49 protein-coding genes (1 of these 49 running past the window's edge) are annotated in these 57,671 nt (G+C 59.8%); 40 read left to right on the top strand and 9 right to left on the bottom strand.

The window, feature by feature from the left end; translation table 11 throughout:
* The 8 genes from HBN54_RS03010 to HBN54_RS02975 all read left to right on the top strand — a co-directional run.
* On the top strand, positions 1-1,060 hold the 3' portion of the coding sequence (locus HBN54_RS03010; RefSeq protein WP_235955351.1) for a DUF4175 family protein. It extends 2,459 nt beyond the left edge of the window; 1,060 of the gene's 3,519 nt are visible here — the last part of the coding sequence; its start codon lies beyond the left edge, outside the window; it ends in the stop codon at positions 1,058-1,060.
* Positions 1,061-1,222: 162 nt separating this feature from the next.
* Positions 1,223-1,669: an ATP-binding protein gene (locus tag HBN54_RS03005; RefSeq protein ID WP_168671643.1), complete on the top strand. Its 447-nt coding sequence runs from the start codon at positions 1,223-1,225 to the stop codon at positions 1,667-1,669.
* Between the two features lie 16 nt (positions 1,670-1,685).
* Positions 1,686-2,183, top strand: a complete 498-nt coding sequence (gene ybeY / locus HBN54_RS03000) for an rRNA maturation RNase YbeY (protein WP_210427913.1) — start codon at positions 1,686-1,688, stop codon at positions 2,181-2,183.
* A 142-nt stretch (positions 2,184-2,325) separates the two neighbouring features.
* Positions 2,326-3,060: a GNAT family N-acetyltransferase gene (locus HBN54_RS02995; protein ID WP_210427912.1), complete on the top strand. Its 735-nt coding sequence runs from the start codon at positions 2,326-2,328 to the stop codon at positions 3,058-3,060.
* A 300-nt stretch (positions 3,061-3,360) separates the two neighbouring features.
* Positions 3,361-5,229 (top strand): tRNA uridine-5-carboxymethylaminomethyl(34) synthesis enzyme MnmG, encoded by a 1,869-nt coding sequence (gene mnmG / locus HBN54_RS02990; RefSeq protein WP_168671642.1) that lies wholly within the window; start codon positions 3,361-3,363, stop codon positions 5,227-5,229.
* Between the two features lie 178 nt (positions 5,230-5,407).
* Complete coding sequence (locus tag HBN54_RS02985; RefSeq protein ID WP_168671641.1) at positions 5,408-6,313, top strand: class I SAM-dependent methyltransferase; 906 nt, start codon at positions 5,408-5,410, stop codon at positions 6,311-6,313.
* A complete protein-coding gene (locus HBN54_RS02980) occupies positions 6,313-6,579 on the top strand; it encodes a hypothetical protein (RefSeq protein ID WP_168671640.1) in 267 nt (88 codons plus the stop codon). The genes HBN54_RS02985 and HBN54_RS02980 overlap by 1 nt, the downstream gene beginning before the upstream one ends.
* On the top strand, positions 6,563-8,194 hold the full coding sequence (locus HBN54_RS02975) for an Ig-like domain-containing protein (RefSeq protein WP_168671639.1): 1,632 nt from the start codon (positions 6,563-6,565) through the stop codon (positions 8,192-8,194). Before HBN54_RS02980 ends, HBN54_RS02975 begins: the two co-directional genes overlap by 17 nt.
* 250 nt (positions 8,195-8,444) lie before the next feature.
* Here HBN54_RS02975 and HBN54_RS02970 read toward each other — a convergent pair whose 3' ends face one another.
* The gene (locus HBN54_RS02970) at positions 8,445-8,711 is read right to left on the bottom strand and encodes a hypothetical protein (RefSeq protein ID WP_168671638.1); all 267 of its coding nucleotides are present in this window, start codon (positions 8,709-8,711) and stop codon (positions 8,445-8,447) included.
* 413 nt (positions 8,712-9,124) lie between these two features.
* Here HBN54_RS02970 and HBN54_RS02965 point away from each other — a divergent pair, with 413 nt between their 5' ends.
* A complete protein-coding gene (locus HBN54_RS02965; RefSeq protein WP_168671637.1) occupies positions 9,125-9,619 on the top strand; it encodes a DUF4385 domain-containing protein in 495 nt (164 codons plus the stop codon).
* A 184-nt stretch (positions 9,620-9,803) separates the two neighbouring features.
* Positions 9,804-10,289, top strand: coding sequence for a hypothetical protein (locus HBN54_RS02960; protein ID WP_210427911.1), 486 nt, complete (start codon positions 9,804-9,806; stop codon positions 10,287-10,289).
* A gap of 185 nt (positions 10,290-10,474) precedes the next feature.
* On the opposite strand, the gene HBN54_RS02955 is transcribed toward HBN54_RS02960, so the two are convergent.
* A complete protein-coding gene (locus HBN54_RS02955) occupies positions 10,475-11,878 on the bottom strand; it encodes an inorganic phosphate transporter (RefSeq protein WP_168671636.1) in 1,404 nt (467 codons plus the stop codon).
* 254 nt (positions 11,879-12,132) lie between these two features.
* Here HBN54_RS02955 and HBN54_RS02950 point away from each other — a divergent pair, with 254 nt between their 5' ends.
* The 12 genes from HBN54_RS02950 (at position 12,133) to HBN54_RS02895 (ending at position 29,811) form a co-directional block, all read left to right on the top strand.
* A complete protein-coding gene (locus tag HBN54_RS02950) occupies positions 12,133-13,635 on the top strand; it encodes a glycine--tRNA ligase (protein WP_168671635.1) in 1,503 nt (500 codons plus the stop codon).
* Between the two features lie 183 nt (positions 13,636-13,818).
* Positions 13,819-16,263, top strand: coding sequence for an efflux RND transporter permease subunit (locus HBN54_RS02945; RefSeq protein ID WP_168671634.1), 2,445 nt, complete (start codon positions 13,819-13,821; stop codon positions 16,261-16,263).
* A 133-nt stretch (positions 16,264-16,396) separates the two neighbouring features.
* The gene (ileS, locus tag HBN54_RS02940) at positions 16,397-19,936 is read left to right on the top strand and encodes an isoleucine--tRNA ligase (RefSeq protein ID WP_168671633.1); all 3,540 of its coding nucleotides are present in this window, start codon (positions 16,397-16,399) and stop codon (positions 19,934-19,936) included.
* A gap of 389 nt (positions 19,937-20,325) precedes the next feature.
* Positions 20,326-20,982, top strand: coding sequence for a lipoprotein signal peptidase (locus HBN54_RS02935; RefSeq protein ID WP_168671632.1), 657 nt, complete (start codon positions 20,326-20,328; stop codon positions 20,980-20,982).
* Positions 20,983-21,208: 226 nt separating this feature from the next.
* A complete protein-coding gene (locus HBN54_RS02930; protein WP_168671631.1) occupies positions 21,209-21,877 on the top strand; it encodes a lipoprotein signal peptidase in 669 nt (222 codons plus the stop codon).
* Positions 21,878-22,024: 147 nt separating this feature from the next.
* A complete protein-coding gene (locus HBN54_RS02925) occupies positions 22,025-22,288 on the top strand; it encodes a CPCC family cysteine-rich protein (RefSeq protein ID WP_168671630.1) in 264 nt (87 codons plus the stop codon).
* A gap of 40 nt (positions 22,289-22,328) precedes the next feature.
* Positions 22,329-22,604: a hypothetical protein gene (locus HBN54_RS02920; RefSeq protein WP_168671629.1), complete on the top strand. Its 276-nt coding sequence runs from the start codon at positions 22,329-22,331 to the stop codon at positions 22,602-22,604.
* 102 nt (positions 22,605-22,706) lie between these two features.
* Positions 22,707-24,788 (top strand): ABC transporter ATP-binding protein, encoded by a 2,082-nt coding sequence (locus tag HBN54_RS02915; protein ID WP_168671628.1) that lies wholly within the window; start codon positions 22,707-22,709, stop codon positions 24,786-24,788.
* A gap of 225 nt (positions 24,789-25,013) precedes the next feature.
* Positions 25,014-27,503, top strand: coding sequence for a ribonuclease R (rnr, locus tag HBN54_RS02910; RefSeq protein WP_168671627.1), 2,490 nt, complete (start codon positions 25,014-25,016; stop codon positions 27,501-27,503).
* Between the two features lie 211 nt (positions 27,504-27,714).
* Positions 27,715-28,686 (top strand): polyprenyl synthetase family protein, encoded by a 972-nt coding sequence (locus HBN54_RS02905; RefSeq protein ID WP_168671626.1) that lies wholly within the window; start codon positions 27,715-27,717, stop codon positions 28,684-28,686.
* A 91-nt stretch (positions 28,687-28,777) separates the two neighbouring features.
* On the top strand, positions 28,778-29,440 hold the full coding sequence (locus HBN54_RS02900; protein ID WP_317170160.1) for a rhomboid family intramembrane serine protease: 663 nt from the start codon (positions 28,778-28,780) through the stop codon (positions 29,438-29,440).
* A 101-nt stretch (positions 29,441-29,541) separates the two neighbouring features.
* Positions 29,542-29,811, top strand: a complete 270-nt coding sequence (locus HBN54_RS02895; RefSeq protein WP_235955350.1) for a PLD nuclease N-terminal domain-containing protein — start codon at positions 29,542-29,544, stop codon at positions 29,809-29,811.
* A gap of 82 nt (positions 29,812-29,893) precedes the next feature.
* On the opposite strand, the gene HBN54_RS02890 is transcribed toward HBN54_RS02895, so the two are convergent.
* Positions 29,894-30,514: a hypothetical protein gene (locus HBN54_RS02890; RefSeq protein ID WP_168671625.1), complete on the bottom strand. Its 621-nt coding sequence runs from the start codon at positions 30,512-30,514 to the stop codon at positions 29,894-29,896.
* Between the two features lie 130 nt (positions 30,515-30,644).
* Between HBN54_RS02890 and HBN54_RS02885 the strand changes: the two genes are divergently transcribed.
* A complete protein-coding gene (locus tag HBN54_RS02885) occupies positions 30,645-31,496 on the top strand; it encodes a glycerophosphodiester phosphodiesterase family protein (RefSeq protein ID WP_168671624.1) in 852 nt (283 codons plus the stop codon).
* Positions 31,497-31,766: 270 nt separating this feature from the next.
* On the top strand, positions 31,767-32,153 hold the full coding sequence (locus tag HBN54_RS02880) for a transcriptional regulator (RefSeq protein WP_168671623.1): 387 nt from the start codon (positions 31,767-31,769) through the stop codon (positions 32,151-32,153).
* Between the two features lie 616 nt (positions 32,154-32,769).
* On the opposite strand, the gene HBN54_RS02875 is transcribed toward HBN54_RS02880, so the two are convergent.
* Complete coding sequence (locus tag HBN54_RS02875) at positions 32,770-33,081, bottom strand: DUF721 domain-containing protein (protein ID WP_168671622.1); 312 nt, start codon at positions 33,079-33,081, stop codon at positions 32,770-32,772.
* Positions 33,082-33,153: 72 nt separating this feature from the next.
* The gene (gene recF, locus HBN54_RS02870; RefSeq protein ID WP_168671621.1) at positions 33,154-34,269 is read right to left on the bottom strand and encodes a DNA replication/repair protein RecF; all 1,116 of its coding nucleotides are present in this window, start codon (positions 34,267-34,269) and stop codon (positions 33,154-33,156) included.
* 293 nt (positions 34,270-34,562) lie between these two features.
* On the opposite strand from recF, the gene pdhA reads away from it, so the two are divergent.
* The 12 genes from pdhA to recJ all read left to right on the top strand — a co-directional run bounded on the left by pdhA (position 34,563) and on the right by recJ (position 49,289).
* A complete protein-coding gene (gene pdhA, locus HBN54_RS02865; protein WP_168671771.1) occupies positions 34,563-35,525 on the top strand; it encodes a pyruvate dehydrogenase (acetyl-transferring) E1 component subunit alpha in 963 nt (320 codons plus the stop codon).
* A 117-nt stretch (positions 35,526-35,642) separates the two neighbouring features.
* Positions 35,643-36,419 carry a tetratricopeptide repeat protein gene (locus HBN54_RS02860; protein ID WP_168671620.1) on the top strand — a complete coding sequence of 259 codons (777 nt, stop codon included), beginning with the start codon at positions 35,643-35,645 and terminating at the stop codon, positions 36,417-36,419.
* A 194-nt stretch (positions 36,420-36,613) separates the two neighbouring features.
* Positions 36,614-37,090, top strand: coding sequence for a 6,7-dimethyl-8-ribityllumazine synthase (gene ribH / locus HBN54_RS02855; RefSeq protein WP_168671619.1), 477 nt, complete (start codon positions 36,614-36,616; stop codon positions 37,088-37,090).
* A gap of 187 nt (positions 37,091-37,277) precedes the next feature.
* Positions 37,278-37,661 carry a TraR/DksA family transcriptional regulator gene (locus HBN54_RS02850; protein WP_168671618.1) on the top strand — a complete coding sequence of 128 codons (384 nt, stop codon included), beginning with the start codon at positions 37,278-37,280 and terminating at the stop codon, positions 37,659-37,661.
* 153 nt (positions 37,662-37,814) lie between these two features.
* A complete protein-coding gene (locus tag HBN54_RS23180; RefSeq protein WP_210427910.1) occupies positions 37,815-39,824 on the top strand; it encodes a pseudouridine synthase in 2,010 nt (669 codons plus the stop codon).
* Between the two features lie 74 nt (positions 39,825-39,898).
* Positions 39,899-40,639, top strand: coding sequence for a type III pantothenate kinase (locus HBN54_RS02840; RefSeq protein WP_168671617.1), 741 nt, complete (start codon positions 39,899-39,901; stop codon positions 40,637-40,639).
* A complete protein-coding gene (locus tag HBN54_RS02835; protein ID WP_168671616.1) occupies positions 40,626-41,957 on the top strand; it encodes a hypothetical protein in 1,332 nt (443 codons plus the stop codon). Before HBN54_RS02840 ends, HBN54_RS02835 begins: the two co-directional genes overlap by 14 nt.
* A gap of 26 nt (positions 41,958-41,983) precedes the next feature.
* On the top strand, positions 41,984-42,553 hold the full coding sequence (gene lptC / locus HBN54_RS02830) for an LPS export ABC transporter periplasmic protein LptC (protein ID WP_317170159.1): 570 nt from the start codon (positions 41,984-41,986) through the stop codon (positions 42,551-42,553).
* 22 nt (positions 42,554-42,575) lie between these two features.
* On the top strand, positions 42,576-42,839 hold the full coding sequence (locus tag HBN54_RS02825) for a hypothetical protein (RefSeq protein ID WP_168671615.1): 264 nt from the start codon (positions 42,576-42,578) through the stop codon (positions 42,837-42,839).
* A gap of 238 nt (positions 42,840-43,077) precedes the next feature.
* Positions 43,078-45,204 (top strand): SurA N-terminal domain-containing protein, encoded by a 2,127-nt coding sequence (locus HBN54_RS02820; protein WP_168671614.1) that lies wholly within the window; start codon positions 43,078-43,080, stop codon positions 45,202-45,204.
* Positions 45,205-45,396: 192 nt separating this feature from the next.
* Complete coding sequence (locus HBN54_RS02815; protein ID WP_168671613.1) at positions 45,397-47,223, top strand: tetratricopeptide repeat protein; 1,827 nt, start codon at positions 45,397-45,399, stop codon at positions 47,221-47,223.
* A 326-nt stretch (positions 47,224-47,549) separates the two neighbouring features.
* The gene (recJ, locus tag HBN54_RS02810; RefSeq protein WP_168671612.1) at positions 47,550-49,289 is read left to right on the top strand and encodes a single-stranded-DNA-specific exonuclease RecJ; all 1,740 of its coding nucleotides are present in this window, start codon (positions 47,550-47,552) and stop codon (positions 49,287-49,289) included.
* Between the two features lie 188 nt (positions 49,290-49,477).
* Here the strand turns inward: recJ and HBN54_RS02805 are convergent, their stop codons facing one another.
* Positions 49,478-49,888: a DUF4332 domain-containing protein gene (locus HBN54_RS02805; protein ID WP_168671611.1), complete on the bottom strand. Its 411-nt coding sequence runs from the start codon at positions 49,886-49,888 to the stop codon at positions 49,478-49,480.
* A gap of 492 nt (positions 49,889-50,380) precedes the next feature.
* Positions 50,381-50,743, bottom strand: a complete 363-nt coding sequence (locus HBN54_RS02800; RefSeq protein ID WP_168671610.1) for a DoxX family protein — start codon at positions 50,741-50,743, stop codon at positions 50,381-50,383.
* Positions 50,744-50,921: 178 nt separating this feature from the next.
* Here HBN54_RS02800 and HBN54_RS02795 point away from each other — a divergent pair, with 178 nt between their 5' ends.
* Both HBN54_RS02795 and HBN54_RS02790 read left to right on the top strand, forming a co-directional pair.
* Positions 50,922-52,082 carry an acyl-CoA dehydrogenase gene (locus HBN54_RS02795; RefSeq protein WP_168671609.1) on the top strand — a complete coding sequence of 387 codons (1,161 nt, stop codon included), beginning with the start codon at positions 50,922-50,924 and terminating at the stop codon, positions 52,080-52,082.
* Positions 52,083-52,240: 158 nt separating this feature from the next.
* Positions 52,241-53,167 carry a helix-turn-helix domain-containing protein gene (locus HBN54_RS02790; RefSeq protein ID WP_168671608.1) on the top strand — a complete coding sequence of 309 codons (927 nt, stop codon included), beginning with the start codon at positions 52,241-52,243 and terminating at the stop codon, positions 53,165-53,167.
* Positions 53,168-53,253: 86 nt separating this feature from the next.
* On the opposite strand, the gene HBN54_RS02785 is transcribed toward HBN54_RS02790, so the two are convergent.
* Together HBN54_RS02785 and HBN54_RS02780 are read right to left on the bottom strand one after the other, a co-directional pair.
* Positions 53,254-54,042 carry a RodZ family helix-turn-helix domain-containing protein gene (locus tag HBN54_RS02785; protein WP_168671607.1) on the bottom strand — a complete coding sequence of 263 codons (789 nt, stop codon included), beginning with the start codon at positions 54,040-54,042 and terminating at the stop codon, positions 53,254-53,256.
* A 147-nt stretch (positions 54,043-54,189) separates the two neighbouring features.
* The gene (locus HBN54_RS02780) at positions 54,190-54,537 is read right to left on the bottom strand and encodes a DUF4157 domain-containing protein (RefSeq protein ID WP_210427909.1); all 348 of its coding nucleotides are present in this window, start codon (positions 54,535-54,537) and stop codon (positions 54,190-54,192) included.
* A gap of 333 nt (positions 54,538-54,870) precedes the next feature.
* Here HBN54_RS02780 and HBN54_RS02775 point away from each other — a divergent pair, with 333 nt between their 5' ends.
* The gene (locus HBN54_RS02775; RefSeq protein WP_168671606.1) at positions 54,871-55,584 is read left to right on the top strand and encodes a C40 family peptidase; all 714 of its coding nucleotides are present in this window, start codon (positions 54,871-54,873) and stop codon (positions 55,582-55,584) included.
* A gap of 269 nt (positions 55,585-55,853) precedes the next feature.
* On the top strand, positions 55,854-57,605 hold the full coding sequence (locus HBN54_RS02770) for a DUF1800 domain-containing protein (RefSeq protein WP_168671605.1): 1,752 nt from the start codon (positions 55,854-55,856) through the stop codon (positions 57,603-57,605).
* Positions 57,606-57,671: the final 66 nt, after the last annotated feature.

The raw sequence follows: 57,671 nt of genomic DNA, 5'->3' as shown, positions 1-57,671 counted from the left end.
CATCGATGACCTGCGCGACATCCTCGACAACCTGCTCACCCTCAGCTTCGACCAGGAAAGTCTGATGAAGGACTTCCGCAAGGTGGACCAGAGCGACCCGCGCTTCGTGCAGCTGGGCCAGACCCAGCGCAAGCTGCGCGACGATGCCAAGATTATTCAGGACTCGTTGTATGCGCTGGCCAAGAAGGAGCCCAAGATTCAGAGCTTCGTAACGCGGGAGGTGGGCGAGATGAACGGCCGCATGGACGAGTCGCTCACCCACATCCAGCAGCGCGATTTGGGCCGCGCCACCGCCACCGAGCAGCAGGCCATGACCAGCATGAACAACCTGGCCCTGATGCTGCAAAGCTCCCTGCAACAGATGCAGCAGGAAGCCCAGGCCGGCAAAGGCCAGCCCAAAGACGGCCAGGGCAAGCCCGGCAAGAAAAAGGGCAAGGGCAAAGGGCAGGGCCAGGGCAGCAAGCCCGGCCCCGGAAACATGGGCAAGATGCAGCAGCAGCTCAACGAGCAGATTCAGCAGCTGTCGAAATCGGGCAAGTCGGGCCGCGAAATGTCGCAGGAGCTGGCCAAGCTGGCCGGCCAGCAGCAGATGCTGCGCCAGGCCATGCAGCAGCTCGATAAATTGCAGCAGGGCGGCAAGCCCGGCGGCTCGCAGGGCCAGGGCAAAGACGGCAAGGATGGCAAAGAAGGCGGCCAGAACAACCCGAACGGCAAGGACGGCAAAGGCGACCAGGGCGCGGGCGGCACCGGCGACATCAAAAAAATGATGGAGCAAACCGAAACCGACCTCGTGAACAAGCGCCTCACTGAGGAAACCATGATGCGCCAGCAGCAAATTCTTACCCGCTTGCTGGAAGTGGAAAAATCGGCCCGCGAGCGCGACCAGGACACCAAGCGGGAGGCGCAGGCGGCTCAGTATAAACCCCCGGTTTTCCCGCCGGCGTTCGATAAATACCGAGTTAGTAAGGAACGCCAGACCGAACTACTACGTAGTACACCCCCGAACCTCACTCCGTATTATCAGCGCGAAGTGGGCGAATATTTCCAGAAAATCAAATAATCCGGGCAGCTTCCCATCCAAGCGGGCGGCGGTTTCGTTAACCAATTAGTGTACTGTTAGAACCACGCCCGATGGGGTCGCAGAAATAGTTGCGGTGCTTTGCCTTTAAAAGACTATTTTTGCCGCCCCAAAGAGCTCCCGCTCTTTCCATCAAACCACCCTATGAAGCAGGTAAAAATTCAGATTCCGTCGCTTGTTGAGAATATCCGCGTCGTTGAAAGCTTCATCGACAATTCCAAGGATACCTTTCAGATTGAGGACGATATCTACGGCAACATCATGGTGGCCGTGACCGAAGCAGTGAACAATGCTATTCGCCACGGCAATAAGTTCGACAAGGACAAAAACGTCTACCTATCGCTCTACGTGGAGCCGCAGCAGCTTAAGTTCGAGATTGAGGACGAAGGCACGGGCTTCAACTACGATAACCTCGACGACCCCACGGCCCCCGAAAACCTGGAGAACCCGGGTGGTCGCGGCATTTTTCTCATTCGTCACCTCGCCGATGAGGTGGAGTTCAGCAAGGAGGGCCGCTGCCTGCTGCTCACGTTCCAGCTGGCCCCCGCGCCCGCCGACGAAACCGCCGCCGCCGACCACCTCGCCGCCTAAAGCCGCCTGATTCCGCATGAACAGCACCCCGCCGCTGGGCCCGCCCCACAACGAAAATTTCCCGCCCGGCGAGCTGCACCACGAGGCCCCGGGCGTCGAGTTCATGGTGGAAGATGCCCCCGATTTTGAGCTCTCCGACGCCGAAAGCCTGCTGGAGTGGATTGAGCGCGTAGCCAAGGTACACGAGCACCGCATTGTGCAGCTCACCTACATCTTCTGCTCCGACGACTACCTGCACCGTCTCAACGTGGAGTACCTGGCCCACGATACGCTCACGGACGTCATCACTTTCGATAACTCCGATGACGCCGACATCCTCGAAGGCGACATCTTCATCAGCATAGAGCGCGTGCGCGACAATGCCCAGGACCTCGGCATCCCGTTCCGCGACGAGCTGCACCGCGTCATGATTCACGGCGTACTACACCTGCTCGGCTACCACGACAAAGACCTGCTGAGCCAGACGGCCATGCGCGCCAAGGAAGACTACTGCCTGGCAATGCGGGCATTCTAGTTGGTTTACTGAAAAATAATCAGCACGTCATGCTGAGCTTGCCGAAGCATCTCTACCGCGCCAGTAACTAGATACTGCTGCGGTAGAGATGCTTCGGCAAGCTCAGCATGACGTTCTTTTATCCGTTGCCCCGCCCCGCGATATGGCTGCTTCATCTTCTGCTGAATTCCCCGTTATCCGAGGCGAAGCGCTGGATTTTTACCTGGCGCAGGGCTACTACCGCATGCAGCAGGACCTGTTCACCTGCCAGTTTGTACCCTTCGATGGCCGCCTCTACACCGCCCACTGGCTGCGCCTCGACCTGGCCCGCGTGGCGTGGGGCCCCGAGCAGCGCCGGCTGCTGCGCCGCAATGCCCGCTTTGCCGCCACCATCCGCCCGTTCCGCCTCACCGACGAATACGAGGAGTTGTACGCCCGTTACCGCGCCGCCATTACTTTCGATGCCGCGCCCACCATTGAGGCCGTGCTGCTGGGCGGGGCCGCCCACAACGTCTTCAACACCCAGATTATGGAGCTGCGCGATGAGGGCAAGCTTATTGCCGCCGGCGTACTCGACTACGGCGAGCGCACCCTCGCCGGCATCCTCAATTTCTACGACCCCGCCTATCACAAGCACAGCCTCGGCAAGTACCTGCTGCTGCTCAAAACCGACTACGGCCGCCGGCTCCATTTCGACTACTACTACCCCGGCTACCTGGTGCACGACTACCCCAAGTTCGACTACAAGCTCTTCGCCTGCGCGGCGGCCACGGAGGTGTTCGACAGCATCGGCGGCCAGTGGCTACCTTATTCCCGGGAAGCAGTGCAAGCCAATTCGGCCGAGCTTTTTGCCGAGTGGCTGCCCGAGGATTTGCAGGGAATGACGACCAACGAGTAATCCAGAACGGTGTAGAGACGCATCTTTGCGTCTCATCGTTGAACGGTTACGTGAGGACGGTGCGGTTTCGGCCGTTCAACGACAAGACGCAAAGATGCGTCTCTACACCTACGCCACAACCCGTTTTGCCCGAAACTGGCGACCGGGACCAAATTGCGTAATTTTGTAGCTATCAACGCCGCGCGACATTTTTTCGCGCCAGGTTTCGCCAAGTTGAAATCAAGTTTCGCAAAGCTTGGTTCTAGCTTTTATCGCCTTGGCGAGACTTAAATTTTAAACTTCGCGAGAATTCGCGCTCCTATGTTTCAGCAAGAAGAATACGACGTCATTGTAGTGGGCGCGGGCCACGCCGGCTGCGAAGCCGCTGCCGCCGCCGCCAACCTCGGTTCGAAAGTGCTGCTGGTGACGATGAACATGAACACCATCGCCCAGATGTCGTGCAACCCGGCCATGGGCGGCGTGGCCAAGGGCCAGATTGTGCGCGAAATCGACGCGCTGGGTGGCCAGTCGGGCATCATCACCGACCAGACCATGATTCAGTTCCGGATGCTGAACCGCTCCAAAGGCCCCGCCATGTGGAGCCCGCGCGCGCAAAGCGACCGCATGCGCTTCGCCGAAGCCTGGCGCCTGACCCTGGAAGGCATCGCTAACGTGGACTTCTGGCAGGAAGCCGTGACCGGCATCGTGGTGGAAAACGACACGGCGGTGGGCGTGAAAACAGCCCTCGGCATCGAGTTTCGCGGCAAGTCGGTGGTGCTCACCAACGGCACCTTCCTGAATGGCCTTATCCACATCGGCGAGAAGAATTTTGGCGGTGGCCGGGCGGCCGAGAAAGGCAGCCGGGGCATTACGGAGCAGCTGCTGGAGCTGGGCTTTGAGGCCGGGCGGATGAAAACCGGCACCCCGCCCCGCGTAGACGGCCGCAGCCTCGACTACTCGAAAATGGAAGCCCAGGGCGGCGACGAGGTGCCGAGCAAATTCTCCTACCTCGACACGCCGCGCCTCACGCAGCAGCGCCCCTGCTACATCACCTACACCAACGAGCGGGTGCACGACATCCTGCGCGAGGGGTTCGAAAAGTCGCCCATGTTCCAGGGCCGCATCAAGGGCCTGGGGCCGCGCTACTGCCCCAGCGTGGAGGACAAAATCAACCGCTTCGCCGACAAGGACCGCCACCAGATTTTCGTGGAGCCCGAAGGCTGGAGCACGGTGGAATGCTACGTGAACGGCTTTTCGAGCAGCCTGCCCGAGGACGTGCAGTACCGCGCCCTGCGCGAAATCGCGGGCTTCGAGAACGCCAAGATGTTCCGCCCCGGTTACGCCATCGAGTACGACTTTTTCCCGCCCACGCAGCTGGCGCTCACCCTCGAAACCAAGCTGATTGCGGGGCTGTATTTCGCGGGCCAGATTAACGGCACTACGGGCTACGAAGAAGCCGCCTGCCAGGGCCTGATGGCCGGCATCAACGCCCACAACAAGGTCCACGGGCTCGCGCCGTTCGTGCTCAAGAGGAGCGAGGCTTACATCGGCGTGCTCATCGACGACCTCGTGAACAAGGGCACCGACGAGCCCTACCGCATGTTCACGAGCCGCGCCGAGCACCGCATTCTGCTGCGCCAGGACAATGCCGACCTGCGCCTCACGCCCCTGGGCCACGAGCTGGGCCTGGCCTCGGACGAGCGCCTGGCCCGTGTGCGGATGAAGGAGGCCCAGACCGCCGAAATCGGCCTACTGTTCCAGAAATTCGCCATCGAGCCGGCCGAAATCAACCCGATGCTCACGGAGCTGGGCTCAGCCGAAATCCACGAAAAAACCCGCGCCGTGAACCTGCTGCGCCGCCCCAACGTGGAGCTGGCCGACCTGCGCCGCGCCCTGCCCGCCCTGGAAGATGCCCTGGCTGCCTACGATGCCGAGGCGCTGGAGCAGGCCATCATCAACATCAAGTACGAGACGTATTTGCTGAAGGAACAGCAGCAGGCCGAGCGCATGCAGGAGCTGGAAAACTTCGTGATTCAGGGCCGGCTCGACTACCGCGCCATGCCCGCCCTTAGCCACGAGGCCCGCGAAAAGCTCCTCAAGATTCAGCCCGAAACCATTGGGCAGGCCTCGCGCATCAGCGGCATCTCGCCGGCCGACGTGTCGGTGCTGATGGTGTACCTAAATCGCTGATTTTCGCTGATTAACCGTGATTTCGCTGATTGTAGCTCGGCTCCTCACGGAGAGACAGAAGGCCACTCCTGGTAGTTTCAGATGCGAATTCGCCAACTTTGCCCGATAGTTTACTTGATAAGACAACGGATTTTGCGCCGATGACATCAGCGAAATCACGGTTAATCAGCGAAAATCAGTGATTTACGAACGAATTGATAATTGCCCGGTTTGCGGCAAAACCGATTTCAAGAACAAGCTGGTGGTGGAAGACCGCACGGTGAGCCACGAAAGCTTCGCCATTGTGCAGTGCGCGGCGTGCAGCTTCCAATTCACCAACCCCCGGCCACAGGAGGCTGAAATCGGCAAGTATTACGAGTCCGACGCCTACGTGTCGCACAACAGCGCGGCCCAGGGCTTCGTGAACCAGGCCTACAAAGTGGCCCGGTTTTTCACGATGCGCCGCAAGGTGGGGCTGCTGAACAAGCTGGCGCCGCGCCGGGGCAAGCTATTGGATTACGGCTGCGGCACGGGGCATTTTCTGAAAGCCGCGAAGTCGGCCGGCTGGCAGGTGGCGGGGCTGGAGCCCAACGCCCGCGCCCGTGAGGAGGCCAGCCAGCGCCTCGGCCAGCCGATAGGGCAGGAGAGCCTGGCCTCGTTTCCGCCCGGCACTTTTGATGCCATTACGCTCTGGCATGTGCTGGAGCACGTACACACCCTCAACGAAACGCTGGCCCAGCTGGTGGCCCTGCTGAAGCCCGATGGGGTCATCCTCATCGCCGTGCCCAACGTGGAAAGCCTCGATGCCCAGCACTACCGCGAGCTGTGGGCATCCTACGACGTGCCGCGCCACCTCTACCATTTCGCGCCCAAAACCATGGCGCAGCTGCTCAAAAAGCATAAGCTGACCATTGCCCAGACGCTGCCCATGCCCCTCGATGCCTACTACATCAGCATGCTCAGCGAGAAGCACAAGGCCGAGCGGGCGGGCGGCCTGCTCACCGTGCTCAAGGCCGGCTACAAGTCCAATGCGTACGCGGAAGAGCACGAGGGCCAGTATTCGAGCCTGCTGTACGTGGCCAAGCGCCGCACCCCGGCGGCCTGATGCGGCCGGCGGCACGGTGGCGGCTGGTAGTGGCGGCGGGCCTGCTGGCCACCGCCGCCCGGGCCCAAACCGTGCCCGTGCCGCTGCCCGATTCCGTCAAAAAACCACCGCCCACCTTTGTGGCCGATACCGCCCGGCACGTTGTGGTCGTTAATACCACCGAGCCGACCAATGAAGTGACGCGCCGCACGGGGCTGCGCATCGGGGCGGCCATTGTTGTTCTTACGCTCACCACGCTGCTGTTGTATAATGTCCGTTCGCGCTGAATTGCTGGCTTTGCTGGCGCTGGTTGCCCTGCTTGAAAGCTGCGCCGCCGTGGCCCCGCCCCTGGGCGGCCCGCGCGACCGCACCCCTCCGCGCCGCATCAGCAGCTCGCCCGATAGCGCGGCCCGCAACGTGAAGCAGCAATTTGTGCGGCTCAACTTCTCGGAGCCCGTCATCACCAAAGAGCTGAGCAAAAACCTGCTCATCACGCCCCAGCTGCCCGAAGACAATCCCTACAAGCTGCGCGAAGACCGCAATTCCATCACGCTGCTTTTCGACAAGCCGCTCGATGCCAACACCACCTACAGCTTCAATTTCCGGGAATCCGTGGTGGATATCACCGAGGCGCTGCCGGCCAAAAACGCCTACCTCACCTTCAGCACCGGGGCGGCGCTCGACTCGGGCAAGGTGCGTGGCACGCTCACCGATGTGCTCACGGCCCGGCCCGTGGAGGGCTCCAGCATTGGCCTGTACCGCGAAGGCGACACGCTGGGCGTGCGCAAAGGCCGCCCGTACTACACCGTGCTCACCGACAAAGCCGGCAAATTCAGCCTGAATTTTCTGAAAGCCGGCAACTACAAAATCTACGCCGTGGCCGACAAGAACAACAACGGCCGCTACGACGAAGGCGAGAAGATTGCCTACCTGCCCGCGCCCATCACCATTGCGGGCAGCACCGGCCAGGAGGTTCCGCTCGTGCTCACACAGCCCGATAAGCGCCCCCCGCTGGTCAGTTCGCGCACGCCCAGCCCCACCCAGATTCGCCTCAGCATGAGCGAAGGCCTGCGCACGGCCACGCTGGCCCCCCTGGATGGCCAGGCCCCGCCCGCCGCCGTAACCGAAGCCATTCAGCTGGCTGACCGGGGCCGTTCGGTGGTGCTTTTCAAAACCCCCGAGGTGGGCGATGGCCGCTACGTGCTCACCGCCACCGACAGCACCGGCAACGTGGGCCACGACACGCTGCAAATCAAGTTTCCGGTGCCGGCCGCGGCCAAAAAAGCGCCCGCCCCGTCGCTCTACACCGTGGAAGGCGGCGCCCGCGCCGTATACCCCCAGGGCCAGGTAAAATTCCAGTTCTCCGTGCCCGTTCGCATGGCCAAAGACCGTCCCTTCGGCACCCTGGTAGAGGACTCGGTGAAGCGTTGCCCCCTGCGCCTGCCCGCCGACGGCGTGCTCAGCGCCGACCGCACCGAGCTGGTGGTGCGCTTCAACTCCAAGGCCAAAAAGCGCCTCGAAATCCTGCTCGACAGCACGGCCATCACCGCCATCACCGCCCAAAGCCTGCGCCTGAAACCCCTACGTCTCGGCATCAGCGAGCAGGATGTATCGACCAGCCTTTCGGGCACCATCACGACCAGCGAAAAGAGCTTCGAGCTGCAGCTGCTCGATGAGAAGTTTCAGGTGGTGGCCAGCCTGCTTTCACCCAAGGGCACTTACCTGTTCTCGGATATAGCCCCCGGCACCTACCGCCTGCGCGTACTCATCGACACCAACGGCGACGGCCGCTGGCGAGGCGGCGACCCCAACCTGCTGCTGGTGCCCGAGCCGGTGTACCTCGACCCCAAGCCCCAGCAGGTGCGGGCCGGCTTCGACATCGTGGAGCCGTTGAAATTTTAGCCTTTCCGTTTCCTTTTTACTCTTTGTGGCGGAGCTGCCGGCCGGGCAGCTCCGCGTTTTTTCGTTCGCTGGTGCACCTCCGCCGACCGCTAATGCGGGGCTTTTACAGCCTTTCGATGCGGGCTATCGGGCTACTAAGCCATTTTAGGTCGGTGCAGAACTCCACCGGCCCTTCTATTTCTGACCGTTCAAAAACACGCCAAACACCCTTGCTTTTCCACATTAGTGGATAACTAAACGCTTTTTCCAGTTACTGAGCGCGCTTTTCAGTCGTAATCCCCCGGTTTTCCACGGGCTTTTCCACATTGCTTTTGCCGTGGGGATGATTTCGGGGATAACCTGGGGGAAACAGCCCGGCAGCGCGGGGATAAGTGGGGTAGAAGTTTTTTTGGCTGGCAGGCTGCCCGCACAGGGCAAACCGGGTGGGGATAACCGTGGATAACTTCCCCCGGAGAAAACGCCTTCCCACACCGTGCTTTTTCAGGGGATAACAAAAATGTGGAAACGTGGTGGACATGTTGAAAATCCACCCAACGTATTATAAAACAGCGTCTTGTTTTCCACAATGCCGGTGTATAGCCCGTGGATAAAACCGGTATTACCCCCACGTTATCCCCAGCGTGGATAACCTCGCCTACTTTTCCACTTATCAACCGACCTAATGAGTGGAAATAAAAAGAGTCTTTTAGAAAAAAATTTAATCAAAAAATAAAAGTGGGGAAAACTCGAAAAGGATTTTGTCCTTGCTCAAGGGTTGGAGTGCGCTTTGAAAATTTGAGTGCCGAGGGGAAAAAGGAAATCAGGCCCACCGCTAAAAAGCCAGCCGACGAAAAAAATCAAGCGCCGGGTTTCGTGATTTCTTGAAAGCGGGCGTTTCGGTTTTTGCGCGAATCCGTATGGGTTATGCACAAAGCCCCAGGTCTTATCCCCATGCCGTTCGATTACACCCTCGATTTCCACTCCGTTGATTTCCGCCAGCACCCCGAGCTTTACCGCGTAGGCCGGGGCGAGCAGGGCGTGCTGCTGGTGCAGCCCTACAAGGCCGAAATCCTGCCCCACTGGCGCTTCAAAGACGCGGCGGCGGCCCATGAGTCGTCCGAAACGATTTACGGCCTGTTTGAGGCTTATTTGAAGGCCCACGACTTTGTGGGAGCCGACATGGCCCGCAAATTCATCCAGATGGGCTTCACCCGGGCCCGGCGCTACGCCAACCACGCCGGCGGCAAGAAGTACGCCGGCCCCGTACCAGCCGACAAAAAAGGCCAGAGCGGTGCCCACGGCCGGGCCGAATTGCCCCGTAATCCCCACCCCGATGTGGATAAAGTAGAAGCCGCCGCCATTTTCAAGCGCAAGTGGGACGAGGCCAAGGCCCACCCGGAATACATTAGGCAGAAGGAGGCGTTTGTGGAAAAGTACGGGAAGTAATCCCTGTCATCCTGAGCGCAGCGAAGGACCTTATCACGGCTGCTTCGTTTGGGTTTACCGCAAATCGTTTCGACCCGATAAGGTCCTTCGCTGCGCTCAGGATGACAGGCAACAACCAAGCACTAGGCACCAACAACCAGGCACCAACAACTACCTTTGCTTACTACCCTTCACCCCAACCCGCATGAGCACTCCCCAACCCTCCAGTATCGAGGAAAACGAAATTATTCTGGGCACCGGCATGGGCCCGTTGCGCTTCGGCGCTACCATGGACGAAGTGCGCACCCTCGTGGGCGAGCCCGAGGAAATTGAAGAGTCCGACGACGACGACGACTTTGAGCACCAGGCCTGGAACTACCACGAAGAAGACTACCTGCTCTCGCTGTACTTCGACCGCGAAGACGACTTCCGCCTGAGCTGCATCGAAACTGACAACCCCAGCATGCGCCTCTACGGCGAGGCCATCTACGGCCAGAGTGTGGACCAGGTGAAGGCCCTCATGGAGCGCCACGGCCAGGCCACGCCCGAGCTGGAAACCATGGAGGAAGGCGCCATCCGCCTGTCCTACGAGAAGTCGATGATTGACTTATACTTCGAAGAAGGCGAGCTGCAGTTCGTCAACTTCGGCGTGTTTATCAACGACGACATGGAAGTGCAGTGGCCTAAGTAAGGCCGGCTTATCCACATTCCGACTGTTTTCAGCTGTGGATAAGTGGATAAGTGAATGAAAGCGGGGCGTTTATCCCCGTTTCTGGACGGCTGGCCCAAAATGGGTCATTACTATTCCTGCTTGCCAATAAAAAAGGCTGTCTCATTATGAGACAGCCTTTTTTGTGTTTTGGCTGGTTAGGCTTGCTAGCCCAGCACTGCGCGGAATAGCAGAAAGAGCAGGCCCGAGAGTACCATGGTAACCGGCAGGGTGAGCACCCAGGCCAGGGCAATGTTGCGCACCATGCCGGGGTTGATGTTCTTCACGCCACGGCTGGCCACCATGCTGCCCGCGATGCTCGAAGTGAGCACGTGCGTGGTAGACGAGGGCAGGTTGAGCCAGGTAGAGGAGCCAATCATCAGGGCAGCTACCAGCTCCGAAGAGGCACCCTGGGCGTAGCTCAGGTGCTCCTTGCCGATGCGCTCACCGATGGTTTTTACGATGCGCTGCCAGCCAATCATGGTGCCGCAGGCCAGTGAGAGGCTCACCATCAGCAGCACCCACCAGGGGGCATAGTCAGTGAAGGTTTTCATCTCCTTGGAGGCATCGTCGTAGCTTTTGCGGTCGGCCGTGCTCAGGCTTACTTTTTCGGAGCCGAGGAGCTTCTTGGCGCGGTTGGTGAGCAGCAGCACGTCGCGACGGATTTCAAAGCGGGTTTGCTGGGGCAACTGCTTGATGTCGGTTTTGCCGGCAAAAATGCGGTCGAGGTCGGCCGTTTTCTCCTGAATTTCGGCCAGGCTTTTCTGGTCGGCAGGGCTAAGCTCGGCGCGGTTTACGCGGCTGATAACGTACTCCACCTTGCCCAGCGAATCGCGCAGGTCGAGCGGGTTTTTGCTTTCGTCGAGGGCAAAGCGGAAGGGCACGATGCCAATCAGAATGAGCATGACCAGGCCCACGCCCTTCTGCCCGTCGTTGGAGCCGTGGAAGAAGCTTACCAGCGTGCAGGTGGTGATGAGCAGCAGGCGAATCCAGATGGGCGGGGGCTTGCGCTTGTGCGGCTCCTTGAAGATGGCCTTGCTGGGCGCAAAGCGCTTGAACAGGAACATCATGCCGATGGTGAGCGCAAAGCCCAGCAGCGGGCCCACCAGCAGGGCAATGCCCGTTTCGCCGGCTTTGGACCAGTTTACGGCCGTGCCGCGCGACTCGGGCAGCAGCGAATACGCAATGCCCACGCCCAGAATGGAGCCGATAAGCGCGTGCGAGCTGGAAGCCGGAATGCCGTAGTACCAGGTACCTACGTTCCAGATAATGGCGGCCAGGATGAGCGCGCCCACCATGGCAATGCCGTGGTACACGTTGGCATCGACCAGGCTCTCGACGGGCAGCAAATACACAATGCCCATGGCCACGCCAATGCCGCCGGCAAACACGCCGATGAAGTTCCAGAAAGCCGACCAGACCACGGCGACCCAGGGCCGCAACGCGTTGGTATAGATAACGGTAGCCACGGCGTTGGCCGTGTCGTGGAAGCCATTCACGAACTCGAACGCGCAGGCGGCCAGCAGGCACACGCCGAGAAGCAGCAGCACGTGGGGTTCTAAACCAAACATAAAGAGGGGGTTGGTGGGTAATTAGGTTGAATCATGGGTCAAAGGTAGGGAGATGGCCCGGGGCGGCTATGTTACCGAATTGTGATGGCGTCTGTCATCCTGAGCGCCGCGAAGGACTTTATCACGCCTGCGCCGCTTGTAATCTGCAAATAGTTCTTTGGGTATAAGGTCCTTCGCGGCGCTCAGGATGACAGTCGGACGCGCCTTCTACGCACAAGTTTCAGCTTCCGCCGCATCGGCCTACTTTTGTGGGTATGAACCCAGCAATCGAAACCACCCAGCTTAAGGATATTGTGGCCCACGCCAAGGAATACGGCTTCGTATTCCAGTCATCGGAAATATATGATGGCCTAGCCGCCGTGTACGACTACGGTCCCAACGGCGTGGAGCTGAAAAATAACCTCAAGCGCCTGTGGTGGGAAGCCATGACCCAGCTCAACGGCAACGTGGTGGGCATCGACGCGGCCATTTTTATGGACCCGCGCACCTGGGAGGCCAGCGGCCACATCGCTGGCTTCAACGACCCGCTGATTGATAACCTCGACAGCAAAAAGCGCTACCGCGCCGACGTGCTGCTCGAAGAGAAAGCCGCCGAGTACGAAAACGCCGGCGACCCCGCCCGCGGTGCGGCCCTGACGGCCGAGATGGGCCGCCTGCTCACGGCCAACGACCTGGCCGGCGTGCGCGAACTCATCATCAATGAGAAAATTCTCTGCCCCGTTTCCAAAACCGGCAACTGGACCGAAGTGCGCCAGTTCAACCTGATGTTTTCCACCCAGGGCTCGGCCGTGGACTCGGACGCGCCGCCCGTGTACCTGCGCCCCGAAACCGCCCAGGGCATTTTCGTGAACTTCCTGAACGTGCAGAAATCGGCCCGCATGAAGGTTCCGTTTGGCATCGCCCAGATTGGCAAAGCCTTCCGGAACGAGATTGTGGCCCGCCAGTTCATCTTCCGAATGCGGGAGTTTGAGCAGATGGAGATGCAATTCTTCGTGCGCCCCGGCACCGAAGGCGAGTGGTACGACACCTGGAAAGCCTCGCGCCGCAAATTTCACGAGGCGCTGGGCCTGCCCGCCGCCAAGCTGCGCTTCCACGACCACGACAAGCTGGCCCACTACGCCAAGGCCGCCGTCGATATCGAGTATGAATTCCCTTTCGGCTTCAAGGAAATGGAAGGCATTCACTCGCGCGGCGACTTCGACCTGACCCAGCACCAGAACCTGAGCCGCAAAAAGCAGCAGTACTTCGACGCCGACATTGACCCGGCCACCGGCAAAGCCTACGGCAACTACGTGCCCTTCGTGGTGGAAACTTCGGTGGGCGCCGACCGCCTGTTCCTGGCCACGCTCTGCAACGCCTATCAGGAGGAAACCATCACGGAAGGGGAGGGCGACGCCCAGACCACTAAAACCCGCACCGTGCTGAAGCTACACCCCGCCGTAGCTCCGGTGAAAGCCGCTATTTTCCCGCTCGTCCGCAAAGACGGCATGCCCGAGAAGGCCCAGGAAATCTTCGACGCCCTGAAGTTCGATTTCCGCCTCGTGCTGGAGGAGCGCGACGCCATCGGCAAGCGCTACACCCGCCAGGACCTCATCGGCACACCCTTCTGCATCGTGGTCGACGGCCAGACGCTAGAGGACGAAACCGTGACCGTGCGCCACCGCGACTCCCGCGAGCAAACCCGCATGCCGATTTCGGAGCTGCGCGCCTACATCGGCGAGGCCGTAAGCTTCCGCCGCATCTTCGAGCAGCTGTAAGAGCCGCTTTTTTTAACGTAGAAAGCCTCGGTTCCGGCAAGGAACCGGGGCTTTTTGCATGTAGGGGCGGGGCTTGTCCCCGCCCGTCGTAGAACGAAATCAGGGAAAACGGCGCGCCCGGTGGGCGGGGACAAGCCCCGCCCCTACGTCCGTTACGTAACTTTGCCTCTTTACAAGGAATTTATGTGGCAACATCTCGCCTTATTCATCATCCGGTTTCGTCTTTCGCTGATTGCGGTACTGGCCGTCATCACCGTTTTCATGGCTTACAAGGCCAAAGACGTGGAAATGACCTACGACTTTGCCCAGGTGGTGAGCGAGAAGGACCCGGACATGCTCTATTTCCGGCAGTTCAAGCGCACGTTTGGGGAGGATGGCAACGTGCTGGTTATCGGCCTGCAGGACAGCTCGGTATACAAGCTGGGTAACTTCAATGAGTTCCGCCTGCTCACCGATACCCTCGCCAAAATAGAAGGCGTGAACGGCGTGCTCAGTGTGAGCAAGCTCCTGAATATTACCAAAGACACGGCAAATAACAGCTTCAAGGCCGCGCCCATCTTCAAAAACCCGCCCCGCAGCCAGAAGGAGCTCGACAGCCTGATGCGGGTAGTGAACAGCGTGGAGTTCTACAAAGGCCAACTCATCAGCCCCAATACCGGGGCCACACTGCTGGCTCTCACGATGGACCCGAAGTACCTGAACTCGTCGAAGCGGCAGGCGGTGATGAACCAGATTCTGGGCTTTTCCGGGCAGTTTGAGAAGAAAACGGGCATCAAGCTGCACTACGCCGGCCTGCCCTACGTGCGCTCCACCATGACCAGTAAGGTGGCTGGGGAGATGAAATTCTTCACCATTCTGGCCATGATTGTGACCGGCATCACGCTGCTGGCCTTCTTCCGGACGTGGTCGGCGGTGCTGTTTCCGCTCATTGTGGTGGGCATCACCGTGGTGTGGTGCATTGGCTCAATTGTGCTGCTGGGCTTCAAAATCAACCTGCTCACCGGCCTGATTCCCAGTATTATCATCGTTATCGGCATCCCGAACTGCACCTACCTGCTAAGCCGCTACCACTACGACTACCGAAAATCGGGCAATCAGATGCTGGCCATGACGCGGGTAATCCGCAAAATCGGACTTGTCACGCTCATGAACAACACGACCACGGCCATCGGCTTCATCGTGTTTGCCTTCACTGATATCGCCATTCTCTACCAGTTCGGGCTGGTGGCCACCATCAATATTTTCGCGGCCTTCATCATCAGCTTCATCCTGATTCCGGCCGCTTTCACCTTCCTGCCGCCGCCCACGCCCAAGCAACTGGAGCACCTCGACGCCGCGCCCCTTACCAAGCTGCTGGAGTTTTTCGACCACCTCGTGCTCGACCGGCGCGGCACGGTTTACCTCGCGGCGCTGGTGCTGGTAGCCGGGGCGGCCATCGGCATTTCGCGCATTGAGTCGGTGTCGTATATGGTGGACGACCTGCCCAAGAAAAGCTCCGTAAACTCCGATTTGGCCTTTTTCGAAAGCCATTTCAATGGCGTGATGCCGCTGGAATTCGAAGTCGATACCCACAAGAAAAAAGGCCTGTTCAAGCTGAGAAACCTGGAGAAAATCGACCAGTTCGAGAAGTACCTGCGAACGCAGCCGGAGTTGTCGCCGCCCGTTAGCCTGGTTACTTTCCTCAAGGCCAGCACCCAGGCCTTTTACAACGGCGACCCCCGCTTCTTCCGCCTGCCCGATAATTCGGAGAAAAACTTCATTCTCAGTGCCCTGGCCAACTCCAAGAGTGCCGCCACGGGCGCGGGCATGAACAGCAAGCTCCTGCGCTCCTTCGCCGACAGCACCGGCCAGAAGGCCCGCATCAGCCTGAAAATCGCCGACATCGGCTCCCAGAACCTGGACACGCTGATGAACACGAAAATCATCCCGGAGATGAATCGCATCTTCAAGGGCACGGGCATGGATATCCGCCCCACGGGCACCACCATCATCTTCACCAAGGGCAACGAGTACGTCATTCACACCCTGCGCGATAGCCTGTTTATGGCCTTCGGGCTGGTGGGCCTGGTGGTGCTGCTACTGTTCCGCTCCGTAAAAACCGTCTTTTTCGCGTTGATACCGAATGCCGTCACGCTGATTCTCACGGCCGGCATCATGGGCTATTTCAACATCGCGCTAAAGCCCAGCACGGCTCTGATTTTCGTGATTGCGCTGGGGATTGATGGGGATAACTCCATCCATTTGCTGGCCAAATTCCGCCAGGAAATGGCCCTGAACGGTGGTCGGGTGCGCGAAGCCATATCCGTGACGCTGAGCGAAGCGGGCACCAGCATGATATACACCAGCATCGTACTGTTCGTGGGTTTCAGCATCTTCGCATTCAGCGAGTTCGGTGGCACTAAGGCGTTAGGAATGCTAATGTCGGCTTCGCTGTTAATAACCAACTTCTCGAACCTGATTCTGCTGCCCGCGCTGCTCGTAACATTTGAGCACGGCAAGGATGACGTGAGCACCAACGCCCTCATCCGGCACTACGACGAGAGCTACCACGAGGAGGACGACGACGCCGATTTGAACCTGAACCAAATGCACAAAGCCGCCGACTACGAAGGCGACTACACGATTTAATAGAACGATGTAGAGACGCATCCTTGCGTCTCGTCGTCCGCGCCATGCGGACCTTGTTCGTCCTGATATTCCATCGATTACCGTTCAACGACGAGACGCAAGGATGCGTCTCTACATCGTGCTAAAACAGAACATGAAATACCCCGAATACAAGCAGCCGCTCAACTACGGCCAGCTCGGCGAGGACATCCTCGCCTGGTGGAAGGAGCACGGCATCTTTGAAAAGAGCGTGAGCAGCCGCGAAGGCCAGCCCACGTTCGTGTTTTACGAAGGCCCGCCTTCCGCCAACGGCGCGCCCGGCATCCACCACGTGATGGCGCGCACGGTGAAGGACATCTTCTGCCGCTACCAGACGCTGCTGGGCAAGCAGGTGCCCCGCAAGGGCGGCTGGGACACTCACGGCCTGCCCATCGAGCTACAGGTGGAGAAGGAGCTGGGCATCACGAAGGAGGACATCGGCCACAAAATCAGCATCGCCGACTACAATCAGCGCTGCAAGGAAACCGTCATGCGCTTCAAGGCGCAGTGGGACGACCTGACCGAGAAAATGGGCTACTGGGTCGACCTCGACGACCCCTACGTGACCTTCGAGCCGGAATACATCGAAAGCTGCTGGGCGCTGCTCAAGAAGCTCTACGACAAAGGCTTGCTTTACAAGGGCTACACCATCCAGCCGTATTCGCCGGCCGCCGGTACCGGCCTGTCGTCGCACGAGCTGAACCAGCCTGGCACCTACAAGGACGTGAAGGACACGACCGTGGTGGCGCAGTTTAAGGTTTCGAAGGGTATTGATTCTCTTTTCTCTGGAGAACAAGCAGTTGTTGCTTCTGCAGAGCCAGAAAAGACATCCATTTTGGCTTGGACGACTACTCCTTGGACCCTTCCAGCTAATACGGGTTTGGCAGTGGGTAAGAATATCAAATACCTTCTGGTTCAGACTTACAACCAGTACACTTTTGAGCGTGAAAACGTAGTTCTTGCTACTCAAAGAGTCCCCTCATACTTCGATACTGAGCATGAGTATGGTTGGTCGGCAAATCAAGACATGAATATGTCTAAGTGGCCTTATGCTAGCGAGAGGGTATTATTGAATGGCACAGACAGACTTATTCTGCCGAAGCAACTCACCGATGACCAGAAGAAAAAACTAGTTTCCAAAGGTAAAATTACCTTTTGGAGCACTTTGGGCGAATTCACCGGTGCCGACCTTATCGACATCAAGTACGAGCGCCTGTTCGATTTCACGCCGTTTGAAGGCGAGGAGCGGGCTTTCCGCGTCATCAACGGCGACTTCGTGACCACGGAGGATGGCACGGGCATCGTGCACATCTCGCCCACGTTTGGTGCCGATGACTTCCGCGCCGCGCAGCTAGCCGACATCCCGGCGCTGATGGTGCCGGATGCCGAAGGCACGCTCGGCCCCATTGTGGACAGGACGGGCCGCTACGTGCCCCAAATGGGCGAGTTTGCGGGCCGCTGGGTGAAAAACTACGACGGCCACGACGAAACTGGTGCTGACTATAAAACGCTGGATGAGAGCATCGTCATCAAGATGAAGGGCGACGGCACGGCCTTCAAAGTGGAGAAGTACGAGCACACCTACCCGCACTGCTGGCGCACCGATAAGCCCGTACTCTACTACCCGCTCGATTCCTGGTTCATCAAGACCACGGCGGTGAAAGACCGGCTCATCGAGCTCAACAAAACCATCAACTGGAAGCCCGAAAGCACCGGCACCGGCCGCTTCGGCAACTGGCTGGAAAACCTGGTAGACTGGAACTTAAGCCGCTCGCGCTACTGGGGCACGCCGCTGCCCATCTGGCGCACCCAGGACCGGACGGAGGAAATCTGCATCGGCAGCATCGCCGAGCTGAAGGTGGAGATTGACAAGGCCGTGACGGCCGAAATCATGACCCACAACCCCTATGCCAACGGCGAGAAAGTGGACCTGCACCGGCCTTACGTGGATGATATTTTCCTCGTCAGCCCCACCGGCCAGCCCATGTACCGCGAGGCCGACCTCATCGACGTATGGTTTGATTCCGGCGCCGTGCCCTACGCGCAGTGGCATTATCCGATTGAAAACGCCGACGTTTTTGCGAAGAACTTCCCCGCCGACTTCATCGCCGAAGGCGTGGACCAGACGCGCGGCTGGTTCTTCACGCTGCACGCCCTGGCCGTGATGCTGGAAGACTCCGTGGCCTTCAAAAACGTCATCGCCAACGGCCTGGTGCTGGCCAAGGACGGCCAGAAGATGAGCAAGCGCCTCGGCAACGCCGTCGACCCGTTTGCCACCATCAAGCAGTTCGGCCCCGATGCCACCCGCTGGTACCTCATCGCCAACGCGCCACCGTGGGACAACCTCAAGTTTGACCCGGCCGGCGTGACCGAAGTGCAGCGCCGTTTCTTCGGCACGCTCTTCAATACGTACTCATTCTATGCGCTTTACGCGAATTTGGATGCGTTCGAAATGGACGAAAAATCACGTGTGCCGCACGCCGACCTGAGCGAGCTGGACCGCTGGATTCTGAGCAAGCTGCAGTCGCTGATTGCCGAAGTGCGCGGCCACCTCGACAGCTACGACCCCACGAAGGCCGCCCGCGCCATCCAGGATTTCGTGACCGACCAGCTCTCGAACTGGTACGTGCGCCTCTCGCGCCGCCGTTTCTGGAAGGGCGAGCTGACAACTGACAAACGCGCCGCGTTCGAGACCCTGAACGAGTGCCTGCAGACCGTGGCGCAGCTCATGTCGCCCATCGCCCCCTTCTTCGCCGAGTGGCTGTACCGCAACCTGACCTTCGGTGAGTTAAGAGTTAAGAGTGAGGAGTTAGGAGTTGAAAATTCCCAAACTCTTAACTCTCCTGAATCCGTGCACCTTACGCTGCTGGTGGAAGCCGATGCCGCCCGCATCGACCCGAAGCTGGAGGAGCGCATGGAGCTGGCCCAGCGCATCAGCTCGCTGGCCCACTCGCTGCGCAAAAAGTCGGTGCTAAAGGTGCGCCAGCCCCTGCAGCGCATCCTGGTGCCGGTGCTGAACGACACGACCAAGGAGCAAGTCGGCCTCGTGGAGGACCTGATTTGCGCCGAAATCAACGTGAAGCACATCGAATTCCTCGATGATGAGAGCGAAAGCGGCGTGCTGGTGAAGTCGGTGAAGCCCAATTTCAAGCGCCTCGGCCAGCAGTATGGCCCGCGCCTGAAGGCCGTGGGTGCCCGCATTCAGCAGATGACGGCGGCCGAAATCTCGAAGCTGGAGAAGGAGGGAAGCCTCGCCGTGGAGGTCGATGGCCAGCCCATCACCCTGGCTCCCGACGATGTGGAAATCCGCACCGACGACCTGCCCGGCTGGCTCGTGGCCACCGACGGCCCCCTCACCGTGGCCCTCGACGTGACCCTGACCGACGAGCTGCGCCAGGAAGGCCTCGCCCGCGAGCTGGTGAACCGCCTCCAGAACCTGCGCAAAGACTCGGGCCTGGAAGTGCAGGACAAAATCCGCGTCACCCTGGCCGACCAGCAGCCCGAGCTCATGGCCGCCGTGGCCGCCTTCGGCGACTACATCCGCACCGAAACCCAAGCCCTCACCCTCGACTTCGCGGCCGACGTGAACGGCGGCTCCGTGCTCGAATTTGATGACTACTCCGTAGCGGTGCTTCTGGAGGTAGCAACTGCCTGATAATGAATGACTCGCCGGGAGGTGAAATCCCCGGCGAGTCTTCGGCCGCACAAACGTTCGATAAGCTCGTCTTTACGGGTTCAAAACATCAGACAGTCAGTCATAAAAGGTACAAAACGTGTTATTAGGAATGCTTTTTTATTGCACGGTCATGCTGACCTTGTCGAAGCATCTTTTTCCACGCCTCCTGTCATGCTGACGAAGGAAGCATCCTATCACCGGAGAACGAATCGTTCGCTCTTGATAAGGTCCTTCGCAAGCTCAGGATGACAGACAAAGCGGTAGAGATGCTTCGGCAAGCGGACGCCAGATGAAGCATGACCGTTCTGAATGACCCTGATTGTACCTGCTTTCTGACCTCAATTTCTTCGATTTTCGGTTCTGCCTTAATGCACCCAACCCTCACCAATCGCCAGCAGTCTGCGGCTAAATTCTTCCTGCTGGCGCTGCTCGTCATCGCCCTCGACCAGCTCTCGAAGTGGGCCGTGCACACCTACATGCAGCCCGGCATGGCGGGCGAAATCCCCCTTATCGGCCATTGGGCCAAGCTGCACTACACGCTGAACCCCGGCATGGCCTTCGGCGCCGAGCTGCCCTCTCCTTATGGCAAGCTGGTACTCAGTGGGTTCCGCCTGCTGGCTGTGTTCGGCCTGAGCTACTACATTATTCGCCTCTGCCGGCAGCGCGCCGCCGCCGGCTACATCGCCTGCATGGCCCTCATCCTCGGCGGGGCCGTGGGCAACCTCATTGACTCCATTTTCTACGGCGTTATCTACGACAATGCCCCGTTTGGCTCGCCTTCGCGCTGGTTCTACGGGCAGGTTATTGATATGCTGTACGTGGACATCTACGAAGGCTTCCTGCCCCAAAGCTGGCCGCTGCTGGGAGGGAAGTACGTTTCGCTCTGGCCCATCTTCAATATCGCCGATTCGGCCATTTTCATCGGTGTGGCCATTATTCTGCTCAATCAGAGCCGTTTTTTCAAGCAGGAGGAGCCGGTGGCCACCGAGCCGCTGGTAGCTCCGGATTCGGAGAATCTGGCGTAGCGGCGCGGGCGGGGCACCTCACCCCCTGACCCCCTCTCCCGCGGAGAGGGGGCACCGGTTCGGAGCAGATAAGAAGGAGCCCAACGCAATGCGTTGGGCTCTTTTCGTTTGCGAGTCGTTGCAGCATGGCCGGTGCCCCCTCTCCGCGGGAGAGGGGGTCAGGGGGTGAGGTGAACGCGAAGGGCGACACTTCCTGCCGTTCTTTGCACCTCCAATCCCCACCGAAATGCTCCCAACGCTCACCACCCGCCAGCATTCTGCGGCTAAATTCTTCCTGCTGGCCCTGCTCATCATCGTGCTCGACCAAGCCTCGAAGTGGGCCGTGCACACCTACATGCAACTCGGTTCGGCCGGCGAAATCCCGATTTTTGGTCAGTGGGCTAAGCTCACTTACACGCTGAACCCCGGCATGGCCTTCGGGGCCGAGCTGCCCGCGCCCTACGGCAAGCTGGTGCTCACCGGCTTCCGCATGCTGGCCGTGGGCGGGCTGCTTTACTACATTATCCGCCTCAGCCGCCAGCGCGTGGCCGCCGGTTACATCGCCTGCATGGCCCTGATTCTGGGCGGCGCGGTCGGCAACCTGATTGACTCAATTTTCTACGGCGTTATCTACAATAACGCCCCGCTGGGCTCGCCCACGCGCTGGTTCTACGGCCAGGTCATCGACATGATTTTCGTGCCGCTGTACGTGGGTTATTTCCCCAAATCCTGGCCCCTCATCGGCGGTACGTACAGCGGCGGTTTCCCCATCTTCAACATCGCCGACTCGTCCATCTTCATCGGCGTCGCCTTTATTCTGCTCAATCAGAGCCGCTTTTTCAACGAATCGCAGCCCGCCGCCGCTCCCAACGAGCCCCAGCCCCTAGTCGCTGCCGATGCTGAGAAGCTGGCGTAGCAGGGGAGATGCTCGGCTGTTGAACGGTAATCGTAGAATGTCACACTCTAGAACGGTCATGCTGAGCGCAGTCGAAGCATCTCTACCGCTTCGTTGAAAGTTTATTCCTCCTTTCATCACTGAACTTATCGCTCTGCTCTTTAAGCCATGAAAGCAAACCGTTTCGGTAATTATCCCTGCCCTTGTTGCGGTTTCTATACATTGGCTGTACCACCCGATGGCAGTTTCGACATCTGCCCAGTTTGCTTTTGGGAGGATGACTACGTGCAACTGAACGACCCAACATATACTGGTGGAGCGAATAAGCTCAGTTTAGAACATTCTCGAATTCAATTTGCTCAGTATGGTGCCTGCGAACATCGCTTCAAGCAGTTAGTTCGGCCTCCTTTGCCAGATGAATTACCAGACTGATGCCAGAGACAAACATTGCATTATACAGAAGCATTAACTGATGCGCCACGAAGATTTGCCCGAACGTTGGAAGAAGGTTTGGGATTACTTAATTGCCAAGGGCGAAAGCAAGTATGAGAAGCTAGGCGCGTCTGATTTCTCCGCAAACACTACTGTCCACATCAAGTTTGAAGACGATTCAAAAGTTGAATTCAAATATGCTTTCGTCATTGAAGCGCCCGAATTCAACGAGACAGCAGTATTCACGGAGCATTGCGGCTATCATATTTTCTACTCATGGAGTAGATTAGATTGGGAGGTTCGAGAAGAAGAGTAGAGATGCTTCGACTGCGCGGACGCCAGATGAGCATGACGTTCCTGCGTACTTGACGTTCTTGCGTACCGAAACCACCCCAAACTGCCACCCACAATTCCCTCCGTGCCCAACCCGCTACTCACCGTTTCCAACCTCACCATTGACTTCTCCAGCCACCGCGGCGACGTGCGGGCCGTGGACAACGTGTCGTTTGAGCTGCACCGGGGCGAAACGCTGGCCATTGTGGGCGAATCCGGCTCGGGCAAATCCGTGACGTCGCTGGCGCTGCTGGGGCTGATTCCGATGCCGCCCGGCCGCATTGCCAGCGGCCAGGCCCTCTTCCAATCCGAAAAGCTGGGCCAGACCGACCTGCTGAAACTCTCCGAAACCGACCTGCGCCAGGTGCGCGGCAACGACATCGGCATGATTTTCCAGGAGCCGATGACCTCGCTGAACCCCGTGTACACCTGCGGCAGCCAGGTGGTAGAAACCCTGCGCCTCCACACCGACCTCAGCGGGCAAGCCGCCAAGGCCCGCACCATCGAGCTATTCACCGAGGCGCAGCTGCCGCGCCCGGAAGCCATTTTCGGCAGCTACCCGCACGAAATCTCGGGCGGCCAGAAACAGCGCGTCATGATTGCCATGGCCATGGCCTGCCGCCCGGCCCTGCTCATCGCCGACGAGCCCACCACCGCCCTCGACGTGACCGTGCAGGCCCAGATGCTGCGCCTCATCGACGACCTGCGCCGCCAGCGCAACACGGCGGTCCTCTTCATCACCCACGACCTCGGCGTGGTGGCCGAAATCGCCGACCGCATTCTGGTAATGTACCGGGGCAAGGTCGTGGAACAGGGGAGGGTGCTGGATATTTTTTCAAATCCGCAACATCCGTACACAAAAGGCCTTTTAGCGTGCCGTCCGCGCCTCTCAGTGGGCAAAAAACGCCTCCCCGTGGTGGCCGATTTCATGGGTGAGGACGCCAGCGGGCAGCTTTTTGCCCAGCCCGCGCCAGTGGTTAAGCTGGAGAATGAGGCGCTTACGGAATCGTCGCCCGAAATCGAAGCCCAGCAGTTACGGGATAAAACTGATACCGCCAAAACGTTCCCCGTGGAACATGGTGTTTTGGGGGATGTTCCACGGGTCGAGCCCGGTGCTGCGCAGGCGTTCACCTCACCCCCTGACCCCCTCTCCCGCGGAGAGGGGGCACCGGTTCTGCGCGGCGATACAGCCTCCGTTTCTGAAGAAGCTTCGACCGCTGCTGATTCTTCAGCTTCATCCCTGGCTTCTTCTCAAACCTTAACCCAATCGTCAGGCTCCCCCTCTCCACGGGACTCTGCGCATAAAGCAGATGCGGGGCCGGGGGGTGAGGTGAACGGCACCGCGCCATTGCTCGAAGTAAAAAACCTCCAAGTCTACTTCCCCCTCCGCAAAGGCTTCTTCCGCCGCGCCACTGATTACGTCCGCGCCGTCGATGACGTCAGCTTCACGCTCTACCCCGGCGAAACCATCGGCCTCGTGGGCGAGTCGGGCTGCGGCAAAACCACCCTCGGCCGGGCGCTGCTTCGTCTCACGGAACCAACGGCGGGCAGCATCCTGTTTGAAGGGACCGATTTGGCGAAGCTGTCGAGCGGCGACCTGCGCCGCCGTCGGCGCGATTTGCAGCTGGTGTTTCAGGACCCCTACGCCGCGCTGAATCCGATGCTGACCGTGGGCGAGGCCATTTGGGAGCCCATGCGGGTGCACAACGTGGGCGGCACCCGCCAGCAGCAAAAGGCCAAAGTGCTGGAACTACTGCGCACCGTGGGGCTGCGCGACGAGCATTTCCAGCGTTACCCGCACGAGTTCAGCGGCGGGCAGCGGCAGCGCATCTGCATTGCCCGGGCACTGGCCCTGCAGCCCAAACTGATTGTCTGCGACGAGTCGGTTTCGGCCCTCGACGTCTCAGTGCAGGCGCAGGTTCTGAACCTGCTCAACGACCTCAAACGCGAGTTCGGCATCACCTATCTGTTCATCACGCACGACCTGTCCGTGGCCCGGTTTATGAGCGACCGGCTGCTGGTCATGCACCAGGGCCGCATCGTGGAGAGCGGCCCGGCGGCGGCTATTTATGCCAACCCGCAGCACGAATACACACAAGGGCTGCTGGCTGCTATTCCCAAGGATAGCCTGGCCGATATCGAAGCCGCCGTGGCTTCAAGATTGTAGCGCACGCTTTAGCTTGCGCTACGAAACCACCGGTCACCCCCGACGCGCCTGCTTCAACCAGCGCCCGGCCCCGGCCCCATATGTTACCCTTTGCGCAAGCTGAAGCCTGCGCTACAACCTACCGGCCCGGCTCGCGTTTCACTAAGCGGAGCGGCCCTGCCGCCAACCTTATTTTCCGCTCTCGCCGCCTGCGACCAATCAACTTTTCGGCGGCTACTTTTTTACATGAATACCCCCGAAGAAAACCCCAAGGCTCCCCGCGCCAAGCGCGAAAAGCCCGAACCCACGGCCATCACCCAGGACCAGGTCCTGCACGTCTTCGCCGACAACCCCACCAAAGTATTGGCCTATCGCCAGCTCTCGCGCCGCCTCGGCGTCACCACCAAGGGCCAGCGCGAGGAGATTTTTGCCCACCTCAAAGTGCTGCGCAAAAACGGCCTCATTACGCTGCTTCAGAACGACGAATACCGGCTGGCCGATGCCGACGCCGTAGCGGCCGCCCTGATGCCGTCCAGCGCTAAAAAAACAGCCAAAAAGGGCGACTCGCCCGTAGCCCCGCCCCGCAACCGCTCGGTGCAGGCCCAGTTCGGCCAGGACCCCATTATCCACCGCCGCCGCGCGGCCGGCTTCGACTACGTGGACGGCGACGACCGCCCCGAGCGTGCCCCCGCCAATACCATCATCGGCACTGTCGATTTGGCTACGCCCAACTTCGCTTTCGTAGTGCCCGAGGGTGTTGATGGCGGCGACGACATCCGCGTGTTCACCGACCAGCTCAAGTTTGCCCTGCAGGGCGATGTGGTGCGGGTGAAGGTGCGCAGCGGCTCGCGCGACGGCCGGCCCATGGGCGATGTGGTGGAAGTGCTCAAGCGCGTGCGCCCCGAAGTGGTGGGCCGCATCCAGATTCAGGGCACGCTCGGCTTCGTGAAGGCCGACAACCGCAAGGTGTATTTCGACGTGTTCGTGCCGCCGCATTTGCTGCACGAGTCGCGCAACGGCGACAAGGTGCTGGTCCGCATCACTGAGTTTCCGACCGACCCGAACCGGCAGCCCACCGGCGAGGTCATCCGCAACTTCGGCGCGGCCGGCGGCAACGAGGCCGAGATAAACGCCATCATGGCCGAGTTCGGCCTGCCCTTCGAATTCCCCGACGAAGTGCAGACCGAATCAGAAGGCATCAGCGAGATTATCCCGCCCGATGAAATTGCCCGCCGCCGCGACTTCCGCAACATCACCACCTTCACCATTGACCCCGCCGACGCCAAGGATTTCGACGATGCCTTGAGCATTCAAAAGTTGGAAAACGGCCATTGGGAAATCGGCGTGCACATCGCCGACGTCACCCATTACGTACGCCCCGGCACTGAGCTGGAGCGCGAGGGCAAGCACCGCGCCACCTCGGTTTACCTCGTCGACCGCGTGATTCCAATGCTGCCCGAGCGCCTGAGCAACGGCCTCTGCTCGCTGCGGCCCAACGAGGACAAGCTGACCTTTTCGGCCGTGTTCGAGCTCGATGAAGCGGGCAAGCTCTACGAGTCGTGGTTCGGCAAAACCATCATTCACTCCGACCGCCGCTTCAGCTACGAGGACGCCCAGGAGCGCATCGAAAGCAAGGAGGGCGAGTTTGCTGAGGAGGTGAATATCATGAACGACATGGCGCATAAGCTCTGCGCCCAGCGCTTCAAGCAGGGCGCCATCACCTTCGAAACCCAAGAGGTGAAGTTCCGGCTGGACGAGAACGGCAAGCCGCTCGGCGTGTATGTGAAGGAGCGCAAGGACGCCCACAAGATGATTGAGGAGTTCATGCTGCTGGCCAACCGCAAGGTGGCCGAGTTCGTGTTCAACCTCAAAAAGACCAAGCCGCGCTTCACCATGGTATACCGCACCCACGACGCGCCCGAGCCTGAACGCCTCCAGACTTTCGCCCTCTTCGCCCAGAAATTCGGCTACAAGCTCAAGCTCGAAAACCCGAAGAAAATCAGCACCGAGCTCAACAACCTGAGCACCGAGGTAATGGGCAAGCCCGAGCAGAACGTGCTGCAGGGCCTGGCCATTCGGACCATGAGCAAGGCCATCTACACCACCGAGCCGCTCGGCCACTTCGGCCTGGCCTTCGACCACTACTCGCACTTCACCTCGCCCATCCGCCGCTACCCCGACATGATGGCCCACCGCCTGCTCGAGCATTACCTGCTCGGCGGCAAGAACGTGCCCGTCGACCCCGTGGAGGAAGAGTGCAAGCACTCCTCGGCCCGCGAGAAACTAGCGGCTAACGCCGAGCGCGCCAGCATCAAATTCAAGCAGGTCGAGTTCATGGCCGATGAAATCGGCAACGTGTTCAAGGGCGTGGTCTCGGGCCTCACCGAGCGCGGCATGTACATCGAAATCGAGGAGAACAAGTGCGAGGGCATGGTTCGCATCAGCGACATTCCTGGCGATGAATACGAGCTCGACAAGGACAACTACCGCATTGTGGGCCGCCGCAACAAGCGCATCATCCAGTTCGGCGACGAGATGATGGTGGTCGTAAAATCCGCCAACCTGCTCGACCGCACCATCGACTTCGAGCTGGTCGACGACCGTCCCGACGCCGAGAAGCGCCGCGAAGCCGACGAACGCAAGCAGCGCGGCAACGAGCCCCGTGGCTACCGCGACCATAGCGGCGGCGGCGGCAAGGGGGGAAGTAAGGGCGGCTTTAAGGGGAAGCGCCGGTAGGCCCGGCCGCCGTAACCTCACCCCCGGCCCCTCTCCTTGGGGAGAGGGGAGCCTGACGGTTTTTAAAGTCCCGACTCAACCCAGAGTCGGGACTTTTTTGTTGATGCGAATAATACCGGGACCTAACCTGCAGGCGCCTCTCGGCTACCCTCTCCCCAAGGAGAGGGGCCGGGGGTGAGGTGAGCGCCGCGTACCGTTCTTTGCACCACCTATGACCCCAGCCGACTTCCCCGCCAACATCACCGCCGCCCTCGCCCAGCTCGACTACGGCCAGGCCCCGGAAACCCTCTACGCCCCCATCCGCTACATCATGGGGTTGGGCGGCAAGCGCATTCGCCCGCTGCTCACGCTGCTCGGCGCCCACCTCTTCACCGACGACTTCAACGGCATCCTCAAGCCCGCCCTGGCCACCGAAGTCTTCCACAACTTCACCCTGCTCCACGACGACCTGATGGACCAGGCCCCCCTGCGTCGCGGCCAGGCCACCGTGCACGAAAAATGGAACCCCAACGTCGCCATCCTCTCCGGCGACGTGATGCTGGTGCGGGCCTACGAGTTGTTCCTGGATGTGCCGCCCGCGCTGCTCCCGCGCATCCTTGCCCGCTTCAGCCAGACGGCCGCCGAGGTCTGCGAAGGCCAGCAGTGGGATATGAATTTCGAAACCGAAGCCCAGGTCAGCATTGCCCAATACCTGGATATGATTCGCCTGAAAACGGCCGTGCTCCTAGGGTTCTGCCTGGAGCTGGGCGCCCGCCTCGCCGGCGCTTCGGAAGAAGATGCCGAGCACCTCCGCCAGTTCGGCACCGACATCGGCCTGGCCTTCCAGCTGCGCGACGACCTGCTCGACGTGTACGGCGACGCCGCCACCTTCGGCAAGCGCGTGGGCGGCGACATCATCTCCGATAAGAAAACCTTCCTGCTGCTCTCCGCCCAGGCCCAGGCCAGCCCCGCCCAGCAGGCCATCCTGGCCCAACACATTGGTCAGCCCGTGGCCGATGCCGAGGCCAAAGTGCAGGCCGTCCGCGCCATCTACGATGAGCTCGAAATTCGCCCTCAGACGGAGGCCCTCATCAACGACTACTTCCAGGATGCCTTGCAGCATCTGGAGCGCGTAGCGGCCTCTAACGAGCGCAAGCATCCCCTGCATCAGCTGGCGCTCCAGCTGATGGACCGCGAGAGCTAGGCGCTTCGTTTGCCTCGTAGCACATGCTTTAGCTTGTGCCCCTCCTCACGATGCACAAGCTAAAGCATGTGCTATATCCCCCCTCTTATTCGTGTTCAACCCCATCCTCATTCTCGTCGGCCTCACGGTCCTCGTTTCCGCTTACGCCTGGTCCAACCACGACCTCATGGAATCGTGGATACTGCGGCCCTACCGCATGGCCCGCGACAATAGCCAGTGGTACCGCTTCCTCACCTCCGGCTTTCTGCACGCCGACTGGGGCCACCTGCTCTTCAACATGATTGCCTTCTACTCCTTCGGCGGGCTCGTGCTGAGTGTGCTGGCCAACGGCACCGGCGCACCCGGCCTCGATGGCTTCGGGGCCGTGGGCGGCATCTGGCGCTTTCTGCTGCTCTACCTGGGCGGCATCGTGGTGTCCGATATCCCCACCTACTTCCGCCACCGCGACGACCGCGACTACGGCAGCCTCGGGGCCTCGGGCGGCGTGGCCTCCGTGCTCTTCGCCGGCGTCATCTACTCGCCCCTGAATAAAATCTACATGATGTTTATCCCGGTGGGCATTCCCGGCTTCATCTTCGGCTTCCTCTACCTGGCCTATTCCTACTACCAGGGTCGCCGCCGGGGCGACAACATCAACCACGATGCCCACTTCTACGGGGCCATCTACGGCGTGGTCCTCACGCTACTCTTCATGCCGGCCGCCGGAATGGAGTTTGTGCGCCAAATAGGCGGTTTTATTGGGTTAAACAACTGATTTATAATTAGTTAATATCAAAGAAGTCGTATTTGTATATCTTATTCTGAAATCCTTGCGTAATGGGGGCAATACACTCTTTCACCTTGCTTCCCTGTCTCATGCAAACCCTTCGTCACTACGCCTCCCGCTTGCCACTCGTCGCGCTCATGCTGCCACTGATGCTGGTAGCCACTTCCTGCAGCCGCTACAACGACAATGGCAGCCTTTCCATTGCTGGAGTCATCTACCTCATCCTGGCCATTGCCGCTATCATCAGCCTGCTCAAGCAGGACTGGAGCGTTACCAAAAAAATAATCTGGGGCGTAGTCATCTGGTTCTTCCCCATTGGCGGTTCCATCATCTACTTCCTGTTCTCAGGCCGGAAATAACCTGTCTCAGACCAAAACGCAAAGAGCCCCGGCCAATGACTGGCCGGGGCTCTTTGCGTTTCACTGCTATGAGGTAGCTGGGCTAGTTCAGCAGCCGCTTCTTCTCCAGCCGTGCCACGCCACGCAGCAGCTCGGCGCTATTCGTTATCTGCGTTATCTGCCAATGGTCGCCCAGGCGGCGCATCTTCACTTCCACCACCATCGTGGTATCGTATTTGGGCTGCGTCACCTCCAGGCCCACGAAAGCATTGTCGCCCTCCTCCCGGGTGTATTTGATGCCCTTGAACTCGCTGTCCGGGCTCACAATTTTGCTGGCCAGGCCCGTGAGCGATACGCTGACCGTGCGCTTCGGCGCGGCGGCTGCGGCCGCCTCCAGCGAGCCCGTTTCTACGTAGCGCTGCACTTCCTGGTGGGCGGCTTTGGCCAGGGCGGGCTTTAGCAGGCGCATGGCTCCGCCCATCATCAGGCTGCCGCCAGGCATCAGCGAAGTCAGGGCCGAGCTCTGTTGGGCCACGTCATCCACAAGGTGGCTGGTCACGCTGCTTACATCAACGTACTTCTCAAACATCGCCATGTCGTGTGTCTGCACTGCGGCAGCGGCCGAAACCAATGCCCCACTCGGCCCTTGCTTCAGGTTTCGGTAGTAATAATACCCGCCGGCTGCCAGAGCCAGTAACACAACAAGTAGCAGTAGTTTTTTCATGGATTCGTAAGCGGTTAAGTTGAGCTGCAAAATTACCCCAAACCACGTAGCCAACACCGCCCGCCGTGCGCGGCCCGCGCAGGCAGCGCCCAACGCGGCACTCTTCAGTTTCACATCACCCCTCCACACTATGCCTGCCCTCTCTCATTCCCGCATTCCGGAGCTTCATGGCCATCGCGGCTGCCGCGGCCTGCGCCCCGAGAACACCTTGCCTTCCTTCCTGCACGCCCTCGCGCTGGGCGTCGATGTGCTGGAAATGGATGTCGTCATCTCGGCCGACCACCAGGTTGTCATTTCCCATGAGCCCTGGCTCAATCCTGCCATTTGCCTCGACCCGGAGGGCCAGACCATCGAAAGCAGCCCCACCCCGCGCTTCAACCTCTACCAGATGCCCTATGCCACCATTCGCCAATGCGACTGCGGCCTGCGGCGTCATCCGGCCTTCCCCGAGCAGGTTTCGGAGCCAGCCCACAAGCCCTTGCTCCGCGAAGTACTGGCGGCTGCCAAGGCCGTAGCACGACCCGCCGGCCGCCCACTAATCCGCTACGCCATTGAAATAAAAAGCGCCCCAGACGGGGATAATGTCTTCCACCCAGCCCCCGACTACTTCCTGTCCCTGGTCCTGGCCGAAATCAACAGAGCCCGGGTTTCAGCCCGTGCCACTGTGCTCTGCTTTGACCCGCGCATTCTCCGGCTTGCGCATCAGCACCAGCCGGACCTGGCCACCTGCCTCCTCCTCGAAGCCGACCAGCCCTGGCTTGCCAGCATTCAGGCGCTAGGCTTTGTGCCCACCACATTGGGTCCCGATTTCGCTACTGTTACAGCCGCATCCGTGCAACAGTTGCGGAGCCTGTACCCAAGCCTGCGGCTTGTCCCCTGGACCGTAAACCAGCCGGCCGATATGATGCAGTTAATCGCCCTCGGCGTGGACGGTATCACTACCGACTACCCCGACCGGTTTCTGGCCCTAACAATCGGGTAGCGCTATGCCGGCAGGCCGCATTTTGTACCGGGCTTGTGCTGTATCGTTCGGATTGGATATCTGCCTGTTGTATCAAGCATGATTTGTGCCCATGTTACAGTTGTAAATTGTAACGTGTAACAATCACCAACTGTATCAATTTTTTGTAACGATGTAACACTGTTCTATGAACAAAATAAGATTGTTACAAGTGTAATTTTTGTTTCACTGTATTTGTTTAATCGGCTTTTATTTAACATATTTACATAAGCGTTACGTAACACCTTTTCTATGCCACATCAGGGCGAAATCCTTCAGGATGCCATCAAAAACAGCGGTATTTCAATCACTCGTATCGTAGAAGAGTTGGGTATTACACGCCCGACTATCTACCGTAAATTCAAGGATGAAACGGTTGATTACAGCTTTGTAAAGAAAGTTGGTGATATAATCAATTGCGATTTTTCAGCTGAATTTACTGCGTTACAACAGGCTGATTCATTAATTGTAACGCCAGTTGTTAAGACAGCTGTTGCAAATACTGTTACACCTCGTGTGATACAGACGCTTAATACCGACCCTGACCACTCTAAACAGCTATTAGCGCTTCAGATTAAGTACATAGCCCTCCTTGAAGCTTATAATGAGCTCTTGCTAAAAGTGTATGGCCCGAAGTAACAAAAACGTTCCACGTGAAACATTTTTGTTTTAACAACTTCTTTTGTAGTTCGATACAGGGGCACTGTCGGAACAGAAGGGTAGGGGTAGCCCTGGGAGAAAATAGCCGTCTGCTGAACCTGAATTGCTGTATTTAACTGATTCACGATAGGCCAGCACCTGTATTTCTGTGGGGGTATAGAGGTGTGATGCTTCGCTTCCCCCTGCGTCGGAGTCGTCAAACGAAGAGCCGCGAAGTATGGTGCCTCTACATGCCGTGTAGCTTTGGATAGCGCGCTAAACGCTGCTCCCATTGTGAGTGTTCTCCATGGCCCCGACTGGCCGAGCCCATTAAACAAATTGCCAGCAGGGTAGGGGGGCAAGTCAGTCAGCATCTTGCCGGCAGACAACCGCTCGCTCGGCCAGGCTGAATCGCTAAACTGCTACGGTTTCTTAAAGTATATGGCGAGTGCAGAACTACCCCTTCACTATCTGCCAAGGGGCGGACAGTTTTCGGAATTACAGCTTGCTCGTCGCGCAATGGATTACGAACATCTGGTGGGATATGTGAGGTGCACATTGTGGCACCTCTATCGCAATCCAGAAACCCGCAATAAATGATAGGGTGGGTGGAGGGCTAAAGGAAGATGACTTCCGTTACGACTTTCTCCCCGACCTCCGCATTAATGAGTTCGGCCACGCGGGTCTTGGCCATGAGCAGCTCATGCTTGAGCGGTGCGGAACTGAGGCGCACAAACAGCCGGCCTTTATTAACGTACACCTCCTGGGTCTTCAACGCCACTGCCTTTCCCATTACCCGCTCCCAGCTCGATACCACCGTTACCTCGTTGAGCTTGCCCTGAAGCCGGTATGCCCGAACCAATGCTTCGAGGCCTTCCTTGAGCGGAATGATATCGCCGGAGCGGGAGAAAGCGGAAGGTTTTTTCACGAGGGTTTAGAGCAAAGTCAGCCAGCGGAAAGATGCCGGTTGAGCAGCCACAAAGGTACTGCCACCCGCTGCCTAAACGGGTGCCACGGTACCATTCTGCACCCGAAACCTAAGGATGGGGACAGTTACCCGCGCCAGGGCCTGGTCGGTGCGTTCCAGGTTGGTATCGGTCAGAAAAACCTGGCCGAAGGTTTCGTCGGCCACCAGCTCCAGCAGGCGGGCAATGCGCTTGTCATCGAGGCGGTCGAATATATCATCGAGCAGGAGCAGGGGCTTGTTGTGCTGCTTGGCCGCCAGCAGCTCAAACTGGGCCAGCTTAAGGGCAATGGCAAACGACTTCTGCTGGCCCTGGGAGGCGTAGCTTTTCACAGGCAGCTCATTCATCAGAAACACAAAGTCGTCGCGGTGCGCGCCCACGGTGCTGCGTTGCAGTACGAAGTCCTTGCGCTCATTCAGGCGCAGCAGCTGAGCAAAGTCGGCCCCCACCAGCTGGCTCTTATAAGTAAGCATCACCTGCTCACGGCCGTCGGCCAGTTGCTCGTAGTGCCGCTGAAAGATGGGGAGATAGTCAATAAGAAAAGCCTCGCGCAGCGCCGTGAGCTGTTGGCCCAACGGGGCCAGCTGCTCATCGAGCGCCAGCAGGTAGTCGCGGTCGAAGCCGTGGGCGTTGCTGTACCCGCCTTGCTTGAGCACGACATTGCGCTGGCGCAGCAAGGAGTTGTAGGAGATGAGCTGCTCCAGAAACGCGTGGTCGAGCTGCGCCATGAGGCTGTCGAAATACTTGCGGCGCTCTTCGCTGCCCTGGCGAATAAGGTCGGTATCATAGGGCGAGATAAGCACGGCAGGGTAGCGGCCAATGTGGTCGGCCATGCGCTCATAGGGCTGCTTATCGTGGGTAACAGTCTTTTTTTGCCCCTGGCGCAGGCTCACCTGGATGGTTTCTTTGTCAGGCGTCGTATTTGAAGAAAAAATACCCTTAACTACAAAGAAATCAGCATCTTGCTTAATGCAAAGGGCGTCGGAAGCCGTGATGGCGCTTTTGGTCAGCGACAGGTAATGAATGGCATCTAATAAGTTGGTTTTGCCGCTCCCATTATCACCGATGAAGCAATTGAGGCCGGGCGATAAACGAAGCGCGGCGTCGTCGTAATTTTTAAAAAAAAGAAGCTGGAGGGAGTCAAGAGTCATAAGGTGCGGATTTGCCAGCAGTTTTACGTAATTTCGCCCTCCCAACGCGAATTAATTCTTTCCTTAACTGTGCTATGGCGGATACGAAAGTAAAAGCTGCTTCTAAAAAACCGACGGCCCCGAAGGCTACCAATGGTTCAGCCGCCAAAGCTGCCAAAGGAAAGAGCAACGGTGTAATCACCGCGCCCCAGCCCGAAGCCCTCCTGCCCGGAACCGATAAGCCCACTGCGGCTGCTTCGGGTTCTGCTACGACTGTGCCCGCCTCCACGGCTACGTTTCCGAAGGAAACATACATGCAGTGGTACGAGCAAATGCAGCTCATGCGCAAGTTTGAGGACAAGGCCGGACAGCTCTATGGTCAGCAAAAAATCAAAGGCTTCTGCCACCTCTACATCGGCCAAGAGGCTTGCGTAGCGGGTGCCGTGTCGGCTTTGGAAAAAGGCGACAAGTACATCACCGCCTACCGCGACCACGCCCATCCGCTGGCGCTGGGCACCTCGCCCAATGCCGTGATGGCCGAGCTGTTTGCCAAAGCCACCGGCTGCTCGAAAGGCAAGGGCGGCTCGATGCACATGTTCGATAAGGAAGTTGGTTTCATGGGTGGCCACGGCATCGTGGGTGCCCAGGTGCCAATGGGCGCGGGCATTGCCTTCGCCGAAAAATATAACAAGACGGGCAAGCTCTGCATCTGCTCGATGGGCGATGGCGCGGTGCGCCAGGGTGCCCTGCACGAGGCCTTCAACATGGCCATGCTGTGGAAGCTGCCGGTCATCTTCGTGATTGAGAACAACGGCTACGCCATGGGCACGTCGGTGGCCCGCACCTCAAACGTGACGGACCTCTACAAGATTGGCCTGAGCTACGACATGCCTTCCGAGCCCGTGAACGGCATGCGCGTAGAAGATGTGCACGAGGCCGTGGCCCGCGCCGCTGAGCGCGCCCGCGCCGGCGAAGGCCCCACGCTGCTCGAGTTCAAGACCTACCGCTACAAGGGCCACTCAATGAGCGACCCCGCCAAGTACCGCACCAAAGAGGAGCTGGAGGACTACCGCCACCGCGATGCTATCGAAGGCGTGCGCCACACCATCCTCACGAACAACATGGCAACGGAGGCCGACCTCGAAGCCATTGATGAGCGCATCAAAGCCGAAGTACAGGCTTCGGTGGAGTTCGCCGAAAATTCGCCCTACCCCACGCCCGACGAATTGTACAAGGACGTGTACGTGCAGGCCGACTATCCCTACATCCACGACTAAACCGAAATAGCTGTCAGCTTATAGCTGTTAGCCATTAGCTTTCACAGCCGCCGACAATCCTGTTTTTTTAAATAAAAAGCTAGCAGCTGACAGCTAATAGCTAGCAGCTTCTTTTATATGTCGAAGATTCCCTACACTGGCAAGAGCCAGCAGGCCCGCCAGGGGCAAGCAAACCAGCCGACCAACGTGCCCGCCGACCCGCTGGCCCCGGCTGAAGAATTTGTTCCGTCCGAAAACCCGCTGCTGGAAGACCCGGACGCCCTGGCTGCCCGCCTGGCCGAGTCCGAGGATTTTGTGCGCAACAACCGCAGCCTGCTGCTGGGCATTCTGGCCGTGGTGGTGTTGGCCGTGGTGGGAGGCTTTGGCTACTACACTTGGCGCAACCAGCAGGACTCGAAGGCCCAGGCCAGCATGTTCCGCGCTGTGAACAACTGGGAGGCCGACTCGCTCAGCAAAGCTATCAAAGGCGACGGCAAGGCTCCCGGCCTGACCACCGTGGCCAACGAGTACGGCAGCACGAAGGCCGGCAACCTCGCCAACTTCTACGCCGGCGTGGCTTCCCTGAAGCAGGGCAAGTTTAAGGAAGCCCTCGACTTTCTCGAAGACTTCAGCTCTGATGACTACCTGGTGCAAAGCCGCGCCTACTCGCTGATGGGCGATGCGCAGTTGGAGCTGAACAAGCCCAAGGAAGCCGCTGACCTCTACGCCAAAGCCGCCGACCACAACGCCAATGAGTTTTTCTCGCCCGGCTATTTGTTGAAAGAAGGCACGGCCCGCGAGCTGGCCAAAGACGACGAAGGTGCGGTGAAAGCCTACGACCGCATCATCACCGATTACCCCACGGCCCAGGAAGTGGCGGAAGCCCGCCAGTACAAGGCCAAGCTGGAAAAATAAATCACTGATTTTTGCGGATTAGCCGTGATTTCGCTGATTATTATTGCGCTTCCCCAAACTTTGGGGAAGCGCAATTTTTTTAAGTAGCATTGAAAAGTAAAGGAAAGGCCCTTTCACAAGGCACAGACGGTCGACGCGGGCAGTGGCCATATAAATCTGTGTAATCACGGTTAATTAGCGAGAATCAGCGATTTATGGCGACTTCCCTTCAACACCTGAGCGAATACGACGCTTCTGCATTCATCGACATCAGCAACAAGCGGTTTGGGCTGGTAGTGTCCGACTGGAACCGCGAGATAACCGACGTGCTCAGCACCGGGGCCTACGACACGCTGCTAAAGCACGGGGCCTTGGCCGATAATATTTACCGCAACAGCGTGCCCGGTAGCTTTGAGCTGACCCTGGGCGCGCAGTTTCTGGCTCAGCATGAGGAGATTGATGCGGTTATTTGCCTGGGCGTGGTCATTCAGGGCGAAACCAAGCACGACGACTACATTTGCCATGCGGTGGCGCAAGGCATCACCCAGGTAGGCCTGAAGTTCAACAAGCCCGTGATTTTTGGGTTGGTGACCACCAATACCTTGGAGCAGGCCCTAGACCGGGCCGGCGGAAAGCACGGCAATAAGGGCGTAGAAGCCGCAGTGGCTGCTATCCAAATGCTAAGCTTTTAATATTGGGCGGAAAAGCGCGCCGAACCGCCTAACTTTGCACCCGCAAAAACAAGCATGCAAAGGGCTTGGAGAAGTGTTAATAACCGCTTTTCTAACGTGCCAAACCATTTAGCAGTCCCGGGCGTTGCGTGGTGACTGCTCCCGATAACTACCTAACATTCCTCAGCAGTCCTTTTTTCTCAATTCAATGAACGACGACAACATTCGCTATTCGCGGGAGGACTTGAATGAGTTCGACCAGATTATCCAGGAAAAACTGACAGCGGCCCGCAAGGAACTGTCTTTCATCAAAGAAACCCTGAACCGCAGCAACGAATCGGGTACCGACACTACGGCCTCATCGGCCAAAGTATTGGAAGATGGTGCCGAAACCGCTGAGAAGGAAAGCATGAACCAGCTGGCCTCGCGCCAGATGAAATTCATTCAGCAGCTCGAAAACGCGCAGATTCGCATCAAAAACGGCACTTACGGTGTGTGCATCGGCACCGGCAAGCTTATCCCCAAGGACCGCCTGCGGGCCGTGCCCCACACCCAGCATTCTATTGAAGCCAAAATGGCCCGGCGCGACTAAGCCGCCGCTTTTTTGGTAGTCGGTATTGAGTAGCCGGTAGTCAGAATTTTATTCGGGTTGATTTTGTTGACCCCTTTCTGACTACCGGCTTCTCAATACCGACTTCTTTTTTTAACCTGTACCGTAGCGATACGGCACGCAACTTTTCTCCCCATGGGCAAGAAACATTTTTCAGAAGATAAAGCGGACCGTCGCGGCGGCCGCAGTGCCGGCGGTCCCGGCGGCTTTGGTGGCGGTGCTGCCGGCCGGAGCGAGCGGCCCGGCGCAAGCCGGGGTGGCGAGCGCGGCAACGACCGTGGCAATTCCGGCGGCAACGGCCGTCCGGCTTCAAACGGTGCATTTGGCCGTCCCGCGACCAATGGCGCCTTCGGCCGCCCATCGGGCGGAGCCTTTGGCGGCGGCAGGAAATTTGACGGCGGTGGCGAGAAGCGCCCCTATGGCAGCAGCTACGGCGGCGGCGGTGGCGAGCGTCGCGAAGGCGGCAGCAGCTTCGGCGGCGGCAGCAAGAGCTTCGGCGGCGGCAAAAGCTTCGGCAACGACCGGCCTTTCGAGCGCCGCGACGAGCGGCCCCGATTGGGCAAAGAGCAGCGCACCGGCACCAGCTACGGCCGCAGCGCCGAGCCCCGCCCTGAGCGCGGCAGCTTCGGCGGCGACCGCGACCGTGGCGAGCAGCGTGGCCCCGCCACCGATGCCCGGCCCGTGCGCCCGTATCAGCCCAAAGAAAACTGGAATGGCCAGCCCTACCGCCGCGATGGCGAAAAGGCCGTGCCCCGGGGCGAGCCCGGCGAGCGTAACCGCAAATTCCAGAAGAGCAACCCTTACGAGCCGGCCGCCGACAGCACCCCGCGCGGCGGTGGCAGCTTCGGCCGCAGCACGCCCCGCGAAACGGAAAGCTTCGACCGCAGCGAAAGCCGCAGCGACGAGCGTGGCCCGAACCGGCCCATCCGCTCGGCCCGTCCGTTTGAGGCCAACCCGCCGCAGCCCCGCGAGGAGCGTGGCGAGCGCAATGAGCGCCGCGATGCCAACATTGAGCGCGCCGACGCCGGCAATGCCGACTACCGCGCCGACCAGGCTGCGTTTGGCCGCAAGTTTACGCCCGGCGCCTTTGGCCGCCGCGATGGTGCGCCGGCCGCTGGCCGCAGCACCGGCGAGCGCCCCGGTACCTACGAAAAGCGCAGCACCGAGCGCTGGACGCCCGCGCCCGGCAGCTTTGCCGAGCGCCGTGAGGCTTTGAAAGCGCAGGAACGTAGCGTGCGCCGTTCGGGCACGGGCTACGGGGCCAGCGTGGACAAGCCCCGCCCGGCCCGCCCCACCGTGCAGGAAAACCGCGCCGACAAGCCCCGCTTCGGCGAGCGCCCCGGCGAGGCGCCCGACTACAAAAACCTGAAGCACTACGAGCAGGACAAAACCCGTGGTAACAAGCGCCGCCGTGAAGAGGAAGATGATTCCAACACCGACGAGCTGCGCCTGAACCGCTACATCGCCAACGCGGGCATTTGCTCGCGCCGCGAGGCCGATGCCCTGATTGCCGCTGGCGAAATTAAAGTCAACGGCGAAGTGGTGACCGAGATGGGCTACAAAGTGCTGCCCGAGGACACCGTGCAGTACGGCAAGACCAACCTCAACCGTGAGAAGTCGGTGTACGTGCTGCTGAACAAGCCAAAGGACTTCATCACGACCACGGAAGACCCGGAGGGCCGCCGCACGGTGATGGACCTGGTGGCCAGCGCCTCGAAGGAGCGCATCTTCCCGGTGGGCCGGCTTGACCGTAATACCACCGGCCTGCTGCTCTTCACCAACGATGGCGAAGTAGCCCAGAAGCTTTCGCACCCCTCGCACAAGAACAAAAAAATCTACCAGGTAGAGCTGAGCCAGCCGCTGGCTGAGGAAGACCTGCGCAAGATTGCGGAAGGCCTGGAGCTGGAAGATGGCAAAGCCGAGGTAGACGATGTGGCCGTAGTGGCCGGCAACGCGCACTTCGTGGGCATAGAAATCCATATTGGCCGCAACCGCATCGTGCGCCGCATTTTTGAGCACCTCGGCTACGAAGTGGTGGCCCTGGACCGTGTGCAGTACGCCGGCCTCACCAAGAAGGACCTGCCGCGTGGCAAATGGCGCTTCCTGAGTGAGCAGGAGGTAATTCGCATGAAATACTTCCTGTAGGAATTTATCGGACAACCGGATATAGAACGTCATGCTGAGTACAGCATGACGTTCTTTTATTCAACCCCAACCTAATGCGGACATTGGTTCTGGACATTGGCAATACGGCCGTGAAGGCGGGCAGCTTCGATGGCCCGCTGCTGCGTGAAATGGTGGCCGGCCTCACGCCGGCATCGGTGCGGGAACTGGTGCTGCGCTGGCAGCCATTACACGTCATCGTGGCCTCGGTGGCAGAGGCGGCGGTGCTGGCCGTGGAGGAATTGCAGGATTTGGTGCCGGGCCAGGTGCTGGGCTTTAGCCCGGGCACTACGCCCGTGCCGCTGCGCAATGCCTACGCCACGCCCCACACGCTGGGGGCCGACCGGCTGGCGGCCGCCGTGGGTGCCGCCGGACTGCGGCCCGGCCAGCACACCCTCATCATCGACGCGGGCACCGCCCTGAAATTCGACCTCGTGACGGCCGACGGCACCTACCACGGCGGCAGCATTGCGCCGGGGCTGGCCATGCGGCTGCGGGCGCTGCACGCCTTCACGGGGCGGCTGCCGCTGCTGGAATTACCCACTCCCGATGCAACGATTCCGCTGGTGGGCGACTCCACTACCGGGAGCCTGCTGAGCGGCGTAGTGAATGGCACGGTGGCCGAAATAACGGGCTTAATGGCTCGTTATCAGCAGCAATACCCCGGTATTGGGGTGTTGCTGACCGGGGGCGACGCGGCGTTTCTGGCAGCGCGGCTCCCGGCTCGTATCTTTGTAGTGCCCGAGCTGGTGCTGCTTGGTCTTAATCGGATTCTAGTTTATCATGTTGACAAATAAAGAGATGAAGCGTTTGGTGCTGGCAAGCCTGGCGGTAGTAGTAGCGGGTGGCGCGCAGGCGCAGGGCCTCGGCAACTCGCCGTACTCGCGCATCGGGCTGGGCGAATACAACGCCAACACCGGCGGCGTGCGCCAGATGGGCATGGGCGGCGTTGGTCTGGCGGCCCCCAATTCCGTCAATGTGAATGAGTTGAACCCGGCCTTGCTGTACTACACGGGCCGCACTACGTTTGAGGCGGGCTACAACGGCCAGTATAAAACCGTGAAAAACGCCAGTGCCTCCAGCCGTAGCGGCAACGGCACGCTGGGCTATTTCGCGCTGTCGGTGCCGCTGAGCACGAAATGGGGCGCGGCTGTGGGCCTGAAACCCCTGAGCGCGGTCGATTACGAGTCGAACATCGTGAAGGACGTAGCCAACACGCCTACCGGGCAGCCGGCGCAGTCGCTTACGCAGCTGAAAGGCACGGGCGGGGTTTCGGAAGCCTATCTGGCCCAGGGGGTTCGCATCACCAAGGCCTTCACGCTGGGCTTCACCGCTTCGTACGTATTTGGCGTAGTGGATGAGACGGCCGGCACTACGGTGGTGGTTGCCAATAGCACCAATTCGCTGCAAAAAGCCGTGGACCGCACCCACACCCGCTACTCGGATTTTGCCTTCCGGGCTGGCGGGCACTACCGCCAGAAGTTGGGTAAGTCGCTGAACATGAACCTGGGCGGCGTGTACAGTTTCGCGCACAACCTGAACGGACAGCAAACCATTACCAAGGAAACCGAGGATACCAACGGTACCCTCATCAGCACGGCCACTACGGTGAGCGACGGCCGCGGCCGCACTTTCGTGCCCGCCCTGTCGCAGCTGGGCGTCAGCTTCGACAACGATAAGAACTGGAGCCTGAACCTGGATGTGGCGCAGCAGCAGTGGTCGAAATACCGCAGCTTCGACGGCACGGGGCCGGGCCTGAGCAATACCCTGCGCTTCGGGCTGGGTGGGGAAATTACGCCGGACCCGGGTTCGGTGGAGCACTACTTCCAGCGGGTGGCCTACCGGGCCGGTATTTCGCTGGCGCAGCTGCCGTACCAGCCGGGCGGCAAAATGCTCTACGACCGGTCGGTGAGCTGGGGCTTTGGTTTTCCGCTGCCCACGGCTACGCCGCTTGAGGCCACCACCATCAGCCTGGCCTTTACCTACGGCGTGCGCGGCAATACAGAGTTGCTGGGTGGCACCACGGGCAGCAGCAACGTGCAGGAAAACTACATCCGGGGCCAGCTGGGCGTCACGCTCAACAACCGCTGGTTCATCAAGCGCCGCCTGCAATAAGGCGGGCGTAACTAACCGATATTCAAGTGAAAGCATCGTGGCGTGTGGCAGGAGTGGGGGCGGTGCTGGCGCTGGCTGGCTGCGACAAAAAAGCCGCCACCGGCCCCATGCAGGTCTACACCGGCCCGCTGATGGAAACTACCAACGTGCTGACGCTGATAAGCGACTCGGCCAAGCTGAAGTTTCAGTTGACGGCCCCGGTGGAGCAGCAGTTCGAGAATGGCGACATTATCTGGCCCAAGGGAATGTTGCTCACGTTCTACTCGGCCGATGGCAGGAAGACCGTCATCAACACGCTGAAGGCGGATTACGGCAAGTCGGATAAGGGCAAAAATCTCTACACCATGCGCGGCAAGGTACACGTCATGAACGTGCCCGAGCAGCAGAATCTGGACACCGAAGAGCTGTTTTACGACAAGACCAAGCAGCTGATTTACACCGATTCGGCCATGTTCGTGAAAGTCACCACGCCCACCGAATACCTGACGGGCTACGGCCTGAAGGCCAACCAGAATTTCTCGCGCTACAAGATTACCCGGCCCACCGGCGTGTTTGCCGCGCCGCAGGCCGTGGCCGCGCCGCAGCCGGCGCGCTAACGGCTACTTAAACAGCAATCCCATGAAATTCGACAAAGACCTGTTGCGCACCGTGCTCTTCGCCGTGGGCGTGGTGGCCATGGTAATTGGCATTTACCAGACGCTGCTGTTCAACGACCTGATGCGCAACTACTGGATTTTTATGGTGGCCATGGCCTGCTGGATGCCATTGCTCTACTGGCGGCAGCAGGAGCGGCTGGAAGCAAAAATTGCCGAGCAAAAAGAGAAGCTGGCCCAGCAGGCCCGCGCCAAAACCCCGGCCAAATCGACCAAAAAACGCCGTTAGACCAGCTTTGGGCCCAAATGTGGCCTTGGCCGGCGGGGCACCGCAATCGGTTGGGAAGGTTTGAGCGAAGACTTTAAAAACCGTAAAACTTTGATTGCCGGCCAAATTCTGGTTATTTTGCGCCTCTTTTGACCAACTACAATAGTTGTCGGTTACTCGTGGTTTGTTGTCAGTTAGTGCTGAATGACTGCTTCGAGACTGACAACGGACAACTAAATAACGGACAACTACTACCTAAATGGCTTTAATTAACACGATTCGGGAAAAATCTGGCTGGGCGGTAGGCACCGTGGCCGTCGGGATGCTGCTCTTCATTGTGGGTGGCGACCTGGTGGGCGGCAAAAACAAGCTCTTCGGCGGCAACGACCAGACCGTGGGTGAGGTAGCCGGCAAGAAAGTAGAGCTGGCTGACTACAACAACGCCCTGGAGCAGGCCAAGCAGGCGTTCATCGCCCAGCAGCAGCGCCAGCCGGATGACCAGGCCATGGGCTACCTGCGCGACCAAGCCTGGAACCAGACCATTTACCGCATGGCTTTCCGGCCGGAGTGGGACAAACTGGGCCTGACCGTGAGCGACGACGAATTGGTGGACATGGTGCAGGGCGACAACATCAGCCCCGGCATCAAGCAAGCCTTTACCGACCAGAAAACGGGTCAGTTCGACAAAGCCCGCTTGGTGGAGTACCTGAAAAACCTCGACAAGCTGCCCCCCGAAAACCAGGCCGCCTGGCATAATTTCGAAGACAACCTGCCCGCCGAGCGCCTCGCCAACAAGTACAACGCCCTGCTGAAAAACTCGGTGTACGTGACTACGGCCGAAGCCAAACGTTTCGACGCCAGCCAGAACACCAAGGAAACGGTGAAGTACCTGTTCGTGCCCTACGGCAGCATCTCCGACTCGGCCGTGAAAGTGACCGATGCGCAGCTGCAGGCCTACCTCGACAAGAACAAGGGTAAGTATAAAGTAGAAGACGGCCGCTCGGTGGAGTACATCACCGTGCCGGTGGTGGCCTCGAAGGAGGACAGCGCCGCCGTGAAAACCTCGATGGGCGAATTCGCCACGCAGTTTGCGGCGGCCCCGGTCGACTCGCTGTTTGTGATGCAGAACTCGGAGCAGCCCTACAACAAGGCGTTCCGCAGCCCCGCCGACCTGCCCGAGGAGCTCCGCAAGCAGCTGCCCCTGGCCGCTGGCAAAATCTACGGCCCGTATGCCGAAAACGGCACTTACTCGTTGTATAAGGTAACCGGCACCAGCACCGGCAAAGAGCCCGCTGCCCGCGCCAGCCACATCCTCATCAAGGCCGATGGCACCACGCCCGAAGCCAAAGCCGCCGCGAAAGCCAAGGCTCAGGACCTGCTGAACAAAATCAAGGGCGGGGCCGACTTCGCAGCCATGGCCCGCCAGTTTGGCACCGACGGCACCAAGGAGCAGGGCGGCGACCTCGGCTGGTTTGGCAAAGGCCGGATGGTACCGGAGTTTGAGAAGGCCATTTTTGGCGCTACGGGCACTGGCCTGCTGCCCAACGTGGTAGAAACTTCGTTCGGCTACCACATCATTAAAGTAACCGCCGCGCCTACCAATCAGACCTACCAGGTAGCCGAGGTGAAGAAGACCATTGCCCCGAGCGACGCCACCCGCGAAGCCGCTTACGCCAAGGCGCAGGAGCTGAAAGGCGAGGCTACCGACCTGGCTAGCTTCCGCGCCCTGACCACCAAAGACAAGACCCTGCAAAAGCAGGAAGCCAAAAACCTGGACCGTGGCGCCCGCAGCGTAAACAACCTGCAAAACGCCCGCGAGCTGGTGCGCTGGGCCTTCGGCTTCAGCCCGAACGGCTCCGAAACCAAGGTGGGCGACATCTCGGAGGTGTACGAAATGGGTGACCAGTACGTCATTGCCGCCCTCACCGACGAGCGCGCCAAGGGCACGGCTACCATTGCCAACCTGAAGCCCGAGCTGTCGGCCATGGTGCGCAACGAGGAGAAAGCCCAGCAAATCATCGCCAAGCTGCCCAAGACCGGCAGTCTGGAGGAAATGGCCACCAAATACGGCCCCACCGCCCAGGTAGGCACCGCCGAGAACGTGATTCTCGGTCAGGGCAGCATTGCCAACATCGGCTTCGAGCCGCTGGCCGTGGGCAAAGCCTACGCGCTGAAGCCCGGCCAGAAGTCGGCCCCAATTCAGGGCGAGCAGGGCGTGCTCGTGGTTGAGCCCGTGAGCGTATCCGAGCCGCAGGTGGCCAACACCAACCTGAAGGCCGTGCAGCAGCAGCTGGCGCAACAGCGCGCCCAGCAGCAGGACGGCAAGATTTACGAGGCCGTGAAGGCCCACGCCAACGTGAAAGACAACCGCACGAAGTTTTTCTAGGTCGTCAATCCGCGCGTTTGAAAAGGGCCGTACCTTCGAGGGCGGCCCTTTTTCGTTTTTCGGGTAAGCGTTTTTTGGGGCCGGGCCGGTGCTTCGACTTTGAACGAAGCAGCCGTGGTCCGGCGTTTTGGAGCTGGCCGCTGGCGGTGCTTTGCCGGCCCGCTATTGCTTCGTGAATCGACTTTTGAATCTATGCGTTCGTCTTCCTTCCTCGTTGCTGCGGCACTTCTGCTGACTTTGCCCGCGCACGCGCAGCCCTCCAAAGGCTGGGCCCCCGTGAGCAACACCGCCCTGGCCCAGGACTATGCCCGCCGGGGCGAGCATGAGAAAGTGGTTTTTCTGTTTGAAAAGCTGCCGCTGGAAGAACAGACCAGTCTGGCCACCTTCCCGGTCTACATCGCGTCGCTGCAGGCTTTGAAGCGCTACAAGGATGCCGAAAAACTGGCCAAAAAAGCCATAAAGCTGCGCCCGGACGATGCCACGCTCGGCGTAGCGCTGGGCGGCGCCTATCAGGCGGCCGGGGATAAGTCAGCAGCCGAAAAGCAGTGGCAGAAAGTGCTGGCCCAGCTCGCGCCCACGCAGGTGCAGCCGGTGGCGGCCGAATTCAGCCGCCGCGAGCTGTCCGAATGGACCGAGCGCACCTACCTGCGCGGCCGTGCCCTGGCCAAAAACGACACCGAGTACGCCCCGCAGCTCATCCAGCTCTACACCCAGGCCGGCGACCAGCCCAAAGTGCTGGCCGAAACCCTGCGCCTGATAGCCCAGGACGACCGGCAGCTGCCCTACGTGCGCAACATGCTGCAAAACGCCCTGCACGAGGAAAAAGACTTCGACGCGCTGGAAAAACAGCTGATTACCGCCATCCAAGAGCACCCCGAACAGTCGGCTTACAGCGAGCTGCTGCTGTGGCTGCAGATGCAGCGCCGTGACTTTGGTGGGGCGCTGGTGCAGGCCCGCGCCCTGGACCGCCGTAGCCGTAGCGAGGGCGTGCGGGTACTGGAGCTGGCCGCCATCGCGCAGCAGAACAAGGACTACGAAACGGCCATCGAAGGCTTTGCATATGTGGTGAAAGAGTACCGCAACGGTCCGTACTACAACGGGGCCCGGCAGCGCCTACTGCAAGCCCGCGAAGCCCAGGTGCGCGAAACCTACCCCGTAGACCAGACCAAAGTACGCGCCCTGGTAACCGAATACGAGCAGCTGCTCACCGAGCTGGGCCGCACGCCCGATACCGCCCCCGTGCTCCGCAACCTGGCCAACCTCTACGCCTTCCAACTGAATGACCGCGCCAAGGCCATGACGCTGCTCCAGCAGGTAATCGACATGCCCCGCGCCAGCGACGAGGTAGTGGACGAAGCCAAAATCACGCTGGGCGACCTCTACATTTTGAAAGGCGAGCCCTGGGAGGCCACGCTGCTTTACTCGCAGGTCGAAAAGTCGCATAAAGACTCGCCGCTGGGCTACGAAGCTAAGCTGCGCAACGCCCGTCTGAGCTACTATGCAGGTGATTTTAAGCTGGCCCAAAGCCACCTCGACATCCTGAAAGAAGCCACCACCCGCGAAATTGCCAACGACGCCATGCAGCTCTCGCTGCTGATTCAGGACAACACCGTGGAGGATACGCTGGGCCTGGGGCTAAAAGCCTACGCCGCCGTAGAGCAGCTGGTGTTCCAAAACAAGATTCCGGAGGCCATCAAAGGCCTGGATGCACTGCTGGAGCGCTTCCCCGGCCATTCGCTGGCCGATGACACGTACTACCTGAAAGCGCAGCTCCAGCGCCGCACCGGCGACTTCCCCGGCGCCATTGCCACGCTGGAGCGCATCACCGCCAACCCCAAAACCGACGTGTTGAGCGACGACGCACTATACTTGCTGGCCCGCATTCAGGAAGAAGACGTGAAGGACAAGGGTAAGGCCCAGGAGCTTTACAACCAGGTGATTACCAAGTTTCCCGGCAGCATTTACGTGGCCGAGGCCCGCAAGCGCTTCCGCAAGCTGCGCGGCGATGGGGTGCAGTAGTATTTAGGGCAGGAGGGTGTGGGGGTAGGAGGGTAGGAGGTGTAAAAAGGAGGGGAAAGGGTTGCAAAGCAAACTCATACCCCCACACCCTCCTACCTCCATACCCTAAAAAAACCTATCCTAAAAACACGAACATCAGCGCCAGGGCCAGGATAAACACCCCGTACATCAGTACATCGGTTCCGATGTACTGGCGGTATTGGCGGTAGAAATCTCGGAGCTTTTTCATGGTGCGCGGGGATGGCAAAACGAAGGGCGAAGGTACGGCCGCCGGCGTGGGGGAGGGGTTTGGTCGTACTTTTGGACCCATTTTGACGAAGTATCCGATGCCCGTATCTGCTAGTAAACGCTGGAATTACATCCCCGACCCCGACCCTGCCCAGGTCCATAGCCTCACCCAGGCCCTCTTCATTGCCCCCGAGATAGCCGCCCTGCTGGTGCAGCGCGGCATTGCCACGCCCGAAGCCGCCGCCGCCTTCTTCCACCCCGACCTGCGCCAACTGCCCAACCCGCTGCTGATGCGCGACATGGACCGCGCCGTGGCCCGGCTGGCCCACGCCCTGCAAGCCGGCGAGAAAGTGCTGGTGCTGGGCGACTACGACGTGGACGGCATCACGTCGGTGGCCACGGTGATGAGCTACCTCACGCCGCTATTCGGCGTGGAGCGGCTGCGCGACTACATCCCCGACCGCTACACCGAGGGCTACGGCATCTCGCACAAGGCCATTGATACGGCCGCCGATAACGGTTTTGCCCTCATCATCGCGCTCGATTGCGGCATCAAAGCCGTAGAGCAGGTGGCTTACGCCAGCAGCCGGGGCGTCGATTTCATCATCTGCGACCACCACCTGCCCGGCGACGAGCTGCCGGTCGCCGTGGCCGTGCTCGACCCTAAGCGAGCCGACTGCGAGTACCCGTACAAAGAGCTTTCGGGCTGCGGCGTGGGCTTCAAGCTGATGCAGGCGCTGGGCGAGCATTTGGGCTTGCCCCAGGCCCCCCTGCATGATTTGCTGGATTTGGTGACGGTCAGCATTGCCGCCGACATCGTGCCCATCACCGGCGAAAACCGCATTCTGGCCTCCTACGGCCTGCGGCGCTTCAACGAAGATGCCCACTTGCTGCGTCCCGGCCTGGCTGCCCTACGCGAGCTGGCCACCCTGCGCGAAGGCCCGTTGGGCATCAGCAGCCTGATATTCGGCTTTGCACCGCGCATCAATGCCGCCGGGCGCATGGGCGATGCCCGCCGCGCCGTAGCCATGCTGCTGGCCCCCGACCAGCAGGAAGCCCGCTACACCGCCGAAGTGGTGGACCAGATGAACCAGCAGCGGCGCGGCTCCGACCAGCACACCACCCAGGAAGCACTGGATATGATTGCCGGCGACCCCACGCTGCAAAATGCCCGCGCCACCGTGCTCTACAAGGCCGACTGGCACCAGGGCGTGCTCGGCATCGTGGCCTCGCGCTGCCTCGACCAATACTACCGCCCCACCGTCATTCTCACGCAGCGCGACGGCAAGGCCACCGGCTCGGCCCGCTCCGTGGCGGGGTTCGACGTGCACGAAGCCCTGGAATCCTGCTCGGCCCTGCTCGACCAGTTTGGCGGGCACCGCGCCGCCGCCGGCCTCACCCTGAAGGTGGAGAATGTGCCCGCCTTCCAGCGCCAGTTCGAGCAGGTGGTGGCCGATACGCTGACCACCGAGCACCTGGTACGGCCCGTGGAGATAGCCGCCGTGCTGCCCCTGAGCCGCATCACCGAGGAATTCTTCGGGGAGCTGCGCCGCATGGAGCCTTTCGGACCCGGCAACCCCAACCCCGTGTTTGCCTCGCAGCGGCTGGTGGCCGTGCCGCACAGCGCCCGCGTGGTGGGGCAGGGCCACCTCAAGCTGCGCCTGGCCCTGGCCGACGTGCAGGGCCCGGCCGTGGATGCCATCGGCTTTGGCCTGGCCGACTACCTGCCCGAGATTGAGCAGGGCCGGCCCTTCAGCGCCTGCTACACCGTGGAGCTGAACGAGTACCGGGGCCAGCGTAGCGTGCAGCTACGCCTGCTGGACGTGCGCTGGGAGTAAGTTTGATGCACGAGTGAATACCCGGCTTCGTCTCACGGGTACAGGTCGCCGGTAATGCGCCACAATCAGCTGGCTCCCCCTCTCCTGTGGAGAGGGGCTGGGGGTGAGGTGCCGGCCGGGTCGTTTCAAACACAAAAAAAGCTGCCTTGCGAACAAGGCAGCTGGCAGCTTTTTGCAAACGGAAAGGGTTAGCGGTAAGCTACTTCCGGCTCCATGGTTTTGGCGTGGTTCACCATGTCGACCACCTTCATCATGTCGGGCACCATGTTCACGAAGTGATGCTCGTGGTTGGTGGACACCAGCTTGCTGTGCAGACTAAAAGGCGAACGGCCGCGCAGGTCCAGCAGGGTGGTAATGCCGACTTCTTCGAGCAAGCCGGTCAGCTCGGGGTCCAGGCCGTCGACGCGGGAAAGGTCGGCGTAGTTGACCCACTTAAATAGATTGATTTCCTGGATGCCGGTGGCCTTGGCCAGGGCACGGCGAGCGGCGGGCGTGCGGCCTGCGCTTAGCAGCGCATCGGCGGTGGTAATGCCCTGCTCTTTCAGCTTTTTTACTTGGGCGTTGGGGATACTCGTAATCTCATTGATTTGATATTGCATTATGATTGATTAGGTGAAAAATTGTTTATATCTGATACAAAGGTACGAAAAATATATCAAAAATGCAAATTTAATGCTAAATTGGCAAGGTATAGTGCCATTCCAATGCTTGCAAACGGCCCAATAAGCCCCTAGCTCCCAGGGGCTTAGGGCAAGGTGTTTTCGAAGGGAAAAAAGCCGTCGAAAAATGAGCTAATGCGTTGTTTTTCATCGAAAAACCAACGAGCATGGCCGAGCAGCCCGGCCTGTCGGGCGGGTGCGGAGGACCATCCGGATGATGAGCTGCTGCTACTGGCCGGCCGGGCGGGGGCGGAAGAAGTAGCTCCTCTGCTGCCCCCCTTTATAGACCAGCGAAACCGGCGAGAAAATGTAGCGCAGATAATCGCCGCGCACGAACAGCCAGCAACAGAACCATGAGGCCTGGAAGGAAATTATTTGCGTTTGTCAACATACAGCAAATGGTAGAAAATGCGCCCGCAATATAGGCTGGCACTACTTCTGGTGCATTACCCGCCACACCCACCACAGTAGCGGCAGCTGCAAGGGCAGGCGGCCCCAGGCTAGCCAGCCAGGAATGTGCAGCTGCTCATGAATCAGGGCCATGTGCACATTGGCCGGAAACACGGCCACCAGCAGCGCCAGCAGGCCCCCGCCGGCCAGCCGCCGGGTCCGGGCCGGCAGCAGCCCCAGGCCGCCCAGCATTTCAAAAATGCCGCTCAGGTACACCAGGGCCAGTGGGGCTGGCAGCGCGGGCGGCATAATGGTCAGGTAAGTAGCCGGGTGCACAAAATGCCAGATGCCGGCCAGCGTGAATAATAGAGCCAGCGCGTAGCGGCTGAGGAGGCGAATGGTCATATCCGGGTAAAAGTCGTGCAAAAACTCCGGGCCGCTCCCGGAGGTTGTTTAGGCAGAAAGGCCAGAATCTTTTGTCGGCTAACAGCTGTTAGGGGGGCTGAGTGTAACCGTTCACCTTGTCCGTCGTGCCCCAGGGCCGTACTTTTGCGCCGTTAAATCAATTATTCCCACCCCGCCCATGCAAACCGCCACATCCTCCAATATTTACCAACTCAATGAAGAGCAGCTGGCCGTGCGCGACGCTGCCCGCGACTTTGCCCAGAGCGAGCTGTGGGCCGGCGTAATCGAGCGCGACGAGCACCAGAAATTCCCCACCGCGCAAATCAAAAAGATGGGCGAGCTGGGTTTCATGGGCATGATGGTGAGCCCCGAGTACGGCGGCTCCGGCCTCGACACCGTGAGCTACGTGCTGGCGATGGAGGAAATCAGCAAGGTTGATGCTTCGTGTTCGGTTATCATGAGCGTGAACAACTCGCTGGTGTGCTGGGGCCTGGAGCAGTACGGCACCGAAGAGCAGAAGCAGAAATACCTGCCCCGCCTGTGCTCGGGCGAAATTATTGGCGCCTTTGCCCTGAGCGAGCCCGAAGCCGGCTCCGACGCCACCAGCCAGCGCACCACCGCCGAGGACATGGGCGACCATTACCTCCTCAACGGTACCAAAAACTGGATTACCAACGGCACCACCGCCTCGGTTTACCTCGTTATTGCCCAAACCAACCCCGAGCTGAAGTCGCGTGGCATCAACGTCCTCATCGTGGACAAGGACATGCCCGGCTTCATCCAGGGCCCTAAGGAGAACAAGCTCGGCATTCGCGGCTCCGACACCTGCTCGCTCATGTTTACCGATGTGAAGGTGCCCAAGGAAAACCGTATCGGGGCCGACGGCTTCGGCTTCAAGTTTGCCATGCAGGTGCTGGCCGGCGGCCGCATCGGCATTGCGGCGCAGGCGCTGGGCATTGCCTCCGGCTCGCTGGAGCTCAGCCTGAAATACGCCAAGGAGCGCAAGGCCTTTGGCGTGCCGATTTCGCAGCATCAGGCCATTCAGTTTAAGCTGGCCGACATGGCGACCAACGTAGATGCGGCCCGCCTGCTCTGCCTGCAAGCCGCCGCCGACAAGGACAACCACGCCGATTATGGCAAGTCGGGGGCCATGGCCAAGCTCTTCGCCTCCAAGGTTGCCATGGACTCGGCCGTAGAGGCCGTCCAGATTCATGGTGGCTACGGCTTTGTGAAGGAATACCACGTCGAGCGCTTCATGCGCGACGCCAAGATTACCCAGATTTACGAGGGTACTTCGGAAATTCAAAAAATTGTGATTTCGCGGGATATCCTCAAGTAAGGGGGGAATTGCCTAAAATTCAGATTCATTGCACAAAACCCAGCCACTATTTGGCTGGGTTTTTAGTTTTTGTGAATTTCAAGCTGTTATATTGCATTGCGGTAGCCACCCAGTTACCCCACCCGCATCCCTCAAGGCCCTCTCGGGCCACCTGAATTATGGAAGATTACAATAAAGTCATCGAGTCGTTGGGCGTTCGCTACATCAAGGCCAAAAACCTGGTGCTGCACCAGCCCTTCACCGTGCGCAATTCCTACGACGTCGGCAACAACCTGATTCTGCTCCACAAAGGCCACCTCACGTTTGGCGAAGAAACGATGGTGGTGGAGGAAGGCGAGATGCTGTTCATTCCCGGCGGCCGGCCCACCCGCGTGAGCTACGGCGAGGACACCAAAAACCGCGTCATCACCAACGATGACCTGATTTCGAACAAGGACAAGTTCTTCCATTCCAACGACAGCCTCGACCTCATCGGCGACGCCGAAGAAAGCCACAGCTTTGTGAGCTTCGAAGCCAAGGTGTTCGACTCGGTGAACTTCTTCGCCTCGCTCGACGTACCGGCTTTCCTCATCTCGGGCCAGGCCAAGCTGGCCAACTTGGTGATTAAGGTGGTGGAAGAGAGCATGCAGGACCTGCCCGGCCGCGAGCGCCTCATCAACATTTACACCGAGAACATTGTGGTGGAAGTGGTGCGCTACGTGCTGCGCAACAACATGTTTGTGGAGCAGCTGGCCACCAACAGCACCTACTTCAAAGACCCGCGCCTGATTGACCTGTTCAACTACATCAAGGAGAACTTGGGCGGCGACCTCTCCAACAAAGTGCTGAGCGGCGTAGCCAACGTGAGCGAGGACTACGTGGGCCAGTATTTCAAGATGCTGACCAATATCAACCCGCAGGACTACATCGAATACCAGCGCATGGAGCGCGCCGTATTCCTGCTGCGTACGACAAAGAAAAGCATCCGCGACATCGGCAAGGAAGTGGGCTATAAGGACACCGCCTATTTCTGCCGCCGCTTCAAGATGATGTTCGGCATTCCGGCCGGCAAGATGCGCCGCCGCGAGTCGGCCATGAATATCTAAGCCGCCTTTCTGCCGTTGAGGCAATGGCAAAAAAAATCCCCGCTTCGATGAGAAGCGGGGATTTTTTTATTTAGTGGCCAGCGAGCCTATTCGATGCTGCGGAAGCCGTCTTCCTTCGAGTGGGAGCTGCGGTCGGAAGCCTGCGCGCCGTGGTCGGTGTGGGCCGAGGCGCTGGGGCTGCTCTCATTGCGGCCGCTGCCCGAGTGGATGCCGGTGTTGCCGGACGACTTGGAGTCGCTGGCATCGCTGCTAGGACTGCCGAAGCGCTTGCCGCTGGCGTATGGCGAGCCGCTGTCGGAGCGGCCGGTGGTGCCGGCGGCCGGGCGGCGGCTGGTGGATGCGTCGGGAGCCTGGTAGCCATATTTGCTGCGGCCATAGCCGGCATCGCGCTGGCGGCCGTAGTTATAGGAGCTGCTTTCGCTGCTGCCGGACTTGCCCTTGCGGGTAGCCAGCCAGGCAACGCCACCGGCCAGAATAGCGCCGCCCACTACTTTCTGGGTCGTGCTGAGGCCGTTGACTTTATCGAGGGCACGGGTGCCGAGGTCTTTGAGCGACTGCGGCAGCTGGTTCACGCTGTCGAGCACGCCGGAGTCCTCAATCCACTTCTTGCCGCTGTTCAGGGCCGTATCAACCAGGGAGCCGGTCTGGTCGTTGGTTTGCTGGCCTTCGCCCTGGCGGTTGTCGCCGGCGTTGGCCGTAGTTTGGTTCTGCGCGTCGGGAGTAGGGGAGGAGCTTTGGGCGCTGGGCGTGGGGGCCGATTTGCGCGAAGCGGCCGAAGCGCCGCTGGCAGTATCCGGCGTGGTGGCCGAAGATTGGGCGTTGCGTTCGGTGTTGGTCGGGTTCGAAGTTCCGAGCTGGTCTTTCTGGTTATCCATGATACTGAGACGGAAAGGGGAGTGGAGAGAAAAAAGCAAAGCCGGACACCGCAGTGCCCCAGGCGTTAGGTTTATTCGTAATCAGCTCCCGGTTAGTTGCAATTCGCCGGTTTTATTTTGGCTTTCGCGGTTCTTAACCCCCTCAAATCAGGGCTGCGCGTGGCGTGGCAGGGGGCGTAGTACGTGGGCGGGGTTGGCCAGCACCACGCGGCGGGCTTCCTCGCGGGCTTCCACTTCAAACTTGTTGTGGTAGTAGCCCACGCGGGCCGACTCGATGAGGTATTTCCAGAGGAAGGGAAGCAGGCCGTGCTCCTGGTACTGGCGCAGGTGCACGGCCTCGTGGGCCACCCATTCGGCATCGGCTAAGAAGTCCTCGCGGGAGGCTCCGCTCAGGTGCACGGTTTGGCCCACTACCATGGCCACGCGCCGGGCTTTTAGCACGCGGCGGGCAATGAAAGCGAGGGGAGAATTGGTCCAGGTCCGGAGTTTTTGCATGAAGTAGGATATATGAATATTCTGACCGCGCAGATACGAAGTAAAGAGGAGCTTGGTTGCAAGCTGTAAGGTTAATATTTGTTGATAAAATTATCTTTTGTAAAGTATTTTTGCCCTTTTTAAAGAAAAAGTGCCGGACTTACGAAAAGTTTAACCTAGCTTTACCCTGTGACCTGTTCTACGAACAATAGAAATTATCGGGTACAACTGCTTTTCATCACCTCTTCACTCGGCTGCAGTCAGCCTTGCCTATCGCCTAAGAAAGCTACTACTCCGGCTCTTCCGCCCTCACCTTGGAATCCGGTTTTTTGCCCCCAACCCTAACGACGGACAATGAAACACAGCCTCCTGTATTGCCTCGCCGCTACCTCGCTGGCCCTCTCCTTCTTCTTTGAACGCGCCCCCGAAGCTTCGGTTATGGCCCGTGCCGCTTCGGCACCGGTCGTAGCCGAAGCTTCGCTGCTTCCGGCCCTGACGATAGGAAAGCCCGCCACCGAGCCTCGCGACTTTGGCAACCCACCGGCCACCAAGCCCACTGCCGCCGAGCTGGCCGCCTCCCGCGACTCGCTCACCTACCACTACTACGCCCAAACCCTGGGACTGCACCTGGCCTTCGACGAAAACAAGGACCTGCTGCGCACGGTAACCGACTGGATTGGGACGCCTTACAGCTACGGCAGCAATTCGCGCAAGGGCACCGACTGCTCGGGTTTCGTGACCCGCGTATTCCACGAAGTATACGGCATCAACCTCATTCACTCGTCGCGCGCTATGTTTAGCAACACCAAGCGCGTGGCCAAAAGCGAGATGGAAACCGGCGACCTGGTGTTTTTCCGTCGGGGCCACGGCCCGATTTACCACGTTGGTATTTACCTGAAAGACGGCAAGTTTGCCCATTCAGCAACCAACGGGGGGGTCATGGTGAGCTCGCTGAACCAGCCCTACTACCACCGCAATTTCTACGCGGCCGGCCGCGTGCCCGCCGCCGTGGCTGCCGATGCTGCCGCGCTGGAAGAAGCCGCCACGGCCCTGGCTTCCGCTGAGTAGTAAGCCTGCGCCTACCAAAGCGCAAGACGGAGCGCCCGACCCTTGTGGTCGGGCGCTTTTTTTGTGGCCGCCCGGAGCCAGTAACCTGGGCCGGGAGGCGGCTGAAACGGTCACCACTTCATGCGATGCCCATTAAAAGAAACCGATACTTGCATTAAACCCGAGGCGAAGACTGTAGTCTTTGCTAAACAGCCGGTTAATGCCGTTGTATTCGGCGGCTGAACGGTACCTTGTAGCAACGTTTCTGGCCTCATTTTTTGCGCTTATTTATGAACCGTCGACATTTCCTCCAACGAAACGCGGCCGTAATTAATACCCCGGTGGCGGCTGTGGCCGGGCGGCCCGGGCCGCTGGCCGGCCCTGCGGCCGCCCTGGCCCAGCAGGACCCGCCCGAAACCGTGAGCCGCTACGCTAATAAGGAGTTGCCCACCGGCCTGGCCCGCACTACCAGCACCCTCACGCCCTACGCTGGCACCTGGGGCTACGAGCAGGCCGCGCACCTGCTGCGCCGCTGCCTGTTTGGCCCCACCCGGCCGGAGATTCTGGCGGCGGCCGGCTCCAGCCTCACGGCGGTGCTCAATGGCCTGCTCACGGCCCCCGCCACTGCCCCCGACCCGCCCGTGAACGTGTCGGCCACCGATACCAGCGTGCCCATTGGCCAGACCTGGACGGCGCAGGTATTCGACCAGAACTTTGAGGGTGTGCGCCGCACTTCGCTGCGCGACTGGTGGCTGGGGCAGGTGCTGGGCCAGGGCACCACGCTGGTGGAGAAGATGACGCTGTTCTGGCACAACCACTTTGTAGTGGAAATCAGCAACATCAACGATGCGCGCATGGGCTACGAATACTGCCGCCTGCTGCGCCAGCACGCGTTGGGCAACGTGAAGCAGCTGGCCAAGGACGTGACCGTGACGCCCGCCATGCTGCGCTACCTCAACGGCAACCAGAGCGTGGTGGGTGCCCCCAACGAGAACTACGGCCGCGAGCTACTGGAGCTGTTCACGGTGGGCAAGGGGCCCCTGATTGGCACCGGCAACTACACCAACTACACCGAGGCCGACGTGCAGGCCGCCGCCAAAGTACTCACCGGCTGGCGCGACCTGGCTACCGTGCCCGTGGGCAGCTACTACACCGCCAGCCGCCACGATACCACGACCAAGGTGTTTTCTTCGGCCTTTGGCAATGCCAGCATCGTGGCCAGCGGCAACACGGAGTATCAGGCGCTTATCAACCTGATTTTCCAGCAAGTGGAGACGGCGCGGTTTATCGTGCGCAAGCTCTACCGTTGGTTTGTGTATTATTTGATTGATACGCAGGTCGAAACGGATATTATCCGGCCGCTGGCTACCATCCTCATCAACAAAAGCTTCGATGTTGTGCCGGTGCTGCGGGCGTTGTTCAGCTCCGAGCATTTCTTCGATGCCCTGAATGTGGGCTGCCTCATCAAAAGCCCGCTCGATTTCACGGTGGGGCTGTGCCGGCAGATGCAGGTAGCGTTTCCGCCCGCCACCAACGTGGCTGTGCAGTACGGCATGTGGAACTACCTCAACGGCCTGACCTTTGTGCAGCAGCAAACGCTGGGCGACCCGCCCAACGTGGCCGGCTGGGCCGCCTACTACCAGACGCCGCAGTACCACGAGCTCTGGATAAACGCCGTGACGCTGCCGCGCCGCAACCAGGTTACGGACCTGTTCATTGGCACGGGCTACACGCGCAGCGGGGTCAATATCAAGATTGACGTACTGGCGCTCACGCAGTTGTTCCCGGCCGCCACGGCCTCAGACTGCAACCTGCTGATTGACGAGTATGTGAAGCTGATGCTGCCCATCGCGCTCACTGCCAACCAGATTGCCTTCCTGAAAACCGCCCTGCTGCCTGGCCTGCCCGATTTTGAGTGGACCGTGGAGTGGCAGCAGTACCTGGCCGCGCCCACCAACACGGCCAAGAAGGCGGCCGTGACTACCAAGCTGCAAGCCATGCTGCGCGCCCTGATGGGCCTGGCCGAATACCATCTTTCTTAAGCTGTTGGCTGGCAGCTATCAGCTGTTAGCTCTCGCAAACAACCATTTGTCAACTGAAGCTGCTGG

It is taken from the genome of Hymenobacter artigasi, assembly GCF_012275535.1.
GTDB lineage: Bacteria > Bacteroidota > Bacteroidia > Cytophagales > Hymenobacteraceae > Hymenobacter > Hymenobacter artigasi.
The sequence above is the reverse complement of the archived record's forward strand: the minus strand, read 5'-3'. Positions and strand labels throughout refer to the sequence as shown.

Excerpts from the sequence above, each read along its gene's own strand:
- HBN54_RS03005 (WP_168671643.1), top strand. The coding sequence starts at position 1,223 with ATGAAGCAGGTAAAAATTCAGATTCCGTCGCTTGTTGAGAATATCCGC.
- ybeY (WP_210427913.1), top strand. The coding sequence starts at position 1,686 with ATGAACAGCACCCCGCCGCTGGGCCCGCCCCACAACGAAAATTTCCCG.
- HBN54_RS02995 (WP_210427912.1), top strand. The coding sequence starts at position 2,326 with ATGGCTGCTTCATCTTCTGCTGAATTCCCCGTTATCCGAGGCGAAGCG.
- mnmG (WP_168671642.1), top strand. The coding sequence starts at position 3,361 with ATGTTTCAGCAAGAAGAATACGACGTCATTGTAGTGGGCGCGGGCCAC.
- HBN54_RS02980 (WP_168671640.1), top strand. The coding sequence starts at position 6,313 with ATGCGGCCGGCGGCACGGTGGCGGCTGGTAGTGGCGGCGGGCCTGCTG.
- HBN54_RS02975 (WP_168671639.1), top strand. The coding sequence starts at position 6,563 with ATGTCCGTTCGCGCTGAATTGCTGGCTTTGCTGGCGCTGGTTGCCCTG.
- HBN54_RS02970 (WP_168671638.1), bottom strand. The coding sequence starts at position 8,711 with ATGTCCACCACGTTTCCACATTTTTGTTATCCCCTGAAAAAGCACGGT.
- HBN54_RS02965 (WP_168671637.1), top strand. The coding sequence starts at position 9,125 with ATGCCGTTCGATTACACCCTCGATTTCCACTCCGTTGATTTCCGCCAG.
- HBN54_RS02960 (WP_210427911.1), top strand. The coding sequence starts at position 9,804 with ATGAGCACTCCCCAACCCTCCAGTATCGAGGAAAACGAAATTATTCTG.
- HBN54_RS02955 (WP_168671636.1), bottom strand. The coding sequence starts at position 11,878 with ATGTTTGGTTTAGAACCCCACGTGCTGCTGCTTCTCGGCGTGTGCCTG.
- HBN54_RS02950 (WP_168671635.1), top strand. The coding sequence starts at position 12,133 with ATGAACCCAGCAATCGAAACCACCCAGCTTAAGGATATTGTGGCCCAC.
- HBN54_RS02945 (WP_168671634.1), top strand. The coding sequence starts at position 13,819 with ATGTGGCAACATCTCGCCTTATTCATCATCCGGTTTCGTCTTTCGCTG.
- ileS (WP_168671633.1), top strand. The coding sequence starts at position 16,397 with ATGAAATACCCCGAATACAAGCAGCCGCTCAACTACGGCCAGCTCGGC.
- HBN54_RS02935 (WP_168671632.1), top strand. The coding sequence starts at position 20,326 with ATGCACCCAACCCTCACCAATCGCCAGCAGTCTGCGGCTAAATTCTTC.
- HBN54_RS02930 (WP_168671631.1), top strand. The coding sequence starts at position 21,209 with ATGCTCCCAACGCTCACCACCCGCCAGCATTCTGCGGCTAAATTCTTC.
- HBN54_RS02925 (WP_168671630.1), top strand. The coding sequence starts at position 22,025 with ATGAAAGCAAACCGTTTCGGTAATTATCCCTGCCCTTGTTGCGGTTTC.
- HBN54_RS02920 (WP_168671629.1), top strand. The coding sequence starts at position 22,329 with ATGCGCCACGAAGATTTGCCCGAACGTTGGAAGAAGGTTTGGGATTAC.
- rnr (WP_168671627.1), top strand. The coding sequence starts at position 25,014 with ATGAATACCCCCGAAGAAAACCCCAAGGCTCCCCGCGCCAAGCGCGAA.
- HBN54_RS02905 (WP_168671626.1), top strand. The coding sequence starts at position 27,715 with ATGACCCCAGCCGACTTCCCCGCCAACATCACCGCCGCCCTCGCCCAG.
- HBN54_RS02895 (WP_235955350.1), top strand. The coding sequence starts at position 29,542 with ATGCAAACCCTTCGTCACTACGCCTCCCGCTTGCCACTCGTCGCGCTC.
- HBN54_RS02890 (WP_168671625.1), bottom strand. The coding sequence starts at position 30,514 with ATGAAAAAACTACTGCTACTTGTTGTGTTACTGGCTCTGGCAGCCGGC.
- HBN54_RS02885 (WP_168671624.1), top strand. The coding sequence starts at position 30,645 with ATGCCTGCCCTCTCTCATTCCCGCATTCCGGAGCTTCATGGCCATCGC.
- HBN54_RS02880 (WP_168671623.1), top strand. The coding sequence starts at position 31,767 with ATGCCACATCAGGGCGAAATCCTTCAGGATGCCATCAAAAACAGCGGT.
- recF (WP_168671621.1), bottom strand. The coding sequence starts at position 34,269 with ATGACTCTTGACTCCCTCCAGCTTCTTTTTTTTAAAAATTACGACGAC.
- pdhA (WP_168671771.1), top strand. The coding sequence starts at position 34,563 with ATGCAGTGGTACGAGCAAATGCAGCTCATGCGCAAGTTTGAGGACAAG.
- HBN54_RS02860 (WP_168671620.1), top strand. The coding sequence starts at position 35,643 with ATGTCGAAGATTCCCTACACTGGCAAGAGCCAGCAGGCCCGCCAGGGG.
- ribH (WP_168671619.1), top strand. The coding sequence starts at position 36,614 with ATGGCGACTTCCCTTCAACACCTGAGCGAATACGACGCTTCTGCATTC.
- HBN54_RS02850 (WP_168671618.1), top strand. The coding sequence starts at position 37,278 with ATGAACGACGACAACATTCGCTATTCGCGGGAGGACTTGAATGAGTTC.
- HBN54_RS23180 (WP_210427910.1), top strand. The coding sequence starts at position 37,815 with ATGGGCAAGAAACATTTTTCAGAAGATAAAGCGGACCGTCGCGGCGGC.
- HBN54_RS02840 (WP_168671617.1), top strand. The coding sequence starts at position 39,899 with ATGCGGACATTGGTTCTGGACATTGGCAATACGGCCGTGAAGGCGGGC.
- HBN54_RS02835 (WP_168671616.1), top strand. The coding sequence starts at position 40,626 with ATGTTGACAAATAAAGAGATGAAGCGTTTGGTGCTGGCAAGCCTGGCG.
- HBN54_RS02825 (WP_168671615.1), top strand. The coding sequence starts at position 42,576 with ATGAAATTCGACAAAGACCTGTTGCGCACCGTGCTCTTCGCCGTGGGC.
- HBN54_RS02820 (WP_168671614.1), top strand. The coding sequence starts at position 43,078 with ATGGCTTTAATTAACACGATTCGGGAAAAATCTGGCTGGGCGGTAGGC.
- HBN54_RS02815 (WP_168671613.1), top strand. The coding sequence starts at position 45,397 with ATGCGTTCGTCTTCCTTCCTCGTTGCTGCGGCACTTCTGCTGACTTTG.
- recJ (WP_168671612.1), top strand. The coding sequence starts at position 47,550 with ATGCCCGTATCTGCTAGTAAACGCTGGAATTACATCCCCGACCCCGAC.
- HBN54_RS02805 (WP_168671611.1), bottom strand. The coding sequence starts at position 49,888 with ATGCAATATCAAATCAATGAGATTACGAGTATCCCCAACGCCCAAGTA.
- HBN54_RS02800 (WP_168671610.1), bottom strand. The coding sequence starts at position 50,743 with ATGACCATTCGCCTCCTCAGCCGCTACGCGCTGGCTCTATTATTCACG.
- HBN54_RS02795 (WP_168671609.1), top strand. The coding sequence starts at position 50,922 with ATGCAAACCGCCACATCCTCCAATATTTACCAACTCAATGAAGAGCAG.
- HBN54_RS02790 (WP_168671608.1), top strand. The coding sequence starts at position 52,241 with ATGGAAGATTACAATAAAGTCATCGAGTCGTTGGGCGTTCGCTACATC.
- HBN54_RS02785 (WP_168671607.1), bottom strand. The coding sequence starts at position 54,042 with ATGGATAACCAGAAAGACCAGCTCGGAACTTCGAACCCGACCAACACC.
- HBN54_RS02780 (WP_210427909.1), bottom strand. The coding sequence starts at position 54,537 with ATGCAAAAACTCCGGACCTGGACCAATTCTCCCCTCGCTTTCATTGCC.
- HBN54_RS02775 (WP_168671606.1), top strand. The coding sequence starts at position 54,871 with ATGAAACACAGCCTCCTGTATTGCCTCGCCGCTACCTCGCTGGCCCTC.
- HBN54_RS02770 (WP_168671605.1), top strand. The coding sequence starts at position 55,854 with ATGAACCGTCGACATTTCCTCCAACGAAACGCGGCCGTAATTAATACC.